The 56,640-nt window shown below is 65.8% G+C and carries 50 protein-coding genes and 1 pseudogene (2 of these 51 cut by a window edge); 32 read left to right on the top strand and 19 right to left on the bottom strand.

The window, feature by feature from the left end; genetic code table 11:
* From FSV73_RS03680 to FSV73_RS03670, 3 genes are all read right to left on the bottom strand, one after another.
* On the bottom strand, positions 1-410 hold the 5' portion of the coding sequence (locus tag FSV73_RS03680; protein ID WP_145004219.1) for a chemotaxis protein CheW. The gene continues 61 nt to the left of window position 1, outside the view; the window shows 410 of its 471 coding nt (coding positions 1-410); it begins with the start codon at positions 408-410; its stop codon lies off the left edge, out of view.
* Complete coding sequence (locus tag FSV73_RS03675) at positions 410-2,068, bottom strand: methyl-accepting chemotaxis protein (protein WP_145003974.1); 1,659 nt, start codon at positions 2,066-2,068, stop codon at positions 410-412. The genes FSV73_RS03680 and FSV73_RS03675 overlap by 1 nt, the downstream gene beginning before the upstream one ends.
* 667 nt (positions 2,069-2,735) lie before the next feature.
* Positions 2,736-3,653, bottom strand: a complete 918-nt coding sequence (locus FSV73_RS03670) for a LysR family transcriptional regulator (protein WP_145004216.1) — start codon at positions 3,651-3,653, stop codon at positions 2,736-2,738.
* Positions 3,654-3,764: 111 nt separating this feature from the next.
* Between FSV73_RS03670 and FSV73_RS03665 the strand changes: the two genes are divergently transcribed.
* Positions 3,765-5,243: an MmgE/PrpD family protein gene (locus tag FSV73_RS03665; RefSeq protein ID WP_145003971.1), complete on the top strand. Its 1,479-nt coding sequence runs from the start codon at positions 3,765-3,767 to the stop codon at positions 5,241-5,243.
* Between the two features lie 74 nt (positions 5,244-5,317).
* Positions 5,318-5,929 (top strand): NIPSNAP family protein, encoded by a 612-nt coding sequence (locus tag FSV73_RS03660; protein WP_145003968.1) that lies wholly within the window; start codon positions 5,318-5,320, stop codon positions 5,927-5,929.
* Between the two features lie 24 nt (positions 5,930-5,953).
* Here the strand turns inward: FSV73_RS03660 and FSV73_RS03655 are convergent, their stop codons facing one another.
* The 3 genes from FSV73_RS03655 to FSV73_RS03645 form a co-directional block, all read right to left on the bottom strand.
* Positions 5,954-6,652, bottom strand: coding sequence for a BPL-N domain-containing protein (locus tag FSV73_RS03655; RefSeq protein ID WP_145004213.1), 699 nt, complete (start codon positions 6,650-6,652; stop codon positions 5,954-5,956).
* 247 nt (positions 6,653-6,899) lie between these two features.
* Positions 6,900-7,463 (bottom strand): DUF1993 domain-containing protein, encoded by a 564-nt coding sequence (locus tag FSV73_RS03650; RefSeq protein WP_145003965.1) that lies wholly within the window; start codon positions 7,461-7,463, stop codon positions 6,900-6,902.
* Positions 7,464-7,550: 87 nt separating this feature from the next.
* The gene (locus tag FSV73_RS03645; protein WP_145003962.1) at positions 7,551-8,183 is read right to left on the bottom strand and encodes a pyridoxamine 5'-phosphate oxidase family protein; all 633 of its coding nucleotides are present in this window, start codon (positions 8,181-8,183) and stop codon (positions 7,551-7,553) included.
* Between the two features lie 323 nt (positions 8,184-8,506).
* Here FSV73_RS03645 and FSV73_RS03640 point away from each other — a divergent pair, with 323 nt between their 5' ends.
* Positions 8,507-9,211 carry a glutathione S-transferase family protein gene (locus tag FSV73_RS03640; RefSeq protein WP_145003959.1) on the top strand — a complete coding sequence of 235 codons (705 nt, stop codon included), beginning with the start codon at positions 8,507-8,509 and terminating at the stop codon, positions 9,209-9,211.
* A gap of 186 nt (positions 9,212-9,397) precedes the next feature.
* Here FSV73_RS03640 and FSV73_RS03635 read toward each other — a convergent pair whose 3' ends face one another.
* On the bottom strand, positions 9,398-10,684 hold the full coding sequence (locus FSV73_RS03635) for a CitMHS family transporter (protein ID WP_145003956.1): 1,287 nt from the start codon (positions 10,682-10,684) through the stop codon (positions 9,398-9,400).
* A gap of 90 nt (positions 10,685-10,774) precedes the next feature.
* Entirely contained in the window at positions 10,775-11,707 is a 933-nt protein-coding gene (locus FSV73_RS03630; protein WP_145003953.1) for an SMP-30/gluconolactonase/LRE family protein, read from the bottom strand.
* 340 nt (positions 11,708-12,047) lie between these two features.
* On the opposite strand from FSV73_RS03630, the gene FSV73_RS03625 reads away from it, so the two are divergent.
* From FSV73_RS03625 to FSV73_RS03610, 4 genes are all read left to right on the top strand, one after another.
* The gene (locus FSV73_RS03625) at positions 12,048-12,989 is read left to right on the top strand and encodes a hydroxymethylglutaryl-CoA lyase (protein WP_145003950.1); all 942 of its coding nucleotides are present in this window, start codon (positions 12,048-12,050) and stop codon (positions 12,987-12,989) included.
* Positions 12,986-14,188 carry a CaiB/BaiF CoA transferase family protein gene (locus tag FSV73_RS03620; RefSeq protein ID WP_145003947.1) on the top strand — a complete coding sequence of 401 codons (1,203 nt, stop codon included), beginning with the start codon at positions 12,986-12,988 and terminating at the stop codon, positions 14,186-14,188. Before FSV73_RS03625 ends, FSV73_RS03620 begins: the two co-directional genes overlap by 4 nt.
* Positions 14,189-14,277: 89 nt before the next feature.
* Complete coding sequence (locus FSV73_RS03615; protein WP_145003945.1) at positions 14,278-15,603, top strand: MFS transporter; 1,326 nt, start codon at positions 14,278-14,280, stop codon at positions 15,601-15,603.
* An 89-nt stretch (positions 15,604-15,692) separates the two neighbouring features.
* Entirely contained in the window at positions 15,693-16,454 is a 762-nt protein-coding gene (locus FSV73_RS03610) for an IclR family transcriptional regulator (protein WP_145003942.1), read from the top strand.
* A 116-nt stretch (positions 16,455-16,570) separates the two neighbouring features.
* Here FSV73_RS03610 and FSV73_RS03605 read toward each other — a convergent pair whose 3' ends face one another.
* On the bottom strand, positions 16,571-18,586 hold the full coding sequence (locus FSV73_RS03605; protein ID WP_145003939.1) for a peptidase U32 family protein: 2,016 nt from the start codon (positions 18,584-18,586) through the stop codon (positions 16,571-16,573).
* A gap of 167 nt (positions 18,587-18,753) precedes the next feature.
* On the bottom strand, positions 18,754-19,182 hold the full coding sequence (locus FSV73_RS03600) for an NUDIX hydrolase (RefSeq protein WP_145003936.1): 429 nt from the start codon (positions 19,180-19,182) through the stop codon (positions 18,754-18,756).
* 102 nt (positions 19,183-19,284) lie between these two features.
* Here FSV73_RS03600 and FSV73_RS03595 point away from each other — a divergent pair, with 102 nt between their 5' ends.
* Positions 19,285-20,304, top strand: a complete 1,020-nt coding sequence (locus FSV73_RS03595; protein WP_222119434.1) for a DMT family transporter — start codon at positions 19,285-19,287, stop codon at positions 20,302-20,304.
* Positions 20,305-20,433: 129 nt separating this feature from the next.
* Here the strand turns inward: FSV73_RS03595 and FSV73_RS03590 are convergent, their stop codons facing one another.
* Entirely contained in the window at positions 20,434-21,321 is an 888-nt protein-coding gene (locus FSV73_RS03590) for a LysR family transcriptional regulator (RefSeq protein ID WP_145003933.1), read from the bottom strand.
* A 202-nt stretch (positions 21,322-21,523) separates the two neighbouring features.
* On the opposite strand from FSV73_RS03590, the pseudogene FSV73_RS03585 reads away from it, so the two are divergent.
* The 3 genes and pseudogenes from FSV73_RS03585 (at position 21,524) to FSV73_RS03575 (ending at position 25,252) form a co-directional block, all read left to right on the top strand.
* Positions 21,524-22,906, top strand: a pseudogene (locus FSV73_RS03585) (glutamine synthetase family protein).
* A 276-nt stretch (positions 22,907-23,182) separates the two neighbouring features.
* On the top strand, positions 23,183-24,460 hold the full coding sequence (locus FSV73_RS03580; RefSeq protein ID WP_145003930.1) for an NAD(P)/FAD-dependent oxidoreductase: 1,278 nt from the start codon (positions 23,183-23,185) through the stop codon (positions 24,458-24,460).
* A gap of 45 nt (positions 24,461-24,505) precedes the next feature.
* Positions 24,506-25,252, top strand: a complete 747-nt coding sequence (locus FSV73_RS03575) for a gamma-glutamyl-gamma-aminobutyrate hydrolase family protein (protein ID WP_145003927.1) — start codon at positions 24,506-24,508, stop codon at positions 25,250-25,252.
* 121 nt (positions 25,253-25,373) lie between these two features.
* Here the strand turns inward: FSV73_RS03575 and FSV73_RS03570 are convergent, their stop codons facing one another.
* From FSV73_RS03570 to FSV73_RS03560, 3 genes are all read right to left on the bottom strand, one after another.
* Positions 25,374-27,083, bottom strand: a complete 1,710-nt coding sequence (locus FSV73_RS03570) for an amidase (RefSeq protein ID WP_145003924.1) — start codon at positions 27,081-27,083, stop codon at positions 25,374-25,376.
* A gap of 99 nt (positions 27,084-27,182) precedes the next feature.
* The gene (locus tag FSV73_RS03565) at positions 27,183-28,451 is read right to left on the bottom strand and encodes a DUF2254 domain-containing protein (RefSeq protein WP_145003921.1); all 1,269 of its coding nucleotides are present in this window, start codon (positions 28,449-28,451) and stop codon (positions 27,183-27,185) included.
* A gap of 6 nt (positions 28,452-28,457) precedes the next feature.
* Positions 28,458-29,090: a cyclodeaminase/cyclohydrolase family protein gene (locus FSV73_RS03560; protein ID WP_145003918.1), complete on the bottom strand. Its 633-nt coding sequence runs from the start codon at positions 29,088-29,090 to the stop codon at positions 28,458-28,460.
* Between the two features lie 197 nt (positions 29,091-29,287).
* Between FSV73_RS03560 and FSV73_RS03555 the strand changes: the two genes are divergently transcribed.
* The 3 genes from FSV73_RS03555 to FSV73_RS03545 are packed head-to-tail and all read left to right on the top strand — an operon-like array spanning position 29,288 to position 31,738.
* Complete coding sequence (locus FSV73_RS03555) at positions 29,288-30,655, top strand: GntT/GntP/DsdX family permease (protein ID WP_145003915.1); 1,368 nt, start codon at positions 29,288-29,290, stop codon at positions 30,653-30,655.
* Positions 30,656-30,668: 13 nt separating this feature from the next.
* A complete protein-coding gene (locus tag FSV73_RS03550; RefSeq protein WP_145003912.1) occupies positions 30,669-31,220 on the top strand; it encodes a chromate transporter in 552 nt (183 codons plus the stop codon).
* Positions 31,217-31,738: a chromate transporter gene (locus FSV73_RS03545; RefSeq protein WP_145003909.1), complete on the top strand. Its 522-nt coding sequence runs from the start codon at positions 31,217-31,219 to the stop codon at positions 31,736-31,738. Before FSV73_RS03550 ends, FSV73_RS03545 begins: the two co-directional genes overlap by 4 nt.
* Here FSV73_RS03545 and FSV73_RS03540 read toward each other — a convergent pair.
* Positions 31,735-33,081 (bottom strand): 8-oxoguanine deaminase, encoded by a 1,347-nt coding sequence (locus FSV73_RS03540; RefSeq protein ID WP_145003906.1) that lies wholly within the window; start codon positions 33,079-33,081, stop codon positions 31,735-31,737. The two genes, FSV73_RS03545 and FSV73_RS03540, sit on opposite strands and share 4 nt — an antisense overlap.
* Positions 33,082-33,303: 222 nt before the next feature.
* On the opposite strand from FSV73_RS03540, the gene FSV73_RS03535 reads away from it, so the two are divergent.
* Positions 33,304-34,215, top strand: a complete 912-nt coding sequence (locus FSV73_RS03535) for a bestrophin family protein (protein WP_145003903.1) — start codon at positions 33,304-33,306, stop codon at positions 34,213-34,215.
* Between the two features lie 346 nt (positions 34,216-34,561).
* Here FSV73_RS03535 and FSV73_RS03530 read toward each other — a convergent pair whose 3' ends face one another.
* Complete coding sequence (locus FSV73_RS03530) at positions 34,562-34,765, bottom strand: DUF1272 domain-containing protein (protein ID WP_145003900.1); 204 nt, start codon at positions 34,763-34,765, stop codon at positions 34,562-34,564.
* 17 nt (positions 34,766-34,782) lie between these two features.
* Positions 34,783-35,769, bottom strand: a complete 987-nt coding sequence (locus tag FSV73_RS03525; RefSeq protein ID WP_145003898.1) for a GlxA family transcriptional regulator — start codon at positions 35,767-35,769, stop codon at positions 34,783-34,785.
* Between the two features lie 137 nt (positions 35,770-35,906).
* Between FSV73_RS03525 and scpB the strand changes: the two genes are divergently transcribed.
* Positions 35,907-36,650, top strand: coding sequence for an SMC-Scp complex subunit ScpB (gene scpB / locus FSV73_RS03520; RefSeq protein ID WP_145003895.1), 744 nt, complete (start codon positions 35,907-35,909; stop codon positions 36,648-36,650).
* 670 nt (positions 36,651-37,320) lie between these two features.
* Here scpB and gap read toward each other — a convergent pair.
* Positions 37,321-38,325 carry a type I glyceraldehyde-3-phosphate dehydrogenase gene (gene gap / locus FSV73_RS03515; RefSeq protein WP_145003892.1) on the bottom strand — a complete coding sequence of 335 codons (1,005 nt, stop codon included), beginning with the start codon at positions 38,323-38,325 and terminating at the stop codon, positions 37,321-37,323.
* A 136-nt stretch (positions 38,326-38,461) separates the two neighbouring features.
* Here gap and edd point away from each other — a divergent pair, with 136 nt between their 5' ends.
* The 12 genes from edd (at position 38,462) to FSV73_RS03455 (ending at position 51,990) form a co-directional block, all read left to right on the top strand.
* Positions 38,462-40,291 (top strand): phosphogluconate dehydratase, encoded by a 1,830-nt coding sequence (gene edd / locus FSV73_RS03510; RefSeq protein ID WP_145003889.1) that lies wholly within the window; start codon positions 38,462-38,464, stop codon positions 40,289-40,291.
* A complete protein-coding gene (locus tag FSV73_RS03505; protein ID WP_145003886.1) occupies positions 40,288-41,265 on the top strand; it encodes a glucokinase in 978 nt (325 codons plus the stop codon). Before edd ends, FSV73_RS03505 begins: the two co-directional genes overlap by 4 nt.
* Positions 41,266-41,368: 103 nt before the next feature.
* On the top strand, positions 41,369-42,109 hold the full coding sequence (locus tag FSV73_RS03500) for a response regulator (protein WP_145003883.1): 741 nt from the start codon (positions 41,369-41,371) through the stop codon (positions 42,107-42,109).
* The gene (locus FSV73_RS03495; RefSeq protein WP_145003880.1) at positions 42,099-43,547 is read left to right on the top strand and encodes an ATP-binding protein; all 1,449 of its coding nucleotides are present in this window, start codon (positions 42,099-42,101) and stop codon (positions 43,545-43,547) included. Before FSV73_RS03500 ends, FSV73_RS03495 begins: the two co-directional genes overlap by 11 nt.
* 135 nt (positions 43,548-43,682) lie before the next feature.
* Positions 43,683-44,945 (top strand): ABC transporter substrate-binding protein, encoded by a 1,263-nt coding sequence (locus FSV73_RS03490; RefSeq protein WP_145003877.1) that lies wholly within the window; start codon positions 43,683-43,685, stop codon positions 44,943-44,945.
* Positions 44,946-45,124: 179 nt separating this feature from the next.
* Positions 45,125-46,042: a carbohydrate ABC transporter permease gene (locus FSV73_RS03485; RefSeq protein WP_145003874.1), complete on the top strand. Its 918-nt coding sequence runs from the start codon at positions 45,125-45,127 to the stop codon at positions 46,040-46,042.
* On the top strand, positions 46,035-46,865 hold the full coding sequence (locus tag FSV73_RS03480) for a carbohydrate ABC transporter permease (RefSeq protein WP_145003872.1): 831 nt from the start codon (positions 46,035-46,037) through the stop codon (positions 46,863-46,865). The genes FSV73_RS03485 and FSV73_RS03480 overlap by 8 nt, the downstream gene beginning before the upstream one ends.
* Before the next feature lie 11 nt (positions 46,866-46,876).
* Positions 46,877-47,977 carry an ABC transporter ATP-binding protein gene (locus tag FSV73_RS03475; RefSeq protein WP_145003869.1) on the top strand — a complete coding sequence of 367 codons (1,101 nt, stop codon included), beginning with the start codon at positions 46,877-46,879 and terminating at the stop codon, positions 47,975-47,977.
* 126 nt (positions 47,978-48,103) lie between these two features.
* The gene (locus FSV73_RS03470; RefSeq protein ID WP_145003866.1) at positions 48,104-49,009 is read left to right on the top strand and encodes a carbohydrate kinase family protein; all 906 of its coding nucleotides are present in this window, start codon (positions 48,104-48,106) and stop codon (positions 49,007-49,009) included.
* A 40-nt stretch (positions 49,010-49,049) separates the two neighbouring features.
* Positions 49,050-50,261 (top strand): AGE family epimerase/isomerase, encoded by a 1,212-nt coding sequence (locus FSV73_RS03465; RefSeq protein WP_145003863.1) that lies wholly within the window; start codon positions 49,050-49,052, stop codon positions 50,259-50,261.
* 62 nt (positions 50,262-50,323) lie between these two features.
* Positions 50,324-51,724 carry a carbohydrate porin gene (locus tag FSV73_RS03460; RefSeq protein WP_145003860.1) on the top strand — a complete coding sequence of 467 codons (1,401 nt, stop codon included), beginning with the start codon at positions 50,324-50,326 and terminating at the stop codon, positions 51,722-51,724.
* Between the two features lie 92 nt (positions 51,725-51,816).
* Positions 51,817-51,990, top strand: a complete 174-nt coding sequence (locus FSV73_RS03455) for a DUF1289 domain-containing protein (protein WP_145003858.1) — start codon at positions 51,817-51,819, stop codon at positions 51,988-51,990.
* Between the two features lie 339 nt (positions 51,991-52,329).
* Here the strand turns inward: FSV73_RS03455 and FSV73_RS03450 are convergent, their stop codons facing one another.
* Positions 52,330-53,214 (bottom strand): LysR family transcriptional regulator, encoded by an 885-nt coding sequence (locus FSV73_RS03450; RefSeq protein WP_145003855.1) that lies wholly within the window; start codon positions 53,212-53,214, stop codon positions 52,330-52,332.
* A 141-nt stretch (positions 53,215-53,355) separates the two neighbouring features.
* On the opposite strand from FSV73_RS03450, the gene leuC reads away from it, so the two are divergent.
* The 4 genes in view from leuC to leuB are tightly spaced (at most 46 nt apart) and all read left to right on the top strand, a layout consistent with a single transcriptional unit that may run on beyond the window.
* Complete coding sequence (gene leuC / locus FSV73_RS03445) at positions 53,356-54,780, top strand: 3-isopropylmalate dehydratase large subunit (protein WP_145003852.1); 1,425 nt, start codon at positions 53,356-53,358, stop codon at positions 54,778-54,780.
* 11 nt (positions 54,781-54,791) lie between these two features.
* Positions 54,792-55,436 carry a 3-isopropylmalate dehydratase small subunit gene (gene leuD / locus FSV73_RS03440; protein ID WP_145003849.1) on the top strand — a complete coding sequence of 215 codons (645 nt, stop codon included), beginning with the start codon at positions 54,792-54,794 and terminating at the stop codon, positions 55,434-55,436.
* A gap of 46 nt (positions 55,437-55,482) precedes the next feature.
* Positions 55,483-56,247 carry a class I SAM-dependent methyltransferase gene (locus tag FSV73_RS03435; RefSeq protein ID WP_145003846.1) on the top strand — a complete coding sequence of 255 codons (765 nt, stop codon included), beginning with the start codon at positions 55,483-55,485 and terminating at the stop codon, positions 56,245-56,247.
* A gap of 19 nt (positions 56,248-56,266) precedes the next feature.
* Positions 56,267-56,640 carry the 5' portion of a 3-isopropylmalate dehydrogenase gene (gene leuB, locus FSV73_RS03430; RefSeq protein WP_145003844.1) on the top strand. 709 nt of this gene lie beyond the right edge of the window, so 374 of the gene's 1,083 nt are visible here — the first part of the coding sequence; the start codon lies at positions 56,267-56,269; its stop codon lies beyond the right edge, outside the window.

The following is a 56,640-nucleotide window of genomic DNA, read 5'->3' as shown; positions in this document are numbered from 1 at the left end:
TCGAGCAGGATGACGAAGCCCTCATGCTGCTTGGCCATGCCGCTGATGAAGTCGGTACGGATCGAGGTGCCGAAGCGGGGCGCCGGTTCGATGCCATCGGCGGCGATTTCCAGGACCTCGCACACGGCGTCCACCAAGATGCCAAAGACCTGAGCGCTACCCTCGACCGGTAGCTCCAGCACCACGATGCAGCTCCGGCGTGCCGTCCGGGTCGCCTGGTTGCGAAAGCGTACGCCAAGGTCCATCACCGGCACGGCGGCGCCGCGCAGGTTGATGACGCCGCGCACCGCGGGCGGCATCAACGGCACTGCCGTGACGGCGCCGTACTCGATGATCTCCCGCACGCAGCCAGTGTTCACTCCATAGCGATCACCGCCGAGCTGGAAGGTCAGGAACTGGCGGGAAAGCATCACGCCTGCTCCTCGAACCGGGCAAAGCCCGCCGGTACCGCGCCCTGGGATCCGCCCTGAGCGGAGAGGACCAGCGAGGCGGCCCGCTTGGCCAGACGGGGGGCCGACCGAGCCGGAGCGGAACCCGTCAGCGGCGGCGCAGCGGGGGTGCCGCTCAGGGTGAAGTACTCCATCAGTTGCTGCAGCTGTTCGGCCTGGCTGCTCATTTCTTCCGCGGTCGCGGCGAGCTCCTCGGACGAAGAGGCGTTCTGCTGAGTGACCTGGCTGAGTTGCAGCATGGCACTGTTGATCTGCTCGACCCCCGCGCTCTGTTCCTCGGAGGCGGCGGTAATCTCCTGCACCAGGTCGGAGGTCTTGTTGATCGAGGGCACCATCTCGTCGAGCAGGGAACCGGCGCGCTCGGCCAGGGCGACGCTGCCCTGGGCGACGGTACTGATCTCCTGAGCGGCCACCTGGCTGCGCTCGGCCAGCTTGCGTACCTCGGCGGCGACGACCGCGAAGCCCTTGCCATGCTCGCCAGCCCGGGCGGCCTCGATGGCGGCGTTGAGCGCCAGCAAATTGGTCTGGTAGGCGATGTCGTCGATGATGCCGATCTTGTCCGCGATGGTCTTCATGGCGATCAGGGTCTCGCTGACCGCCTGGCCTCCTTCGTTGGCCTCGCGGGCGGCCTTGCCGGCCATGCCGTCGGTGACCTTGGCATTCTCGGTATTCTGGGCGATGGACGCCGACATCTGTTCGATGCTGGCGCTGGTCTCTTCCACCGAGGCGGCCTGCTCGGTGCTCGCCTGGCTGATGCTTTGCGCGGTGGCGGAGATCTCCTCCGAGGCGCTGGCCAGGCCATCGGAGGCGCTACGCACATCACTGATGATCTGCGACAGGCGCTGGTTCATGCCGTCCATGGCGCGCAGCAGCGCGGCCGTCTCGTCGCGCCCTTCGGCCTCGATGCGTTGGGTGAGGTCGCCCGCGGCCAGGCGATCGGCGATCGCGACGGCGGCGCGCAGCGGGCGGGTGATGCTTTGACTCATCAGGAAGCCCAGCAGGATGCCGAAGGCCACGCCCACGGCGATGATGCCAATCAACATCACGCGGCTCCGCTCATAGAGCTGGTCGGTCAGGTCGTTGGCGTCGCTGGCGTTCTGCTCCTTGCGCTGCGACAGCTCGTTCATCAGGGATCCCACCTGGTCGCCGTAGTGACGGACACTGGCGAGTTGGCTATCCAGCGCGGGATCGGCGTTTCTGAGCGCCCGGTCATGGGCGATGGCCATGGCCTGGTTCAGCTGGGTGCTATAGCTGTTGAGCAGATCATCGATTTGGCGGAAGTTGTTCGCCGAGGCCTCACTGTTGAACAGCGGACGAGCCTTGGCCAGGTTGTCCTTCATGTTGGCCAGGCCTTGCTTGACTTCCGCCTGGGCACGACCGCGGTCCTCTTCGGTGGTCGCCAGCAGGTAGTTGCTGCGGGCGCGACCGATGAAGATCAGGTTCAGGTTGGCTTCCTTGATGTAGGACAGCCCGAGCAATTCGCGCTGGTAGAGCTGGGTTGCCAGATCATTGATCTGGCTGCTGTTGTTCAGTCCGACCATCCCGACCACCAGGCTGATGGCGGCGACCGCGATGAAGGACACGATAAGGCGCGTACCAATCCTGAAATTCTTGAACATGTGAAGCTCCTGCTTAAGAGCGGCGAGTGGCAAACACCCACCAAGACCGACGACGGAATAGTGACGTCAATACTCAGTCTTTCGGATTGGACAGTACTTAGTTGATGGTGGCCTTACGCCATAAGGATGAATGGCAGTTGGTTATCGAAGTTGCCTTGCGTTATCCCGATAAAGGTTTTTGCGATTGCAAGGGCGTGCTGCATGGATGGAGCGGTTGGCAGGGCGCGGAGTTATCCCAGGGTCGGCGGAGTTTGGGGTGAAAGTGGGGAACTATTGCGTGGCAGATAAGGCAGCACGGTTTATTTCGGCTGCATTCAAGACAGGAGTTCGCCTCCTTTACCTGGCTGGAAAATGACGATGCCCGGAGTGATGGGTTAGCTTTAGTACCCTGTATAGGCGCGGTTTCAGGGGGCTTGATAATAAATGTTGCCGAACTTAATAGGACGGCGAAACTTCGATGCCAGACATGGATTCGGGTATTGGTTGTTCCACTGCTAGTTATCGTCGCGCCGCGGATTACCGCTCACCAACAGTCCACCTGTGTACTGTTGAAGTAAGGGGTTTCATCAAGGAGTTATAACGATCCATCAGTCGCCGCATGGTTTCGGTCAGTCTCGTACCTGGCGCCCTTCCTAGTCGCTACAACCTGGTCAACAGACGGCGCGAGCTAACGGCCGGCAGCGGGGCTTTCACTGTCCAGGCCGTATTGCTTGAGCAGATCGAACAGCCGCTGCGCCGCGGGGCTGAGCAGTTGGCCGTGACGGGTCACCAGTCCAAGCGTGCGCGTGATCGCAGGTTCCACCAGGGGAACGGCCGCCAGGCAGGTATCGAGCGCACTGACCGGAATCGCCAGGCGGGGTACCGTGGCCACGCCCAGGCCGGCCGCGACCAGATCGATGACCGTTCGCACATGCCGGGCTTCCAACACCGGTTTGGGCAGGTCGGGGATCCTGGCCAAGGCCAGATCCAGCAGCATGCGATTACCGCTGGCTTTGTTGACCGCGATGTAGCGCTGGCCGCCCAGTTCAGCCCAACGTACTGAGGCACGGGCAGCAAGCGGGTGAGCGGTGGGGCAGACCAGCACGAAGTCGTCTTCATGCAGGGGCTCGAACACCAGGTTCCCTTCCTGCGCACCCAGGTAGTTGATCCCGAAGTCCGCTTCGCCACGGGCGACGCGGGTCAGTACATCGCTGGCGCCTTCGTCCAGCAGGCGTACCAGAATGCCTGGATAGCGGCGCTGATATGCCTCGAGGACCTGGGGCATGAGCTGGTTGATCACGGTGGGCACGCAGGCGATGGTGACCTCTCCCGTCAAGCGATTCGCGGCGTCGGTCACGTCCAGCAGGGACTCGTCGAAGTCGTTCAGCACCTGGCGTGCCCGCCCCAGAAAGGCGCGACCGGGCGCACTGAGTTCTATGCGTCTCGTCGTCCGGTTGAGGAGCCTAACGCCAAGGCTCGTCTCCAGCTTGATGATGCGCCGTGACAGCGCGGGTTGAGACAGATGCAGCTCCCGAGCGGCTGCGGCGAAGCTGCCGAGATCCGCCACCGCGACGAAGGCACGCAGATCACCCATTTCCACATTCATGTTTTTCATGCATGGATCCATCGGATAAATGCAGTTAAGTTGGGATGCATTGTGCTCCATGCTGACCCTGCGCGCCTTTCTCCTGCCAAGAACGCTAATTTGGAGCCTCGCATGATTCCCCTGAACCGCCGCAGTTTGCTCAAGATCAGTGCCGTTGCCTCGGCAGCGGCCGCCGCGCCGCGTTTTGCCGTGGCTGCCGATTCCGCCACCAAGGAAGTACCGGGCGGGGCGGCCCCCGCGGACGGAAAAGACACCACGCGCTTATTGGCCGCCTACCTGGTCCGGGCGCGGTATGCGGACCTGCCGCCCAAGGTGCGCAAGGAAGGTGTCCGCACCCTGCTCAATTGGGTGGGCGTCGCCGTTGGCGGCTCTCGGCATGAAACGGTCGAACGTGCCTTGCGGGCCCTGAAACCCTTCGCGGGTCCCGAGCAAGCGAGTCTGCTGGGGCGAACCGAGCGGCTTGACATCATGAATGCCGCCTTCCTGAACGGGGTGGCCAGCCATATCTTCGATTACGACGACACCCACCTGAAAACCATCATCCATCCTGCGGGACCCGTGGTGTCGGCCATCCTGGCGCTGGCCGAGTATCGGCCGGTAACCGGGCAGGACTTTCTCAACGCCCTGGTGCTGGGGGTGGAAACCGAATGCCGCATCGGCAATGCCGTGTACCCGAATCATTACGATGTCGGTTGGCATATCACCGGCACGGCGGGTGTGTTCGGTGCGGCCGCGGCGGCGGGCAAGCTGCTCGGCCTGAATGAGCAGCAGATGGTCTGGGCACTGGGCCTGGCGGCGTCGCAGCCGGTCGGCCTGCGGGAGTCCTTCGGCTCCATGAACAAAAGCTTCAACCCTGGCAGGGCTGCCAGCAACGGGCTCTTCGCCGCACTGCTCGCCGCCCAGGATTTCACCAGTTCCGACGGCATGCTCGAAGCGAAGCGCGGGTGGGCCCATACCATCAGCACCAAGCAGGACTTCGCCGAGATCACCGAGGGCCTGGGTACCCGCTACGAGGCGGCGCTCAATACCTACAAGCCGTTCGCCTGCGGGATCGTCATCCATCCGGCGCTCGATGCGGCGATCCAGCTGCGCAACGAGTACCAGCTGAAGCCCGACCAGATCGCCGAAGTACGGCTGCGGGTCCATCCGCTCGTGCTGGAACTCACCGGCAAGCAGACGCCGAAGACGGGCCTGGAAGGCAAGTTCAGCATCTACCATTCCGTGGCCATCGCCTTGATCCAGGGCGCTGCGGGTGAGCGTCAGTACAGCGATCAGGCGGTCCGGGATCCAGCAGTTGTTGCCCTGAGAGGCAGGGTGATGGCCACCGTGGATCCGGCGATCAAGCCCCAGCAGGTGGACATGACGATCGTGATGAAGGACGGCCGTGAGCTACACAAATATATCCAGCACGCGATTGGCAGCCTGGAGGTCCCCATGACCGATGCGCAGCTGGAGACGAAGTTCAGCGACCTGGCCGAGGGCATCCTGTCCAAGCAGCAGACTCAGGCGCTCATCGATACCTGCTGGAAGGTCGAAGAGTTGCCGGACGCCAGCGTGATCGCGCAGGCGGCCAGGCGGCTTCCGGCGTAGTACCCCCAAGCTGCTCAGCTGCTACGAAGACCCGCCTGGCCCCACTGCGTGATCACTACCAGGGGAGACCTATCATGCTCTATGAGCTCACCAAGCTATCGGGTCCGCTACTGAAGCTGGCGACCATTTCCATCAACGCCCTGACCTGGATGGCAGGGGCGAACGCCGGGCGCATCCTGGGCCACTGGCACTCCGAAATCGGTGAGCTGGGCGCAGTGCTCATCCTGCGCAGCTTCGCCTCCTACGAGGAGCTGGCGGCGGAGCGCCAGCGCCACGAGCAGAGCAGCGATCCGTTCAAGGGGGCCGGCCTGTTGCGATCCGTGCAGCAGGAGAGTTACCAGGGCTTCGACTTTCTGCCGGCCATCGAGCCGCGCGCCTATGGCGGTCTCTACGAGTTCCGTACCTACTGGCTGAAACCGGGAGGGCTGCCGCCCACGCTGGCCGCCTGGCAGGCGGCATTGGCGCCGGCGCAGGAGTACACCGAGCACCTGGTGATCAACATGATCGCGCTCGACGGTCCCCCGCGCATCCTGCACCTCTGGGGCTTCGAATCCATCCAGCAGCGCTTCGATCTGCGGGCGAAGCACTATGCGGCAGGCCTGTGGCCACCCAAGGGGGCTCCCGAGCAGATCGACCGGGCGAGCTCCCTGATCGCCCTGGCGGGCGAGCACTCGCCCCTCTGTTAGCCAAGCGCCGCGGCGGGACCGGTCTCAGCGCAGGGTTGTGTCGACGAGGTCGCGGAGCAGGGGGCTCTGGGGTCGCTTTGCCGGTGGGATGTCCGCCTGGTCGAACCAGCTGGCGTCGGCTTCGGGATGGGGGCCGCTGAGGGCGACCACCCCCTGACCGAAGGCATAGCGCGCCGCGGCGATGTCGCCGTTGGCGTAGGTCGCGAGCGTTGCGAAGCCGCGCGCGTGGCTGGGCGGCAGATAGTGCCCGTCCTGGTAGAAGACCTGGTCGTCGCGACCTGCCCAGCGCACGGCGACCGCGGCGTCGTCGATGGTGGTGACCGGAAAGCCGGGCCGGCCCACCTCGGAATCCAGCTCCTCGGGAATCAGCGCCAGGTTGTTGGCATCGGCCAGGTAGGCGCCCATGCAGAGCCCCAGGTAGCGACCTCCCTGGGCGACATAGTCACGCAGCGCGGTGACCCGCGCCTTCCCCAAGCTGTCCAGCGCGGCGGGGATATCCTGGCCGCCGCCCGGTTGTACATAGAGGGCATAACGGCGCAGGGTGGCGGGGGTGATGTCGATAGCCTCCTGCGGACCGATGAAGTCCACCCGATAGCGAGGATCCAGGTGTTCAAGCGCCGTACGCACGGTTTCGGAGCAGTCATCACAACCGGCCGGCCCGCGATAGACGGCCACCGCCACGCTAGGCACGGGGGCGGCACTGGCGAGGGCCGGTACGTTCATCAGCCCCAGGCCGGCGACCAGGGCAAAGCCTATGCGAATTGAAACCTTCACTGGAACGACGCTCCTGTCAGGCGCAAGCCCAGGGTCGATTGCAGCGGGCGGCTGGGTGAGCCGCCGCCGTCTGGCTTGCGCAAGGTGCCAGCTACCAGCCGGTCGATGTGAACGTCGTCCAGCGCCAGGTAGGGATCTCAAGACACGCGGGGCTTACGCCGAGGCCCTGGCGTCAGCTGGGCAATCGAGGCATGACTCATGCAGGCGGAGCGCCCGGGCGCAGGTAGGGCAGCACATGGGCGACGTAGTCGGCCTTGCCCAGCTCGACGCCCTCGGCACGCAGGATGGCGTAGGCCGTCATCACATGGAAATAGAACTGCGACAGCGCCCAGTCGCGTACGTACTGCTCCGCCGAGAAGTCGAACACCATGCCCTGGGGCAGCTCATGGGCGAGGGGTGTGCCTTCTGCGACAGGCGACCCGGCGGCCGTCACCGTCCTTACCACTTCGAGCGTTTCGCTGATCCTGGCCTGAGCCTGGGCGATGGAGCCAGGCTGCTCGGCAGCGTGGCGCCCTTCGTCGAGCAGCGTGGTCAAGGTAGCGGGAAAGGCCTGGCCATGCAGGCGGAACACCCCTTCCTGAGCCTGGACACAGGCAAAGCGGATCTGGGTAGCGAGGGGGAACATATCGGGCGCCAGGCGCGCTACCAGCAGGGCCTCGGCCGCGCCGTCGGGATGCTGGCGTTCGGCCTTGGAGAGCCAGGCCGACAAGGCTCCCAGCATGTTGGTGTAGGTAGGGACGAGGAGATCGGTAAGGGTCATGGCAGGTCCTGGAGGAGTCGAGGGAGCGTGCGCTGTGCTCAGCCGGTGGGGCTGAAGATTGTCCGGTGTGCTAGCCCCCGTGGAGTATTAGTAGAGTGTGCTGGCGATGCGTTGGGGCAAGGCCTGGTCGTACGCCTCACCATCCACCTGCGTCGGACAGAGCTGCTGGAAGATCGCGCCGGGGGAGGGTAGCGCACTGCGTGCCAGGTGCTTGGAAGCATCCCAGAGCCCGGCCCTGATCACCGCGCGGCTGCACTGGAAATAGACACTGGTGACGGTGACTTCCAGCACCGTTCGCGGGCGTTGGCCCTTGACCTCGAAGCGTGCCAGCAAGGCCGGATCGACCGCTATCCGGGCGGTGCCATTGACGCGCAGGGTCTCGCCAATGCCGGGAATCAGGAACAGCAGGGCTACCCGCGGATCCTGGAGGATGTTGCTTAGGGTATCCAGGCGATTGTTGCCACGGCGGTCCGGCAGATAGAGCGTCTTGGCGTCGTGGACCTGGACGAATCCCGGCGCATCGCCACGCGGAGAAACATCCAGCCCCTGGGATCCGGAAGAAGCCAGGACCACGAAGGACGCCGCCTCGATGAACGGCTGGTAGGCGGGGTGGAGGTGGTCGACCTCTTTCAGCAGCGACGGTGCGGCGACCTGGCCATAGAGGCTTTCCAATGCCTGGATCGTGGTGATGTAGTCCTGCGTTGGCGGGTCCTGCTCCATGGGCGGCTCCTGGCTTGAGGTGGTCTGCGCGTCTCTGGTTGCCCGTCGAGCATACCGATGCTCGTCATGCTCGACGGGTAAAAAGGCCTGCTGAACTCTAGCCGATACGGGAAACGACGGCGCGGAACCGGGACGCGCTCCTGGGTCAGTCGCCAGGCCAACGCCCGCTGCCCGCCGCGCGGGTCGTCCGTTAGCTAAGCAACGCGCAGGCGATTTGGTACTTATGGCGCCGTGTCGCTGTCCCAGAAGACCCCGCAGGCGAATGTGCCTGAAGCGGGAGTTACCCAAGACCCTTCGCTGGTTGACCAGGAGAGAATACCCCGATGACTACTCCGCTACGCCTGTACGAACTGACCGGTGCCGACGACAGCTGCCGCTTCAGCCCCTATTGCTGGCGCGTGCGGCTGGCGCTCGCCCACAAGGGGCTGCCGGTCGAGACCCTTGCCTGGCGTTTTCATGAAAAGGAGGCCATCGCCGCGTCCGGGCAGGGCAAGGTGCCGGTACTGGTGGACGGCGATCAGTGGGTGAGCGATAGCTGGGCCATCGCCGAGTACCTGGATCACCAATATCCTGAGCGGCCCTCCCTGCTGGGCGATGCCTCGCTCAAGGCAACGACGCGCTTCATCAATCAGTGGGTCGCGGACAGCGTCCACCCGGCGCTGGCGCGGTTGATCCTGCCCGATGTCCATGCGGTGCTGGATGAAGCCGACCAGGACTATTTCAAGCGGACCCGCGAAGCGGCGTTCGGCGTGTCGCTGGAGGCGCTGGCGGGAGAGCGCGATGCCTCGCTGCAGGCCCTTCGCGAGGTGCTGAAGCCGCTGCGCAGCACCCTGGCCGTGCAGGACTACCTCGCCGGTGAAGCCCCGGCCTATGCCGATCACATCGTCTTCGGCGCCTTTCAGTGGGCGCGGGTTGTCAGCACGCAACCGCTATCGGTGTCGGACGACCCGATCACGGCCTGGTGTGAGCGGATGCTCGATGCCTACGACGGCGTGGCGCGTCAGGCACCAGCGGCGGCTGAGCGGTAGGGTTGCTGCGCCAGCGCGCCCGGGCCGGTTGCGCACTGTCCTCGACGGCTGGGGTGCTTGGCGCGACGACAACCGGCGACCGGCTCCCCGTCGAGCCTGCCGTTGTTGTTCGTCTGGCAGGACCAAGTTCCGGGCCGTCGCTCCTGGCGAGGCCCGAGCCAGTCGCGTTAGGCCGGTCAGCCACGGTCAGTAGATCAGGCTGATCTTCCCCAGCGCGACCGCCGCGACGAACATGACCAGGCAGGTACCCACGCTCCAGCCGAGCGTGGCCCGCTGGTTGTCGCCGTAATCGATGTTGAGTAGCCCGCATAGCAGGTAGGTCGAGGCCACCAGGGGGCTGAGCAGGTGCACCGGTTGGCCGATGAGCGAGGCTATCGCCATCTCCTGATGCGTCAGGCCATAGTGGTTGGCGGTTTCCGCCAGGATGGGCAGGATCCCGAAGTAGAAGGCGTCGTTGGTCAGCACATAGGTGAAGGGCATGCTGATGAAGGCGGTGAACGTCGACATGTAGCGACCGGCCGCTTCGGGTATCACCGCCACCAGGCTGTCGGAAATGGCCTGGACCATGCCGGTACCCGACATGATGCCGACGAAGATACCCGCTGCGAAGATCAGCAGCGTCACGGCCATGACATTGGCCGCGTGTTTACTGATGACTTCCTTTTGCGCCTTCATGCTGGGGAAGTTGACCACCAGGCCCAGGGCGAAGGCGACCATGAACAGGATCGGCAGGGGCATCAGGTTGAGCATCATCAGGGTGATCAGCGCGATGGTCAGCACCGCATTGAACAGGAAGCGCCAGTCGCCCAGCCGCTGCTCGGCGAAGTCTTCCAGGCCTTCACCGTCCTTGAGCGTGACGATACCCAGCCGACGGCGCTCGGCTCGGCCCAGCGAAAAGGCAGCGAACCATACCCAGGCGAGTCCGGCCACCATGATGGGCAGCATCTCGATGAAGAGGTCCGTGATGTCGACGTGCATGGCGCTGGCCGCGCGGGAGAAGGGCCCGGCCCAGGGCAGGATGTTCATCACGCCGATGGTGAGCAGCAGGACCGTCGCCATCACCTGCAGGCTGATGCCGGTGCGACGGTACAGGGGCAGCAGGGCGGCGGTGCTGATGATGTAGGTGGTCGCGCCGTCGCCATCGAGACCGACGCAGGTACCCAGCACCGCGGTACCGAGCACGATGCGCTGGGGATCGCCCTTGACGATCTTCAGGATCAGCTTGATGAGCGGATTGAACAATCCCGCATCGGTCATCATGCAGAAATACAGGATGGCGAAGGTGAGCATGATGCCGGTGGGCGCCAGCATCTTCACGCCGTTGAGCATCATGGGGCCGAGGCCGCTCGCGAAGCCGCCGAGGCAGGCGAAGGCGATGGGTACCAGGATGAGCGCGACCAGCGGCGAGAGGCGCTTGCTCATGATCAGGTACATGAAGCAAGCGATCATCGTGTAGCTGAGGATGGTCAGCATGTATCCCTCTTCTTATCGATTCTTATAGGCGGGGTGACGCGCAGCGATCTGCGCGCCGTCAGGAACGGGGCAAGGGGGCTACGTAATGCCTTAGTGCGGCAGGTGGGAGAACAGGGCCTTGCCCGGTTGCTCCGTCGTCGCCCTGAGTACGCTGCCGGTCGACGAGTCCGTGATGTAGAGATCACGCTGCTCAGGCCCACCGAAGGCCAGATTCGTCAGGGTGCGACCTTCGGTACAGCTCAGGTACCGGTACTGGGGTACGCCGAAACGATCGAAGCTCCAGACACAGCCATGGCCGGCGTCGCAGACGTAGAGGCCGCCCGCGGCGTCGAGCGCCAGGCCGTCCGCACCGCTGACACCACCGGCCATGGCAGCGAAGATGCCTACCTTCGATGTCTGGCCGTCCGGCTGCAGCGGCAGGCGCCAGATGGCATTGCCTCGGGTCATGGCCACCAGCAGCGCTTTTTCCTCCAGATCCAGCACCAGGCCGTTGGGGCTGGGCCCGTTATCCAGCAGGCAATCGAGGCGACCGCTGCTGGGATCATGGCGAAACACCCGGCCGGTCTGGTCGTGCATGCCGGTCTGCCCTTGATCGGTGAAATAGAGGCGACCCTCGGCATCGAAGCAGAGGTCATTGACGCCCTTGAAGCTTTCGCTACGCCGGTGGGTGAGGAAGGATTCGATCCGACCGCTCACCGGATCGATGATCAGGATTCCCTTGCGGTAATCCGCCACGAACAGGCGGCCATCGCGGTGGACCTTGAGCCCATTCGGCCAACCGTCGTACTCGACGAGCAGCGTCCACTCACCCTGCGGCGAGATCCGGAAGATCCGCCCATAGGGAATGTCGGTCACATAGAGGTTGCCGTCGCGATCGAACGAGGGTCCCTCCAGAAAGCTCTTCACCCGCTGGCCGGGTTTATTGGCCCGGACCCAGTCGGAATCACCCTCGCGCCAGAATTCTTCGGGCAGCCGAGTAAAGAGGTGGGTGGGGCGTTCCTGAGGTGGGGCGAACAGACTCATGGCGATTCTCCATGTCGGCGATGCGTGAGGCCTAGCCCATCAGCCAGGGCTGGGCAGCGATCGGGCCGACACGCTCTTCTGTTATCGTTGTTCTGTCCAGCAGAATGATATTTTCTCTGGCAGAACAATCTTGCGCCAATCGGTTCGACTGTCAACCCCCTGCACATCGACCGAAAAGTCCGATCCGATGCCGCGATGGACGTGCATTGACAGATCGAATGGCCGAGGCAGATACTGAAAACAGAACAATATTCTGCCTGACAGAACACGTTTGCCGATCTGGGCTCGCCTCAATCGCCTGACGGTTCCAACGGGCTCTCCATCCGCAGAGAGAATCACCATGAGCAATCAGCCAGACATCGATGTCCTCGTGAGCGAGGTAGGGCCACGTGACGGCCTACAGAGTGTGAAGGCGACCATGCCGACCGCGCTCAAATGTGACTGGATAAGCGCCCTGGCCGCCTCCGGCCTGCGCGAGATCGAAGTAGGCTCCTTCGTCTCCCCGAAGCTCCTGCCGCAGATGGCGGATTGCGCCGAGGTCGTGGCCCACGCCCTGACGCTGCCGGGGCTGCACGTCACGGCGCTGGTGCCGAATCTCAAAGGCGCCCAGGCCGCCTTCGAAGCGGGTGTCCACAAAGTCACGCTGCCGATCTCCGTGAGTGAGCCGCACTCGCTGTCGAACATCCGCAAGACCCATGCTCAGGTAGCCGACGAGGTACGGGCCGTCGTCGCGTTACGCAACGAGCGTTATCCGACCATCGAAATCGAAGCCGGCCTTTCCACCGCGTTCGGCTGCACCCTCCAGGGCGTGGTCACCGACGATGAATGCCTGCGTATGGCCCAGCGGATGGCCGAGCTCGGTGTCGACGAGATTGGCCTGTCGGACACCGTGGGCTACGCGACACCGGTGCAGGTGCGCCGGCTGTTCATCCGGCTCAAGGCGGAAGTTGGTCAACGGGCCGGCAGCGCGCATTTTCACAACACCCGCGGGCAGGGCCTGGCCAATGTCGTGGCGGCCCTGGAGGCGGGGGTGACCACCTTCGATGGTTCCCAGGGTGGCCTTGGCGGCTGCCCCTACGCGCCGGGCGCCTCGGGCAACATCGTGACCGAAGACCTGGTGTACCTGCTCGAAGCCATGGGGCTGCGCACTGGCGTGGACCTCGAGCGCCTGGTCGCGGCGCGGGAATGGCTCCAGCGGGGACTGCCCGGCGAAACCCTCTACGGTTTCATCCCCGATGCCGGCGTCGGCAAGAACTTCACCTATGCACGGGAGGCGGTATGAACGTCACGGCGGAAAACAAACTGCCGCTGGCCGGCATCCGGGTCATCGAATTCGTCCATATGGTGATGGGCCCGACCTGCGGCCTGGTACTGGCGGATCTCGGGGCCGAGGTCATCAAGGTCGAGCCGGTGCCCGAGGGCGATAACACCCGTCGCCTGATGGGCTCGGGCGCCGGCTACTGGATGACCTACAACCGTAACAAGAAGAGCTTCGCGGTCGATATGAAATCGCCGGAAGGCCTCGCCGCGGTGAAGAAGCTCATCGCCACGGCTGACGTCGTGACCGAGAACTTCCGTGCCGGTGCCATGGACAAGCTGGGGCTCGGCTACGAGCAGATAAAGGCGATCAAGCCGGACATCATCTACAGCTCGATGAAGGGTTTCCTGCCTGGGCCCTATCAGAACCGGACGGCACTCGACGAAGTGGTGCAGATGATGACCGGGCTGGCCTACATGACGGGGCCGGTCGGGCGACCGCTACGCGCCGGTGCCTCGGTGAACGATGTCATGGGGGGCATGTTCAGTGCCATCTCCATCCTGGCCGCCTTGCTGCAACGTGGCACCAGCGGCCGCGGCCAATTCGTCCAGACCGGGCTGTTCGAGAACTCGGCCTTCCTGGTCGCGCAGCACATGATGCAGAACGCGGTCACCGGCCAGGCCGCGGCGCCGATGCCCAATCGGATCTCCGCCTGGGCGGTCTACGACGTCTTCGATACCCGCGACGCGGATGAGCAGGTGTTCCTGGGCGTGGTGAGCGACAGTCAATGGCTGGCCTTCTGTACGGCCTTCGATTTCCCGGAGTGGGCCCAGGATCCGGCGTTCGCGCGGAACAATCAGCGCGTCCAGGCCCGCGAGCAATTGTTACCGGTGATCCGCGAGCGGATCGCCCGCCTGGACAAGCAGACGGTGATGGCGCTGTGCGAACAGGCCGGCCTGCCATTCTCGCCGATCCAGCGGCCACAGGATCTGGTCGACGATCCCCATCTGCTGGCCTCCGGTGGCATGGCCGAGGTGTCGCTGCCCTCCGGCGGAGCCGTGAAGGTACCCATGCTGCCCATCGAAATGAACGGGGAACGCTTCGGTACCCGCCTGGACGTCCCCGCGCTCGGCAGCCACTCCAGGAGCCTGTTGGAGGAGCTGGGCTATACCGCTGCCGATATCGATGAGCTGGCCGGGAACGGCACCATCCGTAGCAGCTGAACGGGGTCGTCGGCGAGCGTGGGGAGCCATCGACACGGTCTCGCCGAACCGATCTCAGACCTACACAAAAACAACAACGAGGTATCGTCATGGCGAACACCACGGCCCCGGCTCACCTGGCCCCCGCTATCCCGGAAGAGACGTCTTCCGAACTGCAACAGCGCGCCCTGCGCAAGGCAGCCTGGCGGCTTATCCCGCTGCTCGCGCTCGCGTATTTCTTCAACTATCTGGATCGCACCAGCGTCGGTTACGCCGCGCTGCAGATGACCGGTTCGCTAGGCCTGACCGCCGCGCAGTTCGGCTTGGGCGCCGGGATCATGTTCGTGGGCTACTGCCTGTGCGAGGTGCCGAGCAATCTGGCGATGTATCGCTTCGGCGCCCGCCTCTGGATGGCGCGGATCATGATCACCTGGGGGATAGCCGCCGCCGCGACCGCCTTCGTGATCGGTCCCTACAGCTTCTATGCGGTGCGTTTGCTGCTGGGCATCGCCGAGGCGGGCTTCTTTCCGGGCGTGATCTTCTTCCTCACCCTGTGGTTTCCCGCCCGTTATCGCACCCGGGTCCTCGCCTGGTTCACCATGGCCACACCCATTTCCTTCCTGGTGGGCGGCCCGCTATCCATCTGGTTGCTGCAGCTGCACGGCATCTGGGGACTGGAAGGGTGGCAGTGGATGTTCCTCATCGAAGGCTTGCCGGCCTGCATCCTGGGGCTGGTAACGCTACGCGTGCTCGCCAATCGGCCCGAGGAAGCCAAGTGGCTTTCCGGGGAGGAGCGGCTGGCCATCAAGGAGATGATCGCGCAGGAGCGTGCCGGTACCCAGGAGAACCACGGCTTTCGCGATGCGCTGAAAGATCCCCGGGTGTGGATCCTTAGCCTGATCACCTTCAGCTTCACCCTGGGCACCTATGGCATCGGTATCTGGCTGCCACAGATGCTCAAGGCCCAGGGCGTCGAATTCGGGATGATCGGCTGGATCGCCGCCATCCCGTACTTCTTCTCGACGCTGGGGCTGCTGATCTGGGCCAAGCACGTCGATCGCACCGGCAAGGGCATCCTGAATCTGGTCCTGGCGCTGGTGTTGGGTGGCCTGGCGTTGATCTTCGCGTTGAACATGAGCGCCCTAATCCCGGCACTCATCGGCATCACCCTGGCGATGGTCGGCACCATCTCGGCCAAGACCATCTTCTATACCTTGCCCGCCAAGTTCCTCAAGGGACAGGCGGCCGCGGGCGGCATCGCGCTGATCAACTCGATCGGCGCCTTTGGCGGTTTCGTGGGTCCCTCGCTCATGGGCTACCTCAAGGAACAGACCCAGTCCTTCACCGCGGGCCTGATGGTCATGGGCTGTATTCTCTTCGCCGCCGCGCTGCTGAGTGGGTCGCTGCGCTTCTTCCTCAAGGAGGAGCGGGGGTAGTACGTCGTTCTGGCTGGTGCGTCGCGTCAAGGGCTACACTGGCGCGACCGCGAAGCCTGGCTTCGCGCCGATAGCCTCAGATGGACGCCATGACCTCAGCCGATTCCGCACGCCTCGATTCACCCAGTACCCGGAGTAGCGCCGACGGCGTCGCCGCCGTCGATCGCGCCTTCGCGATACTCCGGGCCTTCGACGCCGACCATAGCGTGCTCACCCTGGCCGAGATCGCCCGGCGCACGGGCCTGTACAAGAGCACCATCCTGCGGCTGATCAGCTCCATTGAAAAGGCGGGGTTCATCCGCCGCCTGGCCGATGGCCAGTTCACCATCGGCCACGAGCCTTCACGCCTGGCCACCATCTACCAGACGTCATTTCGGCTGCGGGACGTCCTCTATCCCTTGCTGCAGGAACTCTCGGACGAAACGGGGGAGACCTCGTCCTTCTATGTGGAGGAGGGCGATAGCCGGGTGGTGCTGTTCCGCGTCGAACCCCGGCGCACCATCAAGGTGTCGATCCACGAGGGTGATCGCTTCCCCTTGGCAGTAGGGGCCTCCGGCAAGGTGTTGCGGGTGTTCGGCCGCCTGGCCGATAGCCGTCTGCCAGACGTCGCCGCGCGCTATTGGGCGTCTTCGGCGGGTGAGCGCGATCCGGAGATCGCCTCCGTCTCCGCTCCCGTTTTCGGTCCAGGGCAACAGCTGCAGGGCGCCTTGACCCTGTCGGGTCCAGCCGATCGACTCGGTGACTCCCAGGTTGCCAACGCGAGCAGGCTGCTCCTGCAGGCCGCGGCCCGTGCCACCGCCGCCCTGGGGGGCGACAGCCAAAGCCTGGAGCGCGCTGCTGCGGCTGGCTGAGCCTTACCTACCTGCAATAAAGAGCGCCCTGGGACGCCAGGCGCCTTAGCAAGGCCTCAGGTGAGGCCGTCCAACGCCTGGGTGTCCGCGCAGAAGCTTGTGGCGGGTGCGCTGCCTCAGTGACTATACCCGGTCGGCTTGTTGCGGATGGTCTTGAGCAGGTCTTCCGGGCTGATGCTGGCCAGCGCCTTGGCGGCGGCCTGGCTGCCCGGCAGTGGCAAGTCGAGGATATGGCCCTTCATCTTGCCCACCACGTGCATCTCGCAGGGCTTGCAGTCGAACTTCAGGGTCAGCACCTCGTCGCCGTGGACCAGCTGCATGGGCGCGACCTTGGTGCGCACGCCGGTGACGCCCTTGGCCTGCTTGGGGCAGAGGTTGAAGGAGAAGCGCAGGCAATGCTTGGTGATCATCACCGGCACCTCGCCGGGCTCTTCGTGGGCCTCGTAGGCGGCGTCGATCAGCTGTACGCCATGGCGATGGTAGAAATCGCGGGCCTTCTGGTTGTAGACGTTGTAGAGGAACGACAGGTGCGACTCGGGGTACACCGGCGGCGGATTGGTCTCGGCCTTGCGGCGGCCGCGCGGGTGGGCGGCGACGCGGGCGGCGGTCAGCTGCTCGATGGCCTCGCGCCGCAGCACCTTGAGTTGCGAATTGGGCACGAAGAAGGCCTGGGGCGCATCCAGGGCCACGTCCAGGGCGTGGTACTCGGTGGTGCCGAGCTGGGTCAGCAGATCGCGCAGGCCGTCCAGCGCCTGTTCGGGCTTGTTGGCGGCACCGAAGGGGCCGTCCAGGGCAACGGTGACGCTCAGGCCTTCCTCGCTGGTGGCGGTCAGTCGCAGGCGCGCCTCACGCAACTCGGCCTGCCAGCGCACGCCGATGCGGCGCTCGGCGCTGGTCTTGAGCAGTGCCTGTTGCCAGTTGTGGTCCAGGTTGCGCGACAGCGGATGGTTCGGCCGCAGGCGGAACAGCCCCTCGGGCATTTCGTTGGGTTCGACGCGGTAGCGGTAGCGCGTCGCGCCGTCCTCTTCGAACTCGCCCTTGAGCTCCGCGACGTTGGCGCGGAAGCCCACCACCTCGCGCTTGACCAGCACGTTGAGCCCGTCGCCATTGGACAGCGGCTCCTGGGTGACGGCAATGAAGTCGCGCTTGTTGACCTTTTCCACCTGGCCGACCGGCAGGCCGGTGAAGGTCGGCGAATCGAAGGCGCCGATATCGATCTTGCGGTCGGTGACGAAGTAGTCGGTGCTGCCGCGGTGGAAGGTCTTGTCCGGATCGGGCACGAAGAAGTGCGCCGTGCGACCGCTGGACGCACGGGCGAGGTCGCTGCGGTCTTCGAGGATCTCGTCGAGCAACTGGCGGTAGTAGGCGGTGATGTTCTTCACGTAGCCCACGTCCTTGTAGCGGCCTTCGATCTTGAAGGAGCGCACGCCCGCCTCGACCAGGGCGCGCAGGTTGGCGCTCTGGTTGTTGTCCTTCATCGACAGCAGGTGCTTCTCGTAGGCGATCACGCCGCCTTTTTCGTCCTTGAGGGTGTAGGGCAGGCGACAGGCCTGGGAGCAGTCGCCGCGGTTGGCGCTGCGGCCGGTCTGGGCATGGGAGATGTTGCACTGGCCGGAGAAGGCCACGCACAGGGCGCCATGGATGAAGAACTCGATGGCCGCCTCGGTCTCGGCGGCGATGGCCGCGATCTCCTTGAGGTTCAGCTCGCGGGCCAGCACCAGCTGGGAAAAGCCAACCTGGTCGAGAAACCTGGCCCGCCCCAGGGTGCGGATGTCGGTCTGGGTACTGGCGTGCAGCTCGATCGGTGGGATGTCCAGTTCCAGCACGCCCAGGTCCTGCACGATCAGCGCATCCACGCCGGCGTCGTACAGCTGGTGGATCAGCTTACGCGCCGGCTCCAGCTCGTCGTCATGCAGGATGGTGTTGAGGGTGGTGAACACCCGCGCATGGTAGCGGCGGGCGAAGGTCACCAGCTCGGCGATCTCGCTCACCTCGTTGCAGGCATTGTGCCGCGCCCCGAAGCTCGGCCCGCCGATGTAGACGGCGTCGGCCCCATGCAGGATGGCTTCGCGCGCGATACCCACGTCGCGGGCGGGGCTGAGCAGTTCCAGATGATGCTTGGGCAGGGACATGGCGATTCTTCTCGATCAGGCGTGGCACGGCAAGGCGCGCATTGTAGCGGGCACAGGGGAGGAGGGCACCCTTGCGGTGCCGGGTGGTTGAGCCTTGGGGGGCGACGCCGGCGAATGCCTCACCCGCGTTTCCGCCGCCGAGCGCTTGGACGGACCCGCTCGCCGGCCTAGAGGGAGGCGCTACTGGAGCCGTTCTGCTGCGCCAGCAAGGGAAGGATCAGATCACGAGTGAGCGGGGCCAGATCCAGGTCGCTGGGCTCCAACACCGAGACCCAAAGGGCTTCTTCGATCTCGGCGGCTGGCGTGGCCTGGCCCATGGACGTCAGCGCGACCCGATACAGCGCGCAGTCGACGGTGAAGCCAGGCTCGTTGGCCGCGGGCGCTTGGTACTGGCCGACGAAGGTGGCATCGGCTGGCGATATGACCAGGCCGAGCTCTTCTTCCAGCTCCCGGATCAGGGCTTCGAGAGGTTGCTCGCCGCTGTCCACCTTGCCGCCGGGTTGCATGTACGCCGTAGTGCCCCGCTTGCGCACGAGCAGCATCTGCTGGCGTTCGTTCAGCAGGATCGCTGCGGCTATGTGAAGAGTCCGTGTCACTGGCTGCCTATCGTGTTGGACGGAGCGAGCCAGCGTGCCGGGAGCTGGTCCGAAAGGCAAATCGGCGCCTGATGGTCCCAGGCGTTAATCTGACAGGATCTCATGCGTGAGCCGAAAGGCCTGTGCGAGGTGCAGGAGTCACCTAAAGCGGGGCATCTGGTCCAGATCCGAGCGGCAGAGGGGGCGTTACCCATGAACCAGGAAGAGTTGCGCAGGGATAGCCTTGGCAAGGGCATCGGCCTGATCGTCACCGCGGTTTTCATCCTCTCCCTTGCCGATGCCGCGGTTAAGTACTTCAGTTCACGCCTGCCGCTATGGCAGCTGTTCCTGGTGGTTTCCTGCCTCTCCGTTCCGGCGCTCGGGAGCTGGGCAGTCCGTCGTATTCACCGCGGCCGGCTGCGTATCGCCGCCCTACGCTGGGTGGCGCTGAGAAGCCTCCTGCTCCTACTGATGTGGGTGAGCTATTACGCGGCCTTGCCCTTCATCCCCTTGTCGGTCGCTGCCGTCGCCATCTATACGACCCCGCTGTTCATCGCCCTCTTTTCCACCCGCTATGGTGGGGAATCCCTGTCGGGCATGGGCTGGTGGGCGATAGGGCTAGGCTTTGCCGGGGTGGTGCTGGTGTTGCGGCCGGGCGCGGACGCCTTCGCCCTTGCCGCCCTGTTGCCGGTCGCGGGCGCGGTCTTCTATGCGCTCGCCATGGTGGTGACCCGCCGCCATTGTCGGAACGAACACCCCCTGGTCCTGGCATTGGCTTTGAACGTCGCCTTCCTGATGGCGGCCTGTGCTGGCGGCCTGGCGTCGCTGCTGATCGATACCCCCTTGGCCGCCCGTGCGGGCTTTCTGCTGGCGGCCTGGCAGCCACTCGATTGGGCCGCGCTGATCTTCATCGTGCTTTACGCCGTCGCCTTGGTCTTCGTCAACACCGCGACCGCCAGGGCTTACCAGGTCGCTCCCGCGGCGCTGATCGGCACCTTCGACTACGCCTATCTGCCGTTCGCCTGCCTGTGGGGCTACCTGGTGTTCCAGGAGGTTCCGGACCTCTTCACCTGGGGCGGGATGCTGCTGATCCTGGCGGCAGGGCTGCTGATCTTGTTCGCCCAGCGCACCTATCGGTCATGAGCTCCCAGCTGAAGGGTGACAGGGTCCATCGGTTGGGCGCGTGGCAGCGTCGAGGGCCGGGGCTACCCACGCTCTGGTCGAGAATCCGAGCCGGAGGGCGAGCCGAAGCCGGCGGGTCCTGCGTTCACCTCAGGTGGCACAGACCTCCCCTATTCGCGTCCTGAGCAGCTCGGCCAACTGATCGAAGAGGATCTGCACCGAGCGCAACGATAGGTTGTCCGGTCGCGTCAGCAGCCAGAGGTCGGTGTCGCAGCCGTCGAGCGCCGGGCCGAGGCGCTCGACACCGTCCAGGCTGCCGATCATGAAGTCGGGCAGGGCGGCCACGCCGAGGCCGGCACCCACCAGGCCGCCTACCGCCGACATGCTGCTGCAGCGATAGCGGGCGGTGAGGCTCGGATAGGTCTGGCGCAGCCAGGTGACCGAGACATGGTCCGCCAGGGAGTCGTCGGGAGCGATCCAGGGCAGCTCGGTGGGGGCCTGGCCATAGCCTTCGCGATAGCGCTCGTGGCCGCAGACGACATAGGAGCTGCGTCCGAGGCGGCGGCCGACCAGGTGCTCGGGTGGGGCGTTCGACAGGCGGATGGCGATATCGGCATCCCGCCGGCTCAGGCTGGCGAAGGTGTTCGAGGTGGCGACTTCCAGGGCGACGGCGGGATAGCGCGGCATGAGTTCGGCGAGGCCGGGCAGGACCAGGCTGCGCAGGACCGCGTCGGTACAGGTCAGGCGCACCGTGCCACTGATCACGTTCTCGCCCTGGGTGAGGGCGATCCGCGCGGCGTCGAGGGCCTGCTCGGCACGCTCGGCCTGTTCGGCCAGCGCCTTGGCGCTCTGGGTAGGGGTGTAGCCGCGGCGCGTCTTGTCGAACAGCGCCAGGTGCAGATTGGCCTCTAGCTTGCGAATCGCCCGGAAGACCGTGGAGACGTCGACCTGCAACTGCTCGGCCGCGCGCGCCAGGGTACGGCCGCGCACCAGCGCCAGCACGAGCTTGAGGTCGGCATGGCTGATCTGATATTGCATCCGTGCATTCTTCCTTTGCCGATTTGCCGATATGGGTTGCGCTGGTGCCAATTTATACTGGCCAGGCCCGTCCAGGGCAATCCGCTGAAGTGGCGGATTCCGCCTGGGGACGTCGCTGCCCGCTGGGACTCGCCCCTCACAGCCGCGCTGCCAGACGCACACGAGCGATCACCCAGCGGGCCAGCGCCAAGGATGCCTTTCCATGAATTCGATAGCCCCCCGCGTCGTCCAGCTGACGGAAGCCAATGGCTTTCTCCGCGAGTACCCTGAGATCCAGTACGTCGATCTGTTGATCACCGACATGAACGGCGTCATCCGCGGCAAGCGTGTCGAGCGGGCCAGCCTGTCCAAGGTGTATGAGCGCGGGATCAATCTGCCGGCCTCGCTGTTCGCGCTGGACATCAACGGCTCCACCGTGGAGAGCACCGGGTTGGGGCTCCATATCGGCGACGCCGACCGCACCTGCTTTCCCATTCCCGGCACCCTGAGCTACGAGCCCTGGCAGAAGCGGCCGACCGCGCAGTTGCTGATGACCATGCATGAGCTGGACGGCGCGCCGTTCTTCGCCGATCCGCGCGAAGTGCTGCGCCGGGTGGTCAAGCGGTTCGATGACTTGGGCCTGACCATCTGCGCGGCCTTCGAACTGGAGTTCTATCTCATCGACCAGGAGAACGTGAACGGCCGGCCGCAGCCGCCGCGCTCGCCGATCTCCGGCAAGCGGCCGGTCTCCACCCAGGTCTATCTGATCGACGACCTGGACGAGTACGTCGATTGCCTGCAGGACATGCTCGAAGGCGCCAAGGAGCAGGGCATTCCCGCCGATGCCATCGTCAAGGAGAGTGCGCCGGCGCAATTCGAGGTGAACCTCCATCATGTCGAAGACGCCATCAAGGCCTGCGACTACGCGGTGTTGCTCAAGCGGCTGATCAAGAACATCGCCTACGACCACGAGATGGATTCCACCTTCATGGCCAAGCCCCATCCCGGCCAGGCCGGCAATGGCTTGCACGTGCACATCTCGCTGCTGGACAAGCAGACGGGGCAGAACCTCTTCGCGACCGACGACCCGGAGCACCACACACCGCTACGCCAGGCCATCGCGGGCATCCTCGAAACCCTGCCGGCGTCGATGGCCTTCCTCTGCCCGAACGTCAATTCCTACCGGCGCTTCGGTGCACAGTTCTATGTGCCGAACGCCCCGAGCTGGGGGCTGGACAACCGGACCGTGGCGGTTCGGGTGCCGACCGGGAGCAGCGACGCGATTCGTATCGAACACCGGGTGGCGGGCGCCGATGCCAATCCCTATCTCATGATGGCGTCCATCCTGGCCGGCATTCATCATGGCCTGACCCAGCGACTGGAGCCCTGCGCCCCGGTCAGCGGCAACTCGTATGAGCAGCTCGAGTAGAGTCTGCCCAACAACCTGCGCGATGCGTTGCGGCGGCTGGATGACAGCGCCGTGATGAACCAGTACATCAGCCCGGAGTACATCGATATCTTCGTGGCCTGCAAGGAGGCCGAGCTGGAAGAGTTCGAAACCACCATCTCCGATCTCGAATACAACTGGTATCTGCATACCGTATAGGCAGCGTCATCATGGGGAGGTCGGCGTAGCGGGGTCGGGAGCGGCGATAATCGGGGCGGGCGAGCGGAACGACTCGTCCGCTGGCGGTAGTGGCCGCATCCCGTCCGACGAGGGTGTCGACCGTGCCCCAGGAAGACTTCAAACCACTGGATGACAGGAGCGCCCAGGACGTCTGCTGCGCCCCATACCGCGAATTCAAGGCGACCTGCAGCAGAGGCTGAACAGGCGCGGCGATCCCGACCTCGGCGTCGGATCCCTAGGCAGAGGAATCACAGCATGCAACACCATGTCGGCAGTTACTATGCGGCCTCCCGCAATCTCCAGACGGAGTATCCGCCGCTCGAAGACAACATCGAGAGCGACGTCTGCATCATCGGTGCCGGCTACACGGGGCTGTCCACCGCGCTGTTCCTGCTGGAGCACGGCTTCAGTGTGACGGTGCTGGAAGCGGCCCGCGTCGGCTTCGGCGCGTCCGGACGCAACGGCGGGCAGATCGTCAACAGCTACAGCCGCGACATCGATGTCATCGAGCGACAGCTGCCGGCCAGGCAGGCGCAGCTGCTCGGCGAGATGGCCTTCGAGGGCGGGCGCATCATTCGTGACCGGATCGCGCGCTATCACATCCAGTGCGACCTGAAAGACGGCGGCGTTTTCGCCGCCCTGACCAGCAAGCAGCTGGGCCATCTGGAGGCGCAGAAAAAACTCTGGGAGCGCTACGGCCATACCCAGCTGGAATTGCTCGACGAGCGGGGCATTCGTGACGTCGTCGGCACCGAGCGTTACCTCGGTGGCCTGCTGGATCGCAGTGGCGGCCATATCCATCCCCTCAACCTGGCCTTGGGCGAGGCGGCGGCCGTGGCTTCGCTGGGCGGCCGGCTCCATGAACAGAGCGCCGCGATCCGCATCGACCGTGGTGCGCACCCCGTGGTGCACACGGCGAAGGGGCAGGTAAGGGCGCGCTTCGTCGTGGTGGCCGGCAACGCCTACCTCGGCGGCCTGGTGCCGGAGCTGGCGGCCAAGTCCATGCCCTGCGGGACCCAGGTGCTCACCACCGAACCCCTGTCGGAGGACCTGGCGCGCAGCCTGCTGCCGCAGGACTACTGCGTGGAAGACTGCAATTACCTGCTCGATTACTTCCGACTCAGCGCCGATCGCCGGCTGATCTACGGGGGCGGCGTGGTCTATGGGGCGCGGGACCCGGCGGACATCGAGGCCATCATCCGGCCGAAGATGCTGCAGACCTTTCCGCAGCTCAAGGACGTGAAGATCGATTTCACCTGGACCGGCAACTTCCTGCTGACGCTGTCGCGGCTGCCCCAGGTCGGCCGGCTCGGCGACAATGTCTACTACTCCCAGGGCTGCAGCGGCCACGGCGTCACCTATACCCACCTGGCGGGCAAGGTGCTGGCCGAAGCCTTGCGCGGCCAGGCGGAGCGCTTCGACGCCTTCGCCGGCCTGCCGCATTATCCCTTCCCGGGCGGGCAGCTCCTGCGCGTGCCCTTCACCGCACTGGGCGCAACCTACTACCAGTTGCGCGATCGCCTCGGTATCTGACCCTGTCCGCCCGCCGGGTACCGGCGGGCACTCTGGAGATAAGCCATGTCCCCTATGCCCCTGATCGGCGTGACGGCCTGCCGGCAAACGCTTGGCAAGTACGATTCCCATACCGTCGGCGACAAGTACGTCGAGGCGGCCGGCCATGCCGGGTTGCCGGTGCTGCTGCCTGCGCGCAGCGTGCCGAGCGATCCGCTGGCGCTGCTGGATCGGCTGGACGGGCTGCTGTTCACCGGCTCGCCGTCCAATGTCGAGCCCCGTCACTACCAGGGGCCGGACAGCCTGGCCGGCACCCACCATGATGCCCAGCGGGATGCCTACACGCTGCCACTGCTGCGCCTGGCGATCGACCGGGGCGTCCCGGTGTTCTGCATCTGCCGTGGCTTCCAGGAACTCAACGTGGCCCTCGGGGGCAGCCTGCACCAACGCGTCCAGGAACTGCCCGGCTACGCCGACCATCGCGAGCCCCAGAGCGATGTGCTTGGCGAGCAGTACGCGCCCAAGCATCCGGTTCGGGTAGCGCCGGGCGGGGTGTTCGAACAGCTGGGCCTGCCGCCGACCTTCCAGGTGAATTCCCTGCACAGTCAGGGAATCGACCGGCTGGCCAGTGGACTGCGTATCGAGGCGCTGGCGCCGGATGGGCTGGTCGAGGCGGTATCCCTGCGCAACGCGCCCGGGTTCGTCCTGGGTGTGCAATGGCATCCCGAGTGGAATTTCCGCGCTACCCCGGAATCCCTGAGGCTATTGGACGCCTTCAGGGACGCCTGCCAGCGCTTCGCCGCGTCGCGGTGAGCGTCCTGGGACTGCTCCGTGAGGAGGCGGACCGCTGGAGGAGTCCGCTGCCTTCCATCCATCGACGCCTCGCCGTCCATCCTCGCCGCGGTCCTCGGCCAGGTGACCGCGGCGGCCCTGTTCAGCGCGTGCCGAGCGGCGGGGTGCGCGGTGGTACCAGGCGCTTCGCTCCGGTCGCCTCATAGGCAGCGGCGAGCCTGAGCAGGTTCGAATCGTCATAGGCCCGCCCGGCGAAGGTCAGCCCGACCGGCATGCCGATGTCGGCCATCACGCCCATGGGCACGGTGACGGCCGGCACGCCCAGGTGGCGAATCGCGAGATTGCCGTTGGCGACCCAGACGCCGTTGCTCCAGGCAATGTCCGCGGAGGCGGGATTGATCTCGGCATCGGCGGGGGCCACGTCGGCCACCGTCGGGAAAATCACGGCGTCCAGGCCCTGGGCGTGCAGCCAGTCTTCCAGGTCGATCTTGCGGGTGTGCTCGAGGCCACGCAGGCCGTCGGGCAGCGAGGCGATCTCCTGCCAGGACTTCAGGCCGCGCTCGGCCATGCGCACGTACTCCGCCATGCCGGCAGCCAGGTCGCCTTCACGGTTGGGCAGGGTGCCGGGCTCGTGGGGGAAGATCAGGTCGCCTTGCACGTCGGCCAGCCGATTGAGCGCGGGATCTCCGTTGTCGCGCAGGAAGGTATCGAAGCCCCAGGCCGACAGGTTCCAGAGTTCGTCGTGGAGGAATTCCTGGGAGACCAGGCCGCGGTTGAAGACCGTGGGCGCGCCGGGGCGATCGCCTTCGCAGTTGGACACCAGGGGGAAGTCCACCTCGACCACGGTGGCGCCAGCGGCTTCCAGGGCGGCGCGGGCCTGCTCCCAGAGGGCGATGACCGAGTCCCGGGTGTGGATGCGCTGGCCGGTGGGGCCGCCGATGCCGGGGCTTTCGCTGGTGCCGGCGTCCGGGTCCTGGTTGATGAACATGCGCGGTACGCCGAGGCGCTTGCCGGCCAGGGCGTTGGGGCCGGTGGCCAAGGCCTGGTAGCGCGGCGGGCGCACCGCCGAGGCCTGGGGTAGCGGCACCCAGGGCTGCAGCCGCCAGAGGTCGCCCGAGGGATCGGGATCGTCGGCCACCACCACGTCCAGCACCTCCAGCAGGTCGGCCATGGTACGGGCATAGGGCACCACCACGTCCATGGTCGGTGTCAGCGGCCAGTTACCGCGCACCGAGATGACTCCGCGCGAGGGGGTGTAGGCGCAGAGACCGTTGTTGGAGGCCGGGCCGCGCCCGCTGGACCAGGTTTCCTCGGCCAGCCCGAAGGCGGCGAAGCTGGCGGCGGTGGCGGTGCCGGCGCCGTTGGAGGAACCGGAGGCGAAGGGCGCGGTGAGGTAATTGGCGTTGTAGGGACTCTCGGCGCGGCCGTAGACCCCACGCTGCATGCCCCCGTTGGCCATGGGCGGCATGTTGGTCTTGCCCAGGCAGATGGCGCCGGCGGCGCGCAGGCGCTCGACGGTGAAGGCGTCGCGCTGCGCGACCAGGTCCTTGAACGCCGGGCTGCCGGAGGCGGCCGTGAGCCCCTTGACCAGATAGCTGTCCTTGGCGGTGTAGGGGATGCCATCCAGCGGGCCGAGTGTCTCGCCGCGGGCGCGCCGGCGGTCGGAGTCGGCGGCTTCGGCCAGGGCCTGGGGATTGCGGACGACCACCGCGTTGAGCGCCGTTGGCGTACCGGGCGCGTCATAGGCGTCGATCCGCGCGAGGTAGGCGGCGACCAGTTGCACCGCGGTGGTCTGGCCGGTTTCGAGTGCGAGACGCAGCTCGGCGATGGAGCGTTCGGTAACTTCGATCATGATCTGTCGCCGTATGGGAATTCCTCTAGCGCGTCATGATAGCTGGCTCGGGCGGCCGGGCACGAGTGCGCCGGCGACGGGTGCGGCGGTCGCGCCGGGCTAGGTCGTGCCGGGCGTCTCCGGCTTGCAGAGGCGTTCGACGTCCGCGGCGAGTTGCTGGAGGATGGCCCGGTCCTCGGCCTGGCCAAGGGCCGCCTCTGCGCGGGCCAGGGCCAGGCGCGAGTGCCTCAGGCATTCGCCTTTCATCCGCACGTCGCCCTGGACCGCCAGCCGTGCCAGCGACTTCTGCAGGCGCATGCCCACTTCCACCAGGGGCGCGGCGTCGCGGCCCACCGGTAGGAAGAAATCGTCGAACAGGTCGTGCAGGGACAACGCCGGGACCTCGATCCGCGGGTAGCGGGGCGCGACCGGCTCGCGGACCTCGATGAGCTGTGTCAGCAGCCGTTGCGCCCGGCCGAGGATAGCGATGGCGGTACCCGAGTCGCTGCGCGAAGGCACCAGCGCTCCGGTGGCGATCTCGCCCAGGACGGTAAGGCCGAAACGTGGATCCTGGTCATGAAGCCGCCGGGCATCCACGACGAAGGCCGTGCGCAAGCGCTCGTCGCGTTCCGCTGGCAGGCCGTCGACCCAGAGCAGCGGCTGCGCCGGGTCGACGAAGGCGCCTGGCAGCACGGCCAGGCGCAGGCGACCCTGCTCGCCACAGAGGTCGGCGAGCAACGGCATGTCGACCCGCTGCAGGTAACCGGTCCGCTCGGCCAGCACTGGCCGGCCAGTGGGTGCTGCGTCCACCGCGGCGGCCACGCCACCCAGGTGGGGCGTGGAAAGCCAGTGCTGCAGGCTGCGGCGGGCGGCGGCTTCGATGCTGTCGCTCGTGGCATCCAGCTGGCCGAGGCGGGATAGGTGATCGATCCAGCGCAGCAGGGTGAAGACGATCAGCAGGATCACGACCAGGGTGACGGCAAACAGCACCACGCGGCCATTGTCGCCGTAGAGGCCGGTGCTGAGCGCGATGATGCCGACCAGGCTGAACAGGAAGGAACCGAGGAAGGTCGCCAGGGCATTCTGGGTGGTGCTGTATTCCAGGAGCAGCGGGTAGGCGCGCGGCGTCACGCTGCTGGCGGCGGCGTTGTAGGCGGTCACCATGGTGCTGAGGGAAAAGGTGGTGACCGCCAGCATGCTGCTGGCGATGATGGTGAGGATCTTGTCGACGGCGTCGGCACCGACCTTGGCCGGCAGCGTGGCCGGGATATGGTCGCGCAGCAGCAGGGCGAGCAGCGCGGTCGCTACCCCGGCGACCGAGAACAGGGTGGCGCGAAACCAGAGCCGGCGCTGGCAGCCACGCAGGATCCAGCCGAGTCTTGCCAGCATGACGCCTCAGCCCATGGCAGGCGGGATAGGGGTGGCGCGCAGCTGGGCCAGGCGCTGGTCGGCCTGTTGCTGGAGCTTGTCACGCATCTGCCGGGCGGCTTCACGGGCGTCACCGGACTTCAGCCCGTTGCGATCGGCATCCACGGTGGTGAGCACGGCGCCGAGCGCGCCATGCACCAGGCGACCGCCGGCCAGGGTGTCGCTGCGCAGCGGCTCTATGGTCAGGGGCGTCGCGGTAACGGCGAGATCCAGGGCCTCCAGGCATAGCTGCGCGGTGGCAATCGGAATCTGCACCGCGTTGGCGGCGGCCAGGTTGAGCGCCTGCTGGCGGCGTTCGCCTTCCTGGGTGGCGCCGCTGGCCTGGCGGTCCGCCTCCAGGTAGTTGGCGAAGGCCTGCACATCGGCGTCGGCGCAGGTGCTCAAGGCTTCCTGCAGGCGTTCACCCACGGCGATCAGCTCGGCATGTCGCGTCACCGGCTGGCGCTGCTGGCTGAGCTTGAGCCCCTTGAGGATCAGCGCGACACCCAGCGCCGCCGCCACGGTAGCCGCGGCGCCACTGCCAGGGGTCGGCAGGGTGGAGCCGGTGCCATCGCGGAACTGAGCGAGGGTCTGCTGCCAAAGGGTAGAGGTTTCGTTCATGCCAACCGCCTGCTAGCAAAGAGGGAAGGGGATCGGTCACGACCGACCGCTATTAGGATCGTACGAAACGGCTGAGGTTCGCTGGCTAAGTGCAATAAGGGACAGGGCTGGTCGCCGGATTATTTCGATTTGCGTCGTACTTGCAGCGGTGTTTCAGTTAAGGTGATCTTGAAATAATAAGTTACAAGGAGTCACCTGTGGATCCCGCTGCGCTCGCCTGGGTCGCCCATGACACCCGGCTGATCTTCTGCTGCCTGGCCGCCATCCTGGCCATCGTCGTCCTGATCGGTATCACCCGACTGCCACCGTTCCTGTCCATTCTCATCGGCACCTTCATCGCCGGCCTGGGCGCTGGGTTACCCGCCGAGGCGGTGGCCAAGGCCTTCAGCAAGGGCGCGGGCAGCATTCTCGGTGAGGCGGGGATCATCATCGCCCTGGGTTCGATGCTGGGCGCGCTGATGGCCGAATCCGGCGCGGCCGACCGTATCGCCAGCACCCTCCTGGGGCTGGGTAAGGGGCGTAGCCTGCCGTGGGTGATGGCGTTGGTGGCCATGGTGATCGGCCTGCCCCTGTTCTTCGAAGTCGGGCTGGTGCTGATGGTGCCCATCATCTTCGTGATGGCCCAGCGGTCCGGCCAGCCGCTGCTGCGCATCGCTATCCCTGCATTGGCGGGCATGACCACCCTGCACGCACTGCTGCCACCCCACCCCGGCCCCTTGATCGCGGTGGGGGCTCTGCATGCCGATCTCGGCCTGACCATGTTGCTGGGCTTCGCCATCGCCATACCAGCGGTCATCCTTGCTGGCCCCCTGTATGGCGGCTGGCTGTCGCGGCGCATGGCGATCGAGCCGCCGGCCGAGCTGGGCGAGCTGTTCAGCGCCCGTGACCAGGGTGCCCGCCAGCCGGGTTTCGCGCTGTCCCTGCTGGTCATCCTGCTGCCGGTGCTGCTGATGCTGGGCAGCACCTTCGCCAAGGTCGCGCTGGATCCCCATAGCGGTCTGGCGGAGGGCCTGAAGTTTCTCGGGGAGCCGCTGATCGCCCTTGGGCTCGCGGTGCTCGCCGCGACCGTTTTGCTCGGCTGGGGCAGCGGCATGCCGCGCGAGCGCGTCGGTGGGGTGCTGCGCAAGAGTCTGGCCCCCATCGCCGCGCTGCTGCTCACCATCGGTGCCGGCGGTGGGCTCAAGCAGACGCTGCTGGATGCCGGGGTGAGCCACACCGTGGCCAAGGTGGCGGAGGGCGCTCATCTGCCCTACATCCTGCTGGCGTGGCTGATCGCCGTGGCCCTGCGCCAGGCGACGGGCTCGGCGACGGTGGCGACCACCACCACTGCCGGAATCCTGGCACCGGTCGTGGCAGGTCTGGCCGGCCCCCAGGCGTCGTTGATCGCGCTGGCCATTGGCGCGGGCTCGGTGTTCTTCTGCCACGTCAACGACGCGGGCTTCTGGATGGTGCGCGAGTACTTCGGCCTGGAGCTCAAGCAGACCCTATGGGTCTGGTCGGTACTCCAGACGGTGGTTTCCGTCACCGGCCTTGCGGGTACGCTATTGTTGTCGCTCTGGCTCTGACGCAGGCCCATCCATGGATACCGCCGCTCCCTCAAATCGACCGCGCCGCCGCGATCTGTTCCTGGGCTTCTTCGGCCTGGGCATCACCGCCTTCGGTGGGGTACTCCCGTTGGCGCGGAGGTATCTGGTGGAGAAGCGGCGCTGGCTGTCCGCCGAGGAGTTCACCGAGCTGCTCGGCCTGTGTCAGTTCCTGCCGGGCGGCAACATCATCAATCTCTCGGTGGCGGTGGGCATGAGATTCGCCGGCTGGAGTGGCGCCCTGGCGGCGGCAGCCGGTCTGCTGATCGGGCCGACCCTCGCCGTGGTCGGCCTGGGCGTGCTCTACGATCGCTACCACGACGATCCCCTGATCGGCCGCGCCTTCGCCGGCCTGGCCGCCGCCGCCGCGGGCCTGCTGGTCGCCATGGCCGTCAAGCTCCTGCAACCGCTGCGCGGTCGCTGGCTGGCCCTGGGCATCGCCGGCCTGGCCTTCGTCGCCTTGGCACTGCTCAAGCTGCCGTTGCTCTGGACCATGCTGGTGCTCACTCCCTTCAGTGTGCTGCTCAGCTATCGGCAGGGTCTATGAGCACGACGTTGCTGGCGCTGGCACTCATCTTCACCCAGCTCTCGCTGCTGGCCTTCGGCGGTGGCAACTCGGTGCTGCCGGAGATGCAGCGCCAGGTCGTCACGGTGCACGGCTGGATGAGCGCCGCCGACTTCGCCGCCTTGTTCGCCCTGGCCCAGGCCGCGCCGGGCCCCAACCTGATGATCGTGCCGCTGATCGGTTACCACGTCGCCGGCTGGCCAGGACTGCTGGTGACGTCCCTCGCCAAGTTCGTGCCGTCCTCGCTTTTGACGCTGGGCGTATTGCACCTCTGGCAGCGCTTTGCCGACCGACCCTGGCGTCGCCATCTGCAAGCCGGACTGGTACCCGTGACGGTCGGCCTGGTATCCGCGAGCGCCTGGCTCCTGGGCTCCAGCGTGGCCACAGCGCCGCTCTGGGTCGGCGTCCTGGTGGTCGTTGCCGCGGCCTCGCTGTTCACCCGCTGGCATCCGCTGTGGCTGCTGGCGGGTGGTGCCCTGGTCGGGGTGCTGTTCGGTTAGGCGACCAGTCGGCGGGCCGCTTCCCGATGGCGCGCGATCAGCGTCTGCAGGTCCAGGTCGACGATGGCGCCCTCGATGACCCGCCAGCGGCCAGCGACCATGACCCGCTCCGCGCGATCGGCGCCGCAGAGCAGCAGCGCGGCCAGCGGATCATGACTACCCGAGAAGCGCAGGTCGTCCAGCCGGAACAGGGCCAGATCGGCCTGCTTGCCGACGGCCAGCTCGCCCAGGTCATCGCGACCGAGCAGCCGGGCCGAGCCACGGGTCGCCCAGTTCAGGGCGAGCGCCGGCGTGACGCGCTCGGCGCCATAGCGCAGGCGCTGCAGGTAGAGCGCCTGGCGGGCTTCGAGCAGCAGATTCGAGGCGTCTCCCGAGGCCGAGCCATCCACTCCCAGGCCAAGGGTGGCACCCGCCGCCTCCAGGTCGAGGGTTGGGCAGATGCCGGAGGCCAGGCGCATGTTCGAGTGGGGGCAATGGCAGATCCCGGTACCCGCCGCGCCCAGGCGGGCGATCTCCGCGGTATCGAAGTGGATGCCGTGGGCCAGCCAGGTGCGGGGGCCGAGCCAGCCGACGCTCTCCAGATAATCGACCGTGCGCATCCCGAAGCGCTGCTGGCAGAAGGCTTCTTCGTCCAGGGTCTCGGCCAGATGAGTATGCAGGCGCACGTCCAGGCGCGCGGCCAGCTCCGCGCTCTCGCGCATGATCGCCGGCGTGACGGAGAAGGGCGAGCAGGGCGCCAGGGCGATCTGCACCTTGGCCCCGGCGCCACGCTGGTGATAGCGCGCCACCAGCCGCTCGCTGTCAGCGAGGATGAGTTCCGGCGACTGCACCGTCGACTGGGGCGGCAAGCCGCCCTCGGCCTCACCCAGGCTCATGGAGCCCCGCGTCAGATGGACCCGTAGGCCGAGTTCGGCCGCCGCTGCGACCTGGACGTCGATGGCCTGTTCCAGGCCATCGGGAAAGAGATAGTGATGATCCGCCGCGGTGGTACAGCCCGACAGCAGCAACTCGGCCAGTGCCACCTGGGTGGCCAGGTGCAGCTGGTCGGCGGTCAGCCGCGCCCAGAGCGGATAGAGCCGCTGCAGCCAGGGAAACAGGGGCTGATTGACGACCGGTGCCCAGGCGCGGGTGAGGGTTTGATAGAAGTGGTGATGGGAGTTGATCAACCCGGGCAGCAGCACGAGCTCGCGGGCATCGAAGGTGGTGTCGACCGGTTGACGGGGCTGGCCGCCGGCCGGCACGAGCTCGGCGATCAGGCCCTGATCGATGACCAGGCCGCCGCGGGCATCCTGGTCATTGGCGGTGAACACGGCGAGGGGGTTCTGGATCCACAGGCGCGACATGGCGGCTCCTCTCGGTGGATGAAGGGGAAGCCAGCTCAGTTAGGCCCTGTCTGCTGATCCAGGGGCGCACGCGCGGGAGCAGGTTAGGCGAGCGGTCGGGTGCTTGACAAGGGCGGATGGCGGAACGCCGGGGCGACCTGCCGGCTGTGGCTGACGTCCAGCCTTGCAGCGAGCCTGGCCCGGCGGGCAGCATGACGGCTCAATCTCTGCGTCAGGCCCGCCATGATCACCCGTCTCCAGAATCCATCGCTAACGGAGCTGCTGTTCACGGTGCGCGGCTCCATCGTCCCGGCCATCTGGCGCAAGCTGCTCTACGTCGTGCTGCTGAGCCTGGCAGTGACCCTGAGCCATGACTTCGTGCTGAGTTTCGACTTCGGTCTGACCACCACGCCGCTGACGCTCTGGGGGCTAACCCTGGCGATCTTCCTCGGCTTTCGTAACACCACCGCCTACCAACGCTTCTGGGAGGCGCGGGGCTTGTGGGGCGAGTTGCTGATCGCCGGCCGCAATCTGGCCCGCCAGGTCGAGACCCTGCTACCCGGCCTGAGCTCGGCCGAACGTCGTCAGTTGCTCGTGCCGCTGCTGGCCTTCGGCTACGCCTTGCGGGATCACTTGCGTCGCGAGGCGCCGTCCGCCGACCTGCAGCGGCTCCTGCACGGCGAAGAGGAATTGCTCACCGCCCCCCACCGCCCGAGCGCCCTGATCCGCCGACTCGGCACTCGACTGGTGGCGCGGGCCCGGCAGGAGGGTCTCGGCGATCCCCTGATCGCCAATGTCGATAACCAGCTGGACCGGCTGACCGCTGTGCTGAGCGGTTGCGAGCGTATTCGCCAGACCCCCATTCCCTATCCCTACCTGCTGATGCTGCACCGGGTGGTGCACGTCTATTGCTTCCTGTTGCCGTTCTGTCTGGTGGATAGCCTCGGCTGGTTCACGCCGCTGGCGGTGCTGGTGCTGGCCTATACCTTCTTCGGCCTGGACGCCCTGGGTGATCAGATCGCCGATCCCTTCGGCACCCAGCCCAACCACCTGCCGCGGGATGCCCTGAGCCGTGGCCTGGAGATCGCCGTGCTGGACCTGCTGGGCGAACCCACGCCGGAGCCGATCCGGGCGGAGGCGGGGTTGTTGCGGTGAGGGGCGGTAATTCGGCATACGTGATCGCGGCCGTGGGCCGCTCCTACGGGTAGAGGTGCAACGGTAGGCGCAACCGTCTTATCGCAGCCATGGCCGCGATAGTCATTAGGTTGGGTTGAGGCGGCGCCATCGTCGACGCCCAACCTTGCCTGGATCCGCGACCTGTTAGGCTTCGCCGCGCTCAACGCAACCGACGACCAATCACGCTGAACGCCTGCACGAATAGCCCCCTCTCCCCGTGGGAGAGGGCTGGGGTGAGGGCACGCCTCACCGCGGACGCCTAGTGGAAAAGGCTGCGCCGTTTTCCACGCTACGACTGTCGCGGCGCCTGCAGTGGCGCCGGTCGCTACTGGCTGGTATCCGCGGTGCTCTTGGCCACCCGTCGCGGCCGTCTTACCAACTCGCCCTGGCAATTCGGACAGCGCCCGTGCAAAGCCCCCTGGGCGCAGTACTTGCAGAAGGTGCACTCATAGGAGCATATCAGCGCGTCCTCGCTCTCCATGGGTAAAGCAGAGGTGCAGTGCTCACAGGACGTACGCATCTCCAACATGGATGTCACTCCTCGAATCAGGCGCCAAAGCGCGCGGCGTAGTCCTGAGGGCTCACCGCCAGGTGTTTGTGAAAGGTACGGCGCAGGTTTTCCGGATGCCCGAATCCACAGAGGCGAGCGACCGTGGCGATCGAGGCCTGGCCGTCCTGCAGCAGCACCCGCGCGGTCTCCAGGCGGACTTGCTCGACGTAGCGGCCGGGGCCCATGCCCACCTCCCGGGTGAACAGGCGGGACAGCGTCCGCGGCGCCATGTGAGCCCGTTCGGCCAGCCGCTCCAGGCCCAGGTCTTCGCCCAGATGACCAGGAATCCAGTCGAGCAGGGCGGCCAGCCGCGGCGTGCGACCCGGGTCGGGCGCGAGGCAGGCGCTGAACTGCGCCTGGCCACCCGGCCGGCGCAGGAACATCACCAGGCGCCGCGCTACCGCCAGCGCCAATGGCCGGCCCAGATCCGCCTCCACCAGCGCGAGGGCCAGGTCGATGCCGGCGGTGACGCCGGCGGACGTGAAGACATGGGGATCGCCATCGCGACCCAGGGGATCGTAGGTATGCAGGCGATCCCCCTGGACCGCGATGGCGGGAAAGGCAGCGAGTTCGTCGACATAGGCCCAGTGGGTGGTGGCGCGCCGGCCGTCCAGCAGGCCGGCGCTGGCGAGGAGCAGGGCACCGGAACACACCGAGCCGAGTCGTCGGACCCGGGGTTCCAGGTCGCGCAGCCAGGCCAGCAGGCCGGCATCCTGGCGCAGCGTCTCGATGCCCAGGCCGCCGGGGACCAGCAGGGTGTCCACTTCGCCCGCGTCGAGGTCGTACCAGCTCTGTTCGGCCTGGATGCCGATCCCGGCGGAGGTACGCACCAGACCTTCGGCGGCGCCCAGCAGGCGCAACTGATAGTTGGCGGGCAGGCCCTGGCGTTCCCGTTCCAGGTTGGCCGAGGCGAATACCTGCAGCGGACCGGTGACGTCCAGACTCATGACATCGGGATAGAGCAGGGCGGCGATCAGCGGCATGGGTGGCTCTCCGTAGCGATCTGCCGAGGATGCCCTGGCCGCCAGGCTGGCGACAAGGTCAAACACCCCACGAGTCTGGCCATCCTGCGACAGGTTGGATTTGGCGGGGCCGGCGGCCGGCCTTATCATCGCTGCCCATGAACTACACCGATCCCAAGCAACTGGCGCCGCTGCTGGAAGCCATCCTGCTCGCTGCCGGCCGACCCCTGACCCTGGAGCGCCTGGCCGAACTCTTCGAAGAGTATGAGCGCCCCGAGCCTGCCCACCTGCGCGCTGGCCTCGCCGTGCTCGGCGGCTCCTGCCGCAAGCGTGGCTTCGAACTCAAGGAGGTGGCCTCCGGCTATCGCCTGCAGGTGCGCGAAAAGTACGCGCCCTGGGTCGGACGGCTCTGGGAAGAGCGTCCGCCGCGCTATTCCCGCGCCATGCTGGAGACCCTGGCGCTGATCGCCTATCGCCAGCCCATTACCCGCGGCGAGATCGAGGAGGTACGCGGCGTGGCGGTCAACAGCCAGATCGTCAAGACGCTGCTGGAGCGTGACTGGATCCGCGTGGTCGGCTATCGCGACGTACCGGGACGCCCGGCCATGTTTGCCACCACCAGGACCTTTCTCGACTACTTCGACCTGCGCAGTCTCGATCAGCTGCCGCCGCTTGCCGAGGTCCGCCACCTGGAGCCCGAGCCGGCCTCGGTGCTGGAAGACCCCGAATTGAGCCTGGCCGCGCTGGAAGTGGGAGGGGCTGAGACAGAAGAGGAAACCCTGGTGATCCCCGAACGCACCAGCTTCCGTACCCTGCTCACCGAGCTGGATGCCATGGAGACCGGCCTCAAGACCGATTTCGATGACCTGCGCCAGGCGGTGGACGAGGACGACGAGGGTTGAGTCGGGGTTGTTGGGCTTCGCGCTGCTCACCCCAACCTACAGCTCCCCTCGCGGCCATGGCGGTCCCTGACGTCGGGAGACGACCCCTCGCTCGAGTAATCCCCTCTCCCTGTGGGAGAGGGCTGGGGCGAGGGCGCGCTCCACGGTGAATGCCCAGGTGGAAAAAGCTGCGCCGTTTTCCACGCTACGGTTTGATGCTCAACCCAAGCTACAGCTCCATCGCGGCCAAGGCGGCCCCTGAATTCGGGAGACGACCCCTCGCTCGAACAACCCCCTCTCCCTCAGGGAGAGGGCTGGGGTGAGGGCGCGCTTGACGGCGAATGCCCAAGTGGCAAAGGCCGCGCCGTTTTCCACGCTACGGTTTGCTGCTCAAGCCCAGCCTACAGCTCCGTCGCGGCCAAGGCGGCCCCTGACTTCGGGAGCCGCCCCTCGCTCGAATAACCCCCTCTCCCTCAGGGAGAGGGCTGGGGTGAGGGCACGCTTGACGGTGAACGCCCAAGCGAAAAAGGCTGCGCCGTTTTCCACGCTACGGTTTGCACGTCTCTGGTGCGTATCGCGGCCACGGCCGCGCTATTCAAGTAGGTTGGCGCTGAGCGCAGCGAAGCCCAACACTCCGGCCTAAAACGAAAAAAGCGCCCGAAGGCGCTTTTTCAGCTGAGTCCTACAGACCTCAGGCCGGCGCGTTGACCAGCGCCTTGCAGGTATCGAGCATCCGGTTGGAGAAGCCCCACTCGTTGTCGTACCAGGCCATGATCTTCACCAGCTTGCCGCTCACCTTGGTGTGGTTGGCGTCGAAGATCGACGACAGGCGGTTGTGGTTGAAGTCGATGGAGACCAGCGGCTTGTCGTTGTAGCCCAGTACCGGCGAGGCTTCGGCCGCGGCCTTCATGAAGGCGTTGATGGTCTTGGCGTCGGTTTCCTTGGCGGTCAGGATGGTCAAGTCGACCAACGACACGTTGATGGTCGGCACCCGCACCGCCATGCCGCTAAACTTGCCCTGCAGCTCCGGCAGAACCAGGCCGACGGCCTCGGCGGCACCGGTCTTGGTCGGGATCATCGACTGGGTGGCCGAACGCGCCCGGAAGGGATCGGAGTGGTAGACGTCCGACAGGTTCTGGTCGTTGGTGTAGGCATGGATGGTGGTCATCAGACCGTTCTCGATGCCCAGCTCGCGCTGCAACACCTGGGCGACGGGCGCCAGGCAGTTGGTGGTGCAGGAGGCGTTGGAGATGATCTGGTGCGACTGGCGCAGAATGTCGTCATTGACGCCATAGACGATGGTGGCGTCCACGTCCTTGCCCGGGGCCGAGATGATCACCTTGGAGGCGCCGGCTTCCAGGTGGGCAGCGGCCTTGTCGCGGTTGGTGAAGAGGCCGGTGCATTCGAACACCACGTCGACCTTCAGCTCTTTCCACGGCAGCTCGGCCGGGTTGCGGATGGCCGTCACGGCGATGCGATCGCCATTGACCACCAGCTTGTCACCCTCGACGGACACCTCGGCAGGGAAGCGGTCATGAACGCTGTCATACTGTAGGAGATGCGCATTGATGGCGGCGTCGCCCAGGTCGTTGATCGCGACGACCTCCAGGTCCTGGCGATAGCCTTCGGTGTACAGCGCCCGCAGCACGTTGCGGCCGATGCGTCCAAAACCATTGATGGCAATACGAATACTCATTGAGAGAAACCTCGCGATAGCTGGGTTTTGTTGTAAAAAACATTACACATGACGCGTGCTAAGCGGAATAATAGCGCCAATTTGGCTGTGAATGTTTTAAATAACAACAAATTTAGCCCGGTGGAGAATCGAAACCATGCATCCTCGCGTCCTCGAAGTCACACAGCGGTTGGTGGAACGCAGCCGTCCGACCCGTGAGCGTTACCTCGCCATGATCCGGGCCGCCGCCAGCGACGGCCCCCAACGCGGCAAGCTGCAATGCGCCAATTTCGCCCATGGCGTCGCCGGGTGTGGTTCCTCGACGGATAAGCAGCGCCTCCGTTTGATGGACCAGGCCAACGTCGCCATCGTTTCCAGCTACAACGACATGTTGTCGGCTCACCAGCCCTACGAACACTATCCCGAGATCATCAAGCAGGCGCTGCGCGAGATCGGCTCCGTTGGTCAGTTCGCCGGTGGCGTGCCCGCCATGTGCGACGGCGTGACCCAGGGCGAGGCCGGCATGGAGCTGAGCCTGGCGAGTCGCGAAGTCATCGCCATGTCCACCGCGGTGGCCCTGTCGCACAACATGTTCGACGCGGCCCTGCTGCTCGGCATCTGCGACAAGATCATCCCCGGCCTGATGATCGGCGCGCTGCGCTTCGGTCACCTGCCGATGATCTTCGTCCCCGGTGGCCCCATGCCCTCCGGCATCTCCAACAAGGAGAAGGCGCGCGTGCGCCAGGCCTTCGCCGAAGGCAAGGCAACCCGCGAAGAGTTGCTGGAATCGGAGATGAAGTCCTACCACAGCCCCGGCACCTGCACCTTCTATGGCACCGCCAACACCAACCAGGTGGTGATGGAAGTCATGGGCCTGCACCTGCCGGGCTCCTCCTTCGTCAATCCCTACACCCCGCTGCGGGACGAACTCACCCGCGAGGCGGCGCGCCAGGTGACCCGCATCACCCACCAGGGCGGCAACTTCATGCCGCTGGGCGAGATCGTCGACGAGAAGGCCATCGTCAACTCGGTGGTCGCCCTGAGCGCCACCGGTGGCTCGACCAACCACACCCTGCACATTCCCGCCATCGCCCAGGCCGCCGGCATCCAGCTGACCTGGGACGACATGGCCGAGATCTCCGCGGTCACCCCGACCCTGGCCCAGGTCTATCCCAACGGCAAGGCCGACGTGAACCACTTCCACGCCGCCGGTGGCGTCAACTTCATGGTGCACACCCTGCTCGAGGCCGGGCTGCTGCATGAAGACGTCAACACCATCATGGGTCGTGGCCTGTCGCGCTATCTGCAGGAGCCCTTCCTGGTGGATGGCAAGCTGGAATGGCGCACCGGGCGCGCGGAAAGCCTGGACGAGGACATCCTGCGTCCGGCCAGCCGGCCGTTCAACGAAGAGGGCGGTCTGCGCGTCATGCAGGGCAACCTGGGCCGTGGCGTGATGAAGGTGTCCGCCGTGGCGCCCAAGCACCAGGTGGTGGAAGCGCAGGCGCGCGTCTTCCATGACCAGAGCGAACTGGCCGCTGCCTTCAAGGCCGGCGAGCTGGAGCGCGATTTCGTCGCGGTGGTACGCTTCCAGGGGCCCAAGGCCCTGGGCATGCCCGAATTGCACAAGCTCACCCCCTACCTGGGCGTGCTGCAGGACCGTGGCTTCAAGGTGGCGCTGGTGACCGACGGACGCATGTCCGGCGCGTCGGGCAAGGTGCCGGCGGCGATTCACGTCTGTCCGGAAGCCATCGACGGTGGTCCGCTGGCCAAGGTCTGTGACGGCGATCTCATCCGCGTCGATGGCCGTACCGGTGAGCTGAAGATTCTGGTCCCGGCGGACGAATGGATGGCCCGTCAGGCGGTCGAAGCGCCCCAGGGCACCGGGGTGGGCTGTGGTCGTGAGTTGTTCGCCTTCATGCGCGGCGCCATGAGCACGGCCGAATCCGGTGCCAGTGCATTTACTTCCAGCCTGGAGGCGCTGAAATGAGTTTGGCTTTGGTTGGCGACATCGGGGGCACCAACGCCCGCTTCGCCCTGTGGCGCGACGGTCGCCTGGAGGCCATCGAGGTCTTCGCCTGTGCGGATTACGCCTGTCCGGAAGACGCCGTACGCAAGTACCTGGGGCAGACCGGCGTGGCGCTGGACGACATCACCGCCGTGTGCCTGGCCTGCGCGGGCCCGGTGGGCGAGGGTGACTTCCGCTTCACCAACAATCACTGGGTGATCAAGCGCGAGCAGTTCTGCCGCGAGCTGGGCCTGACCCATCTGCTGCTGATCAACGACTTCACCTCCATGGCCTGGGCCATCGCCCGCCTGGATCCGGCGGACTGCGTCCAGGTACGCGACGGCATCGCCTTGCCGACCCGTCCCCGGCTGGTGATCGGTCCTGGCACCGGCCTGGGTCTCGCCAGCCTGGTACCGAGCGGCAAGGATCGCTGGATCGTGCTGCCGAGCGAAGGCGGGCATGTCGACCTGCCGATCAATACCCAGCGGGAGTTCGACATCTGGAAGATCCTCAAGCGCCAGTTCGGCAATCACGTGTCCGCGGAGCGCGTGGTGTCCGGCAGTGGCCTGGTCAACCTCTATCACGCGAGCTGCGAGCTGGATGGCCGGACCGCCGCCCTGCACAGCGCGGCGGACATCTGCGAGCTGGCGCTCAAGGGTGATGCCTACGCCGATGCCGTGCTGGAGCAGTTCTTCATCTGGCTGGCCCGAGTCGCCGGCAACGCGGCCCTGACGCTGGGCGCCCTCGGTGGCGTCTATATCGCGGGCGGTATCCTGCCGCGCTTCGTCGAGCGCTTCCAGAGCGGGGCCTTCGCCCATGCCTTCGCCGACAAGGGCAAGACCAGCAGCGCCTACCTGAAGGACATTCCGGCCTGGCTGGTGACGGCCGAGTACCCGGGGCTGTTCGGCGCCGGCGTCGCGCTGGATCAGACCATCGCCGAAGCACGGAAGGGCTGATCCCCCCGGGGCCGGGCGACTACTCAAGGTCGCCCGGCCCCGGTATGCTGCCGGCACCACCGGTAGCTGGCCTCCGGCCAGAACAACAAGAGCGAACATCGCCATGTCCACCCTGGGCAAATCCCTGCTCATCGTCGATGACGATGGGGAAATCCGTGAGCTTCTCGACACCTATCTCACCCGTGCCGGCTATCTGGTGCGCGCCGTCGGCGACGGCCGCGAGCTGCGCCGGGCGCTCGGCGATTTCGTACCCGACCTGTTGATCCTCGACGTCATGCTGCCGGGTGAAGACGGCTTCGCCCTCTGCCGCTGGATGCGCGAGCAGTCGAGCTGCCGCCAGGTGCCCATCATCATGCTCACCGCCAGCTCCGACGAGGCCGATCGCGTCATAGGTCTGGAACTCGGCGCCGACGACTACCTGGGCAAGCCCTTCAGTCCGCGCGAACTCCTGGCGCGCATCAAGGCGCTGTTGCGCCGCGCCGGCTTCGGCGAAGCGCGCCCGGCCGCCGCGGGCTTGCTCAGCTTTGATGATTGGCGCCTGGATCCAGTCAGTCACCGGCTGTTCCATCGCGATGGGGAAGAAGTGATCCTTTCGGGGGCCGACTTCACCCTGCTGAAGCTGTTTCTCGATCACCCGCAGCAGATCCTCGATCGCGACACCATCGCCAACGCCACCCGCGGGCGCGAGGTCCTGCCGCTGGAGCGCATCGTCGACATGGCGGTCAGCCGCCTGCGCCAGCGCCTGCGCGACACCGGCAAGTCGCCGCGGCTGATCCGTACCGTGCGCGGTTCCGGCTATCTGCTCGCCGCCGAGGTCAGCGGACTGGTCGCCGATGCGGTATAGCGGTGTGCTCGGGCGGCTGGTGCCGCGTTCGCTGCTCGCCCGGATGCTCCTGCTGACCCTGCTGGCGGTACTCCTGGCCCAGGGCGCCTCGGCGCTGTTCTGGTCGGCGTCCTTGCGTAGCGATCGTGACCAGGGCCTGCAGACCGCCGCACGCAGCCTGGGCTATTCCATCGCCGCCAGCGTACGCTACTTCAGCCTGTTGCCGCCGGCCTACCGGCCGCTGGTGCTGGAGCAACTGCGCAACATGGGCGGCACGCGCTTCTTCGTCTCGCTCAACGAAAAGCCCTTGACCATGCAGTCGCTACCGGACACCCCGGGGCGCCGCGCGGTGCTGCAAGGGGTGGAGGCGGTGCTGCGCGAGCGACTGGGTGCGGCCATGCCCATGTACGTCGAATTCGTAGCGCCGCAGCAATTGCGGCTGTTCAATGGCGCCGTGGCGCTCGACGAGCTGCCCCGTTCCTGGGCGCACTATGCGCTGAGCCTGGAGCCCCTCGAGCCGCCGGTATTGGTCACCCAGATCCGTATCGGCGAAGGGGAGTGGGTCTACCTGGCGACGCTTATGCCAGCGCCTTACTACAGCCTGGACGAATCCTGGCTGCCGCTGCAGCAACTGCTGTTCATGATCTTCAGCAGCGCCTTCCTGCTGCTGTTCATCGGGTTGCTGATCCGCTGGCAGAGTCGGCCGCTCAAGCGGCTGTCGCGCGCTGCGCGGGAGTTGTCGCTGGAAGTGCACACACCCCCCGTGCGGGAGGAGGGCGCCCAAGAGATCCGCGAGGTCACCCGCGCCTTCAATGCGATGCGGGAGCGCATCGCCCGCTACCTGGACGAGCGGGCCCAGCTGTTCAGTGCCATTTCCCACGACCTGCGGACCCCCATCACCCGATTGCGCCTGCGTGCCGAACTGGTGGACGACGAGGTGATGCAGGCCAAGCTGGTACGCGATCTGGACGAACTCGACCTGCTGGTCAAGGGCGCCCTGCAGTGCGTCAAGGACACCGACATCCACGAGAACCTGGAGCCGGTCGACCTGCAGGCGCTGCTCCTGCAACTGGTGGAGCCCTTCACCCAGGAGCAGCCACCGCGCGTGCGCCTCACCGGCGAGGCCCGGAGCAGCCTGCTAGGCAAGCCGCTGGCGCTCAAGCGCTGCATCGGCAACCTGCTGGATAACGCCCTCAAGTATGGCTATCGCGCCCACCTGCAGGTGGAAGACGACGGTCATGCCTTCGTCCTGCACGTCGACGACGAAGGTCCGGGGGTGCCGGAACAGGAGCTGGAGCAGGTGTTCCAGCCCCATGTCCGCCTGGTGACCGACCGCCATGGCTACGGCCTGGGCCTGGGCATCGCCCGCAACCTGGCGCATGCCCACGGCGGTGAGGTGGAGCTGCGCAACCGGCGGGAAGGGGGCCTGAGGGTCACCCTGACCCTGCCACGCGCCTGAGCTCTGGTAAGACGTCATGTCACCAGTTCGTGACAAATCTCCTTCCCTTCGTTACCCACGGCTGCCATCGCCTCACTAGACTCGGCGCAGCTCCTGAAAAACCGCTCCGATAAAAACAACAAGGAACGACCCCCCATGAATGCGTTGAATCGTCTAGCTCTCGCGGTATCCCTCTCCTGCGCCGCCGTTGTCGCCCCCCTGACCGCCCATGCCGGTGAGGTCGAGGTGCTGCACTGGTGGACCTCCGGCGGCGAGGCTCGCGCCGTCGACGTGCTCAAGCAGCTGATGCAGAAGCAAGGCGACACCTGGAAGGATTTCGCCGTGGCCGGTGGCGCCGGTGAAGCCGCCATGACCGTCCTCAAGACCCGTGCGGTGTCCGGCAATCCGCCGTCCGCTGCCCAGCTCAAAGGACCCGATATCCAGGAATGGGCCAACATGGGCTTCCTGGCCAATATCAGCGACATCGCCAAGCAAGGTAACTGGGACGGCATCCTGCCCAAGCGCGTCGCCCAGACCATGCAGCACGACGGTGAGTACGTCGCCGTACCGGCCGGCATCCACCGCATCAACTGGCTGTGGATCAACCCCGCCGTGTTCAAGAAGGCCGGTGCCAAGGTCCCCACCACCCTGGACGAATTCTTCGAGGCCGCCGACAAGCTCAAGGCCGCCGGCGTCGTGCCCCTGGCCCACGGCGGTCAGAACTGGCAGGACGGCACCATCTTCGAATCCCTGGTCATGGCGATCATGGGGCCGGAAGGCTACGACAAGGTCTTCGTGCAGACCGACGCCGACACCATCCGCAGCGACAAGATGGTCGAGGTGTTCAAGACCTTCAAGCGCATCAAGGGCTATGTCGACCCCAACGCCGCGGGGCGTGACTGGAACCTGGCCACCGCCATGGTCATCGAGGGCAAGGCGGGCATGCAGATCATGGGCGACTGGGCCAAGGCCGAGTTCGCCGCCGCCGGCAAGCAGCCGGGCGTCGACTACGAATGCGTGGTGATGCCGGGCACCCAGGGCGACTTCATCTACAACATCGACTCCCTGGCCATGTTCAAGATCAAGAACAAGGACAACCAGAAGGCCCAGGACGACCTGGTGCGCACCGTCATCGACAAGCCCTTCCAGGAGGTCTTCAACCTCAACAAGGGCTCCATCCCGGTACGCAACGACATTGACCTGAGCAAGTTCGACAGCTGCGCCCAGCAGTCGGCCAAGGACTTCCAGGCGGCCAACGCCGACGGCAAGGCCGAGCCGAGCATGGCCCACAGCATGGCCAACACCAGCTACGTGCAGGGCGCCATCTTCGATGTGGTGACCAACTTCTTCAACGACGCCAACGCCGATCCGAAGAAGGCCACCGAACAACTGGTCGCCGCCATCCAGGCCGCGAAGTAGGGCCAATCGCGGCCATGACGGCGGTACCCCGTAGGTTGGGTTGAGCGTAGCGAAGCCCAACAGTGCCGGCCCCCGAAGGCAATGTTGGGCTTCGACGAAGGAGCCGTCTCAACCCAACCTACGACGGTCCGCCATCAAGATACTTGGATTAAAATAATACCACCCCTTGGGAGCGCCCCATGGCTCTTACCGAAACCCTTCCCGTCGCGACCGTCAGTCGACGTCCGGACCGGCTGCAGCGCCTGCTGCCCAAGCTGGTACTGGCGCCCACGGCCATCGCCATGGTCGTCTGCCTCTACGGCTACATGCTGTGGACGGCGGTCATTTCCTTCACCAACTCGCGCTTCCTGCCCAGCTACAGCTTCGCCGGCTTCGCCCAGTACGCCCGGCTGCTGGAGAACGACCGCTGGCTGGTGGCCTGCAAGAACCTGGCGATCTTCGGCGGCCTGTTCATCCTGCTGAGCCTGGCCATTGGCGTCTTCTTCGCCATCCTGCTGGACCAGCGCATCCGCCGCGAAGGCTTCATCAGGACGATCTACCTCTACCCCATGGCGCTGTCGATGATCGTCACCGGCACCGCCTGGAAGTGGTTGCTCAACCCTGGCCTGGGCCTGGACAAGCTCCTGCGCGACTGGGGCTGGGAGGGCTTTCGCTTCGACTGGCTGGTGGATCCCGACCGGGTCATCTACTGCCTGCTGATCGCCGCCCTCTGGCAGGCCTCGGGCTTCGTCATGGCCATGTTCCTCGCCGGACTGCGCGGGGTGGACTCCTCCATCCTCAGGGCCGCCCAGGTCGACGGGGCAGGGCTGCCGACCATCTACCTGCGCATCGTCCTGCCGAGCCTGCGCCCGGTGTTCTTCAGCGCGGTGATGATCCTTGCCCACATCGCCATCAAGAGCTTCGACCTGGTCATGGCCATGACCGCCGGTGGCCCTGGCTACGCCTCGGACCTGCCGGCGGTGTTCATGTACCAGCACACCTTCACCCGCGGCCAGATGGGCCTGGGCTCGGCCAGTGCGGTGCTGATGCTCGGCGCGGTGCTGGCGGTGCTGGTGCCCTACCTCTACTCGGAACTGCGGAGCAAGCGAAATGGCTAAGGCTCTGAACGTCAATCGCGTGGCCATCCACGCCACCCTGATCGTCGCCTGCGCGGTCTATCTGGTGCCCCTGGTGGTGATGCTGCTGACCAGCTTCAAGACTCCAGACGACGTCCGCACGGGCAACCTGTTGAGCCTGCCGCTGGACTGGACGGTGATCGGCTGGCTCAAGGCCTGGGACGTGGTGCACAGCTACTTCTGGAACTCCTTCCTGATCACCGTCCCGGCGGTGCTCATCTCCACTTTCATCGGCGCGCTCAACGGCTACGCCCTGTCGAAGTGGCAGTTCCGCGGCTCGAATCTGCTGTTCAGCCTGCTGCTGTTCGGCTGCTTCATTCCGTTCCAGGTGATCCTGCTGCCGATGTCCTTCACCCTCGGCCAATTGGGCCTGGCGAACACCACCGCCGGCCTGGTGCTGGTGCACGTGATCTACGGCCTGGCCTTCACCACGCTGTTCTTCCGCAACTATTACGTCGGCATTCCCGACGCCCTGATCAAGGCGGCGCGGCTGGACGGGGCGGGCTTCTTCACCATCTTCTTCAAGATCCTGCTGCCGCTGTCCACCCCTATCGTCATGGTCAGCCTGATCTGGCAGTTCACCCAGGTCTGGAACGACTTCCTGTTCGGCGTGGTGTTCGCCAGCGGCTCGTCGCAGCCCATCACCGTCGCCCTGAACAACCTGGTCAACACCAGTACCGGCGCCAAGGAATACAACGTCGACATGGCCGCCGCCATGATCGCCGCGCTGCCGACCCTGCTGGTCTACATCTTCGCGGGTAAATATTTCGTCCGGGGCCTGACCTCGGGCGTGGTCAAAGGATAAGGAAGGCCCCCATGGCAGCTCTCGAACTCAAACGCGTACGCAAGACCTACGGCAACGCCGCCCAGGAAGCCCTCAAGGGCATCGACATCCGCATCGACGCCGGCCAGTTCCTCATCCTGGTCGGGCCCTCCGGCTGCGGCAAGTCCACCCTCATGAATGCCATCGCCGGCCTCGAAGACATCAGCAGCGGCGCCATCTGCCTGGACGGCGAGGACGTCACCCAAGTCGAGCCCAAGGACCGGGACATCGCCATGGTGTTTCAGTCCTACGCCCTGTACCCGACCATGACCGTGCGCGAGAACATCGCCTTCGGCCTGAAGATCCGCAAGACACCCAAGGAGCAGATCGACGCCGAGGTGGCGCGCGTCGCCAAGCTGCTGCAGATCGAACACCTGCTCGAGCGCAAGCCGGCGCAGCTCTCCGGTGGCCAGCAGCAGCGGGTGGCCATGGGCCGCGCCCTGGCACGCCGGCCCAAGCTCTACCTGTTCGACGAGCCGCTGTCCAACCTCGACGCCAAGCTGCGGGTGGAGATGCGCACCGAGATCAAGCTGATGCACCAGCGCTTGCAGACCACCACCGTCTACGTCACCCATGACCAGATCGAAGCCATGACCCTGGGTGATCGCGTCGCGGTGATGAAGGACGGTGAGGTGCAGCAATTCGGCACCCCGGAGGAAATCTACAACGATCCGGCCAATCTCTTCGTCGCCAGCTTCATCGGCTCGCCGCCGATGAACTTCGTACCCGTACGCCTGGAAGCGCGCGAGGGCAGGGTGGTCGCCCAGGTGACCGGCGACACCGGAGACAGCCAGGTCGAATTGCCGGAACTCGATCCGGCGCTGGCTGGCAGAGAGGCTATCCTGGGGGTGCGGCCGGAGCAGATCCAGTCCGCGCATCCGGCCGACAACGCCGTCCCCGGCATCCTGACCCGAGTGCAGGTGGTGGAGCCGACCGGGCCGGATACCTTGCTCTACGCCGAGTGGAACGGTACCAAGGTGTGCTGCCGGGTGGCGCCGGGAGAGGCCCCGCGTCCGGGTGATCAGGTGCTGTGGCGCATCGATGCGCGACGGGCGGTACTGTTCGATCCGGCGAGCGGTCGCCGACTTTCTTGAACGTAGCTCATGGCTGAAACGTTACAGCAATGGTAAGGTCCGCCCGCCGCCGCGCCTGACGTCGGGTCGCGGCCCTACCAGAGACCAGGGGTAGCCTTGGTCGCCGTGACAGACAGGAGAACAAGAATGGCACTACCCCGCGTCGTGGTCTTTGGCGAAGCCCTTACCGACATCGTCCAGGGTAATCCTGGCGAATGGCGCGGTTACCCGGGCGGTGCCCCCTGGAACGTGGCCCGTGGCCTGGCCCGACTGGGTGTGGAAAGCGCCTTCGGCGGGGCCATCAGCCAGGACGGCCTGGGCGACGAGATCGCCTGGCAATCGGAAACCGCTGGCCTGGATGCCCGCTTCCTGCAGCGCGTCGCCGCCGATCCGTTGGTGGCCATCGTGCCGTCGAGTCGTCCGCCGCGCTATTTCTTCGCCGGCGAAGCCGATCTCCAGTTCGATCCCGCCTTGCTGCCCGCCGGCTGGCTGGAGGCGGCCGAAGTCTGCCATTTCAGCTGCATCAGCCTGGCCCGTTATCCGCTGGCCGACACCCTGCTGGACCTGGCGCGTCAGGCCAAGGCCGCCGGCAAGCGCCTGAGCTACGACCCCAACTGGCGCAACCTGATGGACGAGCGCTATCGCCAGCAGACCTTTCCCGAGCTGGTGCGCTTGGCCGACGACATCAAGCTGTCCGACGAGGACATCCGCCAGATCTATCCAGGCCTGGACGAGCGCGCGGCGCTGGACGAACTGCGCGCCCTCAATCCCCAGGCGCGCATCCTCTTTACCCGCGGCGAACACGGCCTGGTGCTCTACACGCCGGAAGGCGAGTGGCAGCAGGCCGCCATCGCCGTGGACGTGGCCGATACCGTGGGCGCTGGCGACGCCTGCATGGCCGGCTGGCTGGCCTCGGGCCTGCTGGGCCTGACCGACCCCCAGCAACGCCTGAGATTCGCCGCCGCCAGTGCGTCCGTGTCCTGCCGCCATGCCGGCGCCTATGCACCGACCCGGGCCGACGTCGAGGCCCTGCTGCAGGTGAGCCCCCACTAGAACGCTGTCCCACAACAACAATAGCCGCCAAGGAAACCCGATGGACTTCCCCGATTTTCGTCGTCGCGAGACCCTGTTGGAGCACGTGCGCCAGACCCTGGCGTTCTACCACCCCCGCTGTGTCGATCCGCAGGGCGGCTTCTATCACTTCTTCAAGGACGACGGCACGGTCTACGACCGCCAGACCCGCCACCTGGTCTCCAGTACCCGCTTCGTCTTCGACTTCGCCATGGCCTACCGGCATTTCGGCGAACCAGCCTTTCTCGACGCCACGCGCCATGGCCTGAGATACCTGCGCGAGCGCCATCGCCAGGCCAACGGTGGTTATGCCTGGCTGCTCGACGGCGACACCGTGGTGGATGGTACCAACCACTGCTACGGCCTGGCCTTCGTGGTGCTGGCCTATGCCCATGGTCTGCAAGCGGGTATCGAAGAGGCGCGCGGTTGGCTGGGCGAAGCCTGGGAATCCCTGGAAACCCATTTCTGGCGCGAAGCCGACGGCCTCTATGTCGACGAGATCAGCGCCGACTGGCAGACCGTCTCGCCGTACCGCGGCCAGAACGCCAACATGCACGCCTGCGAAGCCCTGCTGGCCGCCTACGAAGCCAGCGGCGAGGTCCGCTACCTGGATCGCGCCGAGACCCTGGCGCGCAACATGACCCAGCGCCAGGCGGCGTTGACCAAAGGGCAGGGCGCCGCGGCCGACCAGGTCCCCGGTGGCCTGATCTGGGAGCACTACCACAGCGACTGGTCCATCGACTGGGACTACAATCGCGATGATCCGGCCAACCTGTTCCGCCCCTGGGGGTTCCAGCCGGGCCACCAGATCGAATGGGCCAAGCTGCTGCTCATCCTCGAACGCCATCGTCCCCAGGCCTGGCTGCTGCCGCGGGCCCGCGAACTCTTCGATGCGTCCTGGCGGCTGAGCTGGGACGGCGAGCACGGCGGGCTCTACTACGGCTTCGCCCCGGATGGTTCGCCCTGCGATCCGGACAAGTACTTCTGGGTCCAGGCCGAGGCCCTGGCCGCCACGGCGCTGCTGGCTGACCGCAGTGGCGAGGGGCGCTACTGGGAACACTATGAAGCGCTCTGGCGCTACAGCTGGGAGCATTTCATCGATCACGAGCACGGCGCATGGTGGCGCCTGCTCGACCGTCGGAACACCAAGTATTCCGACGACAAGAGTCCGGCCGGCAAGGTCGACTACCACACCATGGGTGCCTGTTACGAAGTCCTCAACGTCCTGCCGTAAGTATTAGAGACGCGGGTTTCGGGCCCTGGGTGTCAACACTTCTATAAAAAGGGATCTCAGTAATGAACAGTCAGAATCACAAGAATCGTCGGGGTAACGCACTGCCCCTGGTCTCGCTGCTCGCCCTGGCGGTAGCCGCAGGCGCCCAGGCGGCGCCCCAGGCCAACCCGGGTGGCAACTTCAGTGGGGTGAACAATACCGAAGCCGCCTTCGAGCCTCTGGGCAACACCATGACCGGTGATTGGGGCGGCGTGCGCAAGGACCTGCGCGACAAGGGCTGGGACATCAAGCTCGAATACGTCGGCGAAGGCGCGACCAACCTGCGTGGCGGCTACGACGACGACCGTACCGGTCGCTGGAGCTCCCAGTACATGTTCGGCCTCTGGGGCGACATGAACAAGATCGCTGGCTGGGAGAACTCGGTATTCAAGCTCGCCATCACCTCCCGTGACGGCCGCAACCTGACCGATGACCGCATCACCGATCCGCGCGTGGGCGGCTACTCCTCGGTGCAGGAAGTTTACGGCCGCGGCCAGACCTGGCGTCTGACCCAGCTGTGGCTGTCCAAGGGCTTCTTCGATGGCCGCCTGGACATCAAGGCGGGTCGCTTCGGCGAAGGCGAGGACTTCAACTCCTTCGAATGCGACTTCCAGAACCTGGCGTTCTGCGGCTCTCAGGTCGGTAACTGGGAAGGCGTCTGGTACAACTGGCCGGTCAGCCAGTGGGCCCTGCGCGTCAAGTACAGCCTGACCCCGGAACTGTTCGTCCAGGTCGGCGCCTACGAGCAGAATCCGTCGCTGCTGGAAACCGGCAACGGCTTCAAGCTCAACGGTAGCGGCACCAAGGGTGCGGTCCTGCCGGTGGAAATGGTCTGGTCGCCGAAGGTCAACGGCCTGCCGGGCGAATACCGTGTCGGCTACTACTACAGCACCGCCGATGCCAACGACGTCTACGAAGACGTCAACGGCAACTCCGCCGCCCTCACCGGGCTGGACTACAAGGAGCACTCCAGCAAGCACGGCTACTGGGTCGTGGCGCGTCAGCAGATCACCGCGCACAACGATGACCCGAGCCGCGGCCTGTCGGTGTTCGCCAACTTCACCGCCCATGCCAAGGACGTCAACAAGGTCAGCAACTACGTCCAGGCCGGTCTGGTGTACAAGGGCCCCTTCGATGGCCGTCCCAAGGATGACATCGGCTTCGGCGTCGCGCGGATCAGCACCAACAGCGACTTCCGCGACAACCAGCGCGCCCTCAACCAGGCCGCCGGTGCCACCGACTACGACGATCCGGCCTACACGCCGCTGCAGCACAACGAGTACGACGCCGAACTCTACTACGGTGTGCACGTGACCAACTGGCTGACCGTTCGCCCCAACATCCAGTACATCAAGAGCCCGGGTGGTGTGCGTGAGGTCGACAATGCCGTGGTCGGCGGCCTGAAGGTTCAAGCGGTTTTCTAAATCGCCTCCATAGCCCGCCATCCCGCTGGATGGCGCTGGCCAAGGCCCTGCAGTCGTTATACTGCAGGGCCTTTTTCATTTTCGAGGTTGCCGTGGGTAAGGTCGAAAGTCCCTGTATCAGCCAATGCAAGATCAAAGACGAAGTCTGCCAGGGATGTGGCCGCAAACGCGCCGAGATCAAGGGATGGAAGGAGATGAAGGACAAGGCGCGCAAGGAAGTCATCGACAAGTCGAAGAAGCGCCTGAAGAAGCTCAAGAAGGGTTGAGCGACTTCGCTTGGCACGTTCCGTAGGTTGGGTTGAGCGTAGCGAAGCCCAACACTGCCGAGCCAGCTACCCACTGTTGGGCTTCGACGATAAGGCCGTCTCAACCCAACCTACGCCTGATAGCGTCGAACGCCCGCTCGGCCAGCCCCCTCTCCCTGCGGGAGAGGGTTGGGGTGAGGGCCCCTCGCCACCGAACGCCCCGGTGGAAAGGCCGCGCCGTTTCCCAAGCTATGGCATTGATTTCATCGCGGCCATGGGGAAGCAGGCACTTCCCGTAGGAGCGGCCCATGGCCGCGATCACCCTTGTACGACCCGGCCATCCCATCCCCGGCCAGGCGCTCAAGACGCTTCGGTGCTCCCTGCCTCATCCAACAACCCCATGAACGCCTGAGCCGCATTCGAATGGGTACGCTCGGTATGCAGGATGTACCCCAGCCGCCTTTCCAACTGGATACCGGGCAAGGGTAACCGGCACACCTGGTCGTCGAGCAGCGTACGCGGCAGCACGCTCCAGGCGAGGCCAATGGACACCAGCATCTTGATGGTCTCCAGGTAGTTGGTGCTCATGGCTATGTTCGGCGTCAGCCCCTGGGCATCGAACAGGCCGTGGACGATGAGTCGGGTGAAGGTATTGCCACCGGGAAACACCGCCGGGTGCCGCGCCACATCGGCCAGGCTAACGCTGGTCTGGGTCGCCAGCGCATGTTCCGGTGCTGCCACGAAATCCAGCGGATCGCGCCAGACCGGGACCGCGCGGATGGGCGCAGTGGTCTGCGGCGCGAGGGTGATGATGGCGAGCTCCACACGCCCATGCAGGATTTCGTCGTAGGCGGCTTCCGAGTCGAGGAAGCGGATGTCCAGCGCGACCTCCGGATAGTCCCGGGTGAAGCGCCGCAGGATCGGTGGTAGCCGATGCAGGCCGATGTGATGACTGGTCGCCAGTGTCAGCCGGCCGCCGATGGCACCATTGAGATTGGTGAGCGCGCGCCGAGTGTCATCTATCACGCCTAGAATCTGATAGGCGCGAGGTAGCAGGGCGCGTCCGGCCTCGGTTAGGCTGACTTCGCGGCCTATGCGGTCGAACAGGCGCAGCCCCAATTGCTGTTCCAGCGCCGCGATGCGTTTGCTGACCGCGGGCTGGGTGAGATGCAGGCGCTCTCCCGCATCGGAAAAGCCCCCGGTTTCGGCCACCGCGACGAAGGCATTGAGATTGGCGAGGTCCACGTCGTCGAATTCCAGTTGGTTATGCGCTTCATGAAAAAGATGAATTTGTTTCATGCGAGCCTAGCGCGGTATCTTTGACCCCACAAGCACCAAGGGCATGCAAAGGCCCGTGCCGTTCCACGCCTGATGAGGAATCGATCCATGGCTGGCAAGACGCTCTACGACAAACTCTGGGATATGCACCTGGTCAAGCAGCGCGACGATGGTTCGGCGCTGCTCTACATCGACCGCCACATCATCCACGAAGTGACCTCGCCCCAGGCCTTCGAAGGCCTGCGTCTGGCCGGCCGCAAGCCCTGGCGCCTGGACGCCAACCTCGCGACCCTCGACCACAACGTACCCACCACGCCGGATCGAAAGGAAGGCCTCGAGTCCATCAAGGACGAGACCTCGCGTATTCAGGTCCGCACCCTGGACGAGAACTGCGATGACTTCGGCATCACCCAGTTCAAGATGAACGACGTGCGCCAGGGCATCGTCCACGTGATCGGCCCGGAGCAGGGCGCCGTGCTGCCCGGCATGACCGTGGTCTGTGGTGACTCCCACACCTCCACCAACGGCGCCTTCGCTGCCCTGGCCCATGGCATCGGCACCTCCGAGGTCGAGCACGTGCTCGCCACCCAGTGCCTGGTGGCCAAGAAGATGAAGAACATGCTGGTGAAAGTAGAAGGCGAATTGCCCTTCGGCGTCACCGCCAAGGACATCGTCCTCGCCATCATCGGCAAGATCGGTACCGCCGGCGGCAATGGCCATGCCATCGAATTCGCCGGCAGCGCCATCCGTGCCCTGTCCATGGAGGGCCGCATGACCATCTGCAACATGTCCATCGAGGCCGGTGCCCGGGTCGGCATGGTCGCGGTCGACCAGACCACCATCGACTACGTCGAGGGTCGTCCCTTTGCGCCCACCGGTGCCGTCTGGGAAGCCGCGGTGGCCGAATGGCGTGGCCTGGTGTCCGACGCCGACGCCCACTTCGATACCGTGGTCGAACTCGACGCTGCCCAGATCAAGCCGCAGGTCAGCTGGGGCACCTCGCCCGAGATGGTCCTGGCCGTCGACCAGCAGGTACCGGATCCGACCCGCGAAGCCGATCCGGTCAAGCGCGGCTCCATCGAGCGCGCCCTCAAGTACATGGGCCTCAAGGCCAACCAGCCGATCACCGACATCGTGCTGGACCGCGTCTTCATCGGCTCTTGCACCAACTCCCGCATCGAAGACCTGCGCGCCGCCGCTGCTGTGGCCAAGGGCCGCAAGGTCGCCGCGACCCTCAAGCAGGCGCTGGTGGTACCGGGCTCGGGTCTGGTCAAGGCCCAGGCCGAGCGCGAAGGGCTGGACAAGGTCTTCATCGAGGCCGGCTTCGAATGGCGCGAGCCGGGCTGCTCCATGTGCCTGGCGATGAACGCCGATCGCCTGGAGAGTGGCGAGCACTGCGCCTCCACCTCCAACCGCAACTTCGAAGGCCGTCAGGGCGCTGGTGGTCGTACCCACCTGGTGAGCCCGGCAATGGCCGCCGCCGCTGCCATCGCCGGCCGTTTCGTCGACGTCCGCGACTTCGCCACCGCCTGAGGAGCCTGACCATGCAAGCCTTCACCCAGCACACCGGTTTGGTCGCGCCCCTGGATCGCGCCAATGTCGACACCGACCAGATCATTCCCAAGCAATTCCTCAAGTCGATCAAGCGCACCGGCTTCGGCCCGAACTTGTTCGACGAGTGGCGCTACCTGGACGTCGGCCAGCCCGGCCAGGACAACAGCAAGCGGCCGCTCAACCCGGAATTCGTGCTCAACCAGCCGCGCTATGCCGGTGCCAGCATCCTCCTGGCCCGCGAGAACTTCGGTTGCGGCTCCAGTCGCGAACACGCGCCCTGGGCCCTGGATGGCTACGGCTTCCGCTCGGTGATCGCACCGAGCTTCGCCGACATCTTCTTCAACAACAGCTTCAAGAATGGCCTGCTGCCGATCATCCTCGGCGACGCCGAGGTCGACGAGCTGTTTCGCCAGGTCGAGGCCAACGAGGGCTACCAGCTGGTGGTCGACCTCGAGAGCCAGACGGTACTCCGGCCCGATGGCGTGGCGCTGCCCTTCGAGATCGATGCCTTCCGCAAGCATTGCCTGCTCAACGGCCTGGACGACATCGGCCTGACCCTGCAGGATGCCGACGCCATCGCGAGCTTCGAAGGCCGCTATCGCCAGAGCAGTCCCTGGATGTTCCCCAACGCCTGAACCCAGTCGCCGGTTCCCTCGGACCGGCGTCCCTCCCGGAGGCTCCATGAGCGGTGAACACGAGCAACACGTACAGCAGCAATTCGGCGCCACCGCCGAGGCCTATCTGACCAGTGCCGTCCACGCCCAGGGGGCCGAGCTGCTCGAACTGCGTGACGCGGTCGCCCAGCGCGAAGGCGCAAAGGTACTGGACCTCGGCTGTGGCGGCGGTCACGTCAGCTACAACGTGGCGCCCGTGGCCGGGCAGGTGGTCGCCCTGGACCTCGCCGAGGAAATGTTGTCGGTGGTCAAGCGCACCGCCGCCGAGCAGGGCCTGGACAACATCAGCGTCCAGCCTGGCATGGCCGAGCACCTGCCTTTTGGCGACGCGAGCTTCGACTTCGTCTTCAGCCGCTACTCGGCGCACCACTGGCGTGACATCGGCGCCGCCCTGCGCGAGGTGCGTCGGGTCCTGCGGCATGGTGGGGAGATGGCTATCATCGACGTCGTGTCGCCCGCCAACCCGCGCCTGGACACCTACCTGCAAACGGTGGAAATCCTGCGCGACATCAGCCATGTGCGCGACTACTCCCTGGCTGAATGGCACCGCCTGCTGGATACCGCCCGGCTGGGCGTCACCCGATGCCGGCGGCAGCGCCTGCGCCTGGACTTCGCCAGCTGGACCGAGCGCATGCGTACTCCCGAGCCGCAGTGCCAGGCCATTCGCAGCCTGCAGAAGAAGATCGGCCAGGAAGTCCGCCAGTATTTCGAAATCGACCGCGACGGCTCCTTCACCGTCGACGTCATGGTTCTCTGGGCCCAGCCCATCTGATTTGGAACAGGAAAAGACAATGAGCAAGCAGATCCTCATCCTGCCGGGCGACGGCATCGGTCCGGAAATCATGGCCGAAGCGGTCAAGGTGCTGGACAAGGTCAATCATGACTACGACCTGGGCTTCGAGCTGGTCCATGATGACCTGGGTGGCGCTGCCATCGACCGCTATGGCGTGCCCCTGGCCGATGAGACCCTGGCTCGTGCCCGTGCCGCCGATGCCGTACTTCTGGGCGCCGTCGGCGGTCCCAAGTGGGACAAGCTCGAGCGTGACATCCGTCCCGAGCGCGGTCTGCTGAAGATCCGCTCCGCCCTGGGCCTGTTCGGCAACCTGCGACCGGCCATCCTCTATCCGCAACTGGCCGAGGCCTCCACCCTCAAGCCCGAGGTGGT

This window comes from Pseudomonas oryzihabitans, assembly GCF_007665395.1.
In the GTDB taxonomy this organism is placed as follows: domain Bacteria; phylum Pseudomonadota; class Gammaproteobacteria; order Pseudomonadales; family Pseudomonadaceae; genus Chryseomonas; species Chryseomonas psychrotolerans_C.
Note: the sequence above shows the minus strand (reverse complement) of the source record. Positions and strands in the feature narration are given on the sequence as shown.

Excerpts from the sequence above, each read along its gene's own strand:
- leuC (WP_145003852.1), top strand. The coding sequence starts at position 53,356 with ATGGCTGGCAAGACGCTCTACGACAAACTCTGGGATATGCACCTGGTC.
- FSV73_RS03675 (WP_145003974.1), bottom strand. The coding sequence starts at position 2,068 with ATGTTCAAGAATTTCAGGATTGGTACGCGCCTTATCGTGTCCTTCATC.
- FSV73_RS03605 (WP_145003939.1), bottom strand. The coding sequence starts at position 18,586 with ATGTCCCTGCCCAAGCATCATCTGGAACTGCTCAGCCCCGCCCGCGAC.
- FSV73_RS03635 (WP_145003956.1), bottom strand. The coding sequence starts at position 10,684 with ATGCTGACCATCCTCAGCTACACGATGATCGCTTGCTTCATGTACCTG.
- FSV73_RS03660 (WP_145003968.1), top strand. The coding sequence starts at position 5,318 with ATGCTCTATGAGCTCACCAAGCTATCGGGTCCGCTACTGAAGCTGGCG.
- FSV73_RS03670 (WP_145004216.1), bottom strand. The coding sequence starts at position 3,653 with ATGAATGTGGAAATGGGTGATCTGCGTGCCTTCGTCGCGGTGGCGGAT.
- FSV73_RS03475 (WP_145003869.1), top strand. The coding sequence starts at position 46,877 with ATGGCAGCTCTCGAACTCAAACGCGTACGCAAGACCTACGGCAACGCC.
- FSV73_RS03590 (WP_145003933.1), bottom strand. The coding sequence starts at position 21,321 with ATGCAATATCAGATCAGCCATGCCGACCTCAAGCTCGTGCTGGCGCTG.
- FSV73_RS03435 (WP_145003846.1), top strand. The coding sequence starts at position 55,483 with ATGAGCGGTGAACACGAGCAACACGTACAGCAGCAATTCGGCGCCACC.
- FSV73_RS03490 (WP_145003877.1), top strand. The coding sequence starts at position 43,683 with ATGAATGCGTTGAATCGTCTAGCTCTCGCGGTATCCCTCTCCTGCGCC.
- FSV73_RS03535 (WP_145003903.1), top strand. The coding sequence starts at position 33,304 with ATGATCACCCGTCTCCAGAATCCATCGCTAACGGAGCTGCTGTTCACG.
- FSV73_RS03570 (WP_145003924.1), bottom strand. The coding sequence starts at position 27,083 with ATGATCGAAGTTACCGAACGCTCCATCGCCGAGCTGCGTCTCGCACTC.
- FSV73_RS03620 (WP_145003947.1), top strand. The coding sequence starts at position 12,986 with ATGAACGTCACGGCGGAAAACAAACTGCCGCTGGCCGGCATCCGGGTC.
- FSV73_RS03640 (WP_145003959.1), top strand. The coding sequence starts at position 8,507 with ATGACTACTCCGCTACGCCTGTACGAACTGACCGGTGCCGACGACAGC.
- FSV73_RS03540 (WP_145003906.1), bottom strand. The coding sequence starts at position 33,081 with ATGTCGCGCCTGTGGATCCAGAACCCCCTCGCCGTGTTCACCGCCAAT.
- FSV73_RS03625 (WP_145003950.1), top strand. The coding sequence starts at position 12,048 with ATGAGCAATCAGCCAGACATCGATGTCCTCGTGAGCGAGGTAGGGCCA.
- FSV73_RS03480 (WP_145003872.1), top strand. The coding sequence starts at position 46,035 with ATGGCTAAGGCTCTGAACGTCAATCGCGTGGCCATCCACGCCACCCTG.
- FSV73_RS03575 (WP_145003927.1), top strand. The coding sequence starts at position 24,506 with ATGTCCCCTATGCCCCTGATCGGCGTGACGGCCTGCCGGCAAACGCTT.
- FSV73_RS03560 (WP_145003918.1), bottom strand. The coding sequence starts at position 29,090 with ATGAACGAAACCTCTACCCTTTGGCAGCAGACCCTCGCTCAGTTCCGC.
- FSV73_RS03525 (WP_145003898.1), bottom strand. The coding sequence starts at position 35,769 with ATGCCGCTGATCGCCGCCCTGCTCTATCCCGATGTCATGAGTCTGGAC.
- FSV73_RS03500 (WP_145003883.1), top strand. The coding sequence starts at position 41,369 with ATGTCCACCCTGGGCAAATCCCTGCTCATCGTCGATGACGATGGGGAA.
- FSV73_RS03595 (WP_222119434.1), top strand. The coding sequence starts at position 19,285 with ATGCGTGAGCCGAAAGGCCTGTGCGAGGTGCAGGAGTCACCTAAAGCG.
- FSV73_RS03470 (WP_145003866.1), top strand. The coding sequence starts at position 48,104 with ATGGCACTACCCCGCGTCGTGGTCTTTGGCGAAGCCCTTACCGACATC.
- scpB (WP_145003895.1), top strand. The coding sequence starts at position 35,907 with ATGAACTACACCGATCCCAAGCAACTGGCGCCGCTGCTGGAAGCCATC.
- FSV73_RS03505 (WP_145003886.1), top strand. The coding sequence starts at position 40,288 with ATGAGTTTGGCTTTGGTTGGCGACATCGGGGGCACCAACGCCCGCTTC.
- FSV73_RS03615 (WP_145003945.1), top strand. The coding sequence starts at position 14,278 with ATGGCGAACACCACGGCCCCGGCTCACCTGGCCCCCGCTATCCCGGAA.
- FSV73_RS03530 (WP_145003900.1), bottom strand. The coding sequence starts at position 34,765 with ATGTTGGAGATGCGTACGTCCTGTGAGCACTGCACCTCTGCTTTACCC.
- FSV73_RS03550 (WP_145003912.1), top strand. The coding sequence starts at position 30,669 with ATGGATACCGCCGCTCCCTCAAATCGACCGCGCCGCCGCGATCTGTTC.
- FSV73_RS03645 (WP_145003962.1), bottom strand. The coding sequence starts at position 8,183 with ATGGAGCAGGACCCGCCAACGCAGGACTACATCACCACGATCCAGGCA.
- FSV73_RS03630 (WP_145003953.1), bottom strand. The coding sequence starts at position 11,707 with ATGAGTCTGTTCGCCCCACCTCAGGAACGCCCCACCCACCTCTTTACT.
- FSV73_RS03655 (WP_145004213.1), bottom strand. The coding sequence starts at position 6,652 with ATGAACGTACCGGCCCTCGCCAGTGCCGCCCCCGTGCCTAGCGTGGCG.
- FSV73_RS03665 (WP_145003971.1), top strand. The coding sequence starts at position 3,765 with ATGATTCCCCTGAACCGCCGCAGTTTGCTCAAGATCAGTGCCGTTGCC.
- FSV73_RS03495 (WP_145003880.1), top strand. The coding sequence starts at position 42,099 with ATGCGGTATAGCGGTGTGCTCGGGCGGCTGGTGCCGCGTTCGCTGCTC.
- FSV73_RS03485 (WP_145003874.1), top strand. The coding sequence starts at position 45,125 with ATGGCTCTTACCGAAACCCTTCCCGTCGCGACCGTCAGTCGACGTCCG.
- gap (WP_145003892.1), bottom strand. The coding sequence starts at position 38,325 with ATGAGTATTCGTATTGCCATCAATGGTTTTGGACGCATCGGCCGCAAC.
- FSV73_RS03565 (WP_145003921.1), bottom strand. The coding sequence starts at position 28,451 with ATGCTGGCAAGACTCGGCTGGATCCTGCGTGGCTGCCAGCGCCGGCTC.
- FSV73_RS03650 (WP_145003965.1), bottom strand. The coding sequence starts at position 7,463 with ATGACCCTTACCGATCTCCTCGTCCCTACCTACACCAACATGCTGGGA.
- FSV73_RS03580 (WP_145003930.1), top strand. The coding sequence starts at position 23,183 with ATGCAACACCATGTCGGCAGTTACTATGCGGCCTCCCGCAATCTCCAG.
- edd (WP_145003889.1), top strand. The coding sequence starts at position 38,462 with ATGCATCCTCGCGTCCTCGAAGTCACACAGCGGTTGGTGGAACGCAGC.
- leuD (WP_145003849.1), top strand. The coding sequence starts at position 54,792 with ATGCAAGCCTTCACCCAGCACACCGGTTTGGTCGCGCCCCTGGATCGC.
- FSV73_RS03465 (WP_145003863.1), top strand. The coding sequence starts at position 49,050 with ATGGACTTCCCCGATTTTCGTCGTCGCGAGACCCTGTTGGAGCACGTG.
- FSV73_RS03545 (WP_145003909.1), top strand. The coding sequence starts at position 31,217 with ATGAGCACGACGTTGCTGGCGCTGGCACTCATCTTCACCCAGCTCTCG.
- FSV73_RS03610 (WP_145003942.1), top strand. The coding sequence starts at position 15,693 with ATGACCTCAGCCGATTCCGCACGCCTCGATTCACCCAGTACCCGGAGT.
- FSV73_RS03460 (WP_145003860.1), top strand. The coding sequence starts at position 50,324 with ATGAACAGTCAGAATCACAAGAATCGTCGGGGTAACGCACTGCCCCTG.